General features: G+C 71.0%; 50 protein-coding genes and 1 pseudogene (1 of these 51 cut by a window edge). 22 read left to right on the top strand and 29 right to left on the bottom strand.

What is annotated here, in order from left to right; genetic code table 11:
* Window positions 1-86: 86 nt before the first annotated feature.
* Together ACWV17_RS12705 and ACWV17_RS12710 are read right to left on the bottom strand one after the other, a co-directional pair.
* Complete coding sequence (locus ACWV17_RS12705) at window positions 87-569, bottom strand: DUF6328 family protein (RefSeq protein WP_455354755.1); 483 nt, start codon at window positions 567-569, stop codon at window positions 87-89.
* A gap of 127 nt (window positions 570-696) precedes the next feature.
* Entirely contained in the window at window positions 697-1368 is a 672-nt protein-coding gene (locus tag ACWV17_RS12710; RefSeq protein ID WP_455359758.1) for a molybdopterin-dependent oxidoreductase, read from the bottom strand.
* Window positions 1369-1470: 102 nt separating this feature from the next.
* Between ACWV17_RS12710 and ACWV17_RS12715 the strand changes: the two genes are divergently transcribed.
* Together ACWV17_RS12715 and ACWV17_RS12720 are read left to right on the top strand one after the other, a co-directional pair.
* A complete protein-coding gene (locus ACWV17_RS12715; RefSeq protein ID WP_455359759.1) occupies window positions 1471-2043 on the top strand; it encodes a TetR/AcrR family transcriptional regulator in 573 nt (190 codons plus the stop codon).
* A gap of 210 nt (window positions 2044-2253) precedes the next feature.
* Window positions 2254-2532 carry a GlsB/YeaQ/YmgE family stress response membrane protein gene (locus tag ACWV17_RS12720; protein ID WP_455354758.1) on the top strand — a complete coding sequence of 93 codons (279 nt, stop codon included), beginning with the start codon at window positions 2254-2256 and terminating at the stop codon, window positions 2530-2532.
* Window positions 2533-2637: 105 nt separating this feature from the next.
* On the opposite strand, the gene ACWV17_RS12725 is transcribed toward ACWV17_RS12720, so the two are convergent.
* Complete coding sequence (locus tag ACWV17_RS12725) at window positions 2638-6012, bottom strand: hypothetical protein (RefSeq protein WP_455359760.1); 3375 nt, start codon at window positions 6010-6012, stop codon at window positions 2638-2640.
* A gap of 59 nt (window positions 6013-6071) precedes the next feature.
* Between ACWV17_RS12725 and ACWV17_RS12730 the strand changes: the two genes are divergently transcribed.
* The 3 genes from ACWV17_RS12730 (at window position 6072) to ACWV17_RS12740 (ending at window position 7905) form a co-directional block, all read left to right on the top strand.
* Entirely contained in the window at window positions 6072-6575 is a 504-nt protein-coding gene (locus tag ACWV17_RS12730) for a metallophosphoesterase family protein (RefSeq protein WP_455359883.1), read from the top strand.
* A gap of 111 nt (window positions 6576-6686) precedes the next feature.
* A complete protein-coding gene (locus ACWV17_RS12735; RefSeq protein ID WP_455359761.1) occupies window positions 6687-7454 on the top strand; it encodes an FkbM family methyltransferase in 768 nt (255 codons plus the stop codon).
* 178 nt (window positions 7455-7632) lie between these two features.
* A complete protein-coding gene (locus ACWV17_RS12740) occupies window positions 7633-7905 on the top strand; it encodes a transglycosylase family protein (RefSeq protein WP_455359884.1) in 273 nt (90 codons plus the stop codon).
* Window positions 7906-7966: 61 nt separating this feature from the next.
* Here ACWV17_RS12740 and ACWV17_RS12745 read toward each other — a convergent pair whose 3' ends face one another.
* The 6 genes from ACWV17_RS12745 to ACWV17_RS12770 form a co-directional block, all read right to left on the bottom strand.
* Window positions 7967-8491, bottom strand: coding sequence for a hypothetical protein (locus tag ACWV17_RS12745; protein ID WP_455354762.1), 525 nt, complete (start codon window positions 8489-8491; stop codon window positions 7967-7969).
* A 127-nt stretch (window positions 8492-8618) separates the two neighbouring features.
* Window positions 8619-9182 (bottom strand): hemerythrin domain-containing protein, encoded by a 564-nt coding sequence (locus ACWV17_RS12750; RefSeq protein ID WP_455354763.1) that lies wholly within the window; start codon window positions 9180-9182, stop codon window positions 8619-8621.
* A gap of 117 nt (window positions 9183-9299) precedes the next feature.
* Entirely contained in the window at window positions 9300-10502 is a 1203-nt protein-coding gene (locus ACWV17_RS12755) for a glycosyltransferase family 4 protein (RefSeq protein WP_455354764.1), read from the bottom strand.
* Window positions 10503-10549: 47 nt separating this feature from the next.
* The gene (locus tag ACWV17_RS12760; RefSeq protein WP_455359762.1) at window positions 10550-11530 is read right to left on the bottom strand and encodes an NAD-dependent epimerase/dehydratase family protein; all 981 of its coding nucleotides are present in this window, start codon (window positions 11528-11530) and stop codon (window positions 10550-10552) included.
* 157 nt (window positions 11531-11687) lie between these two features.
* The gene (locus tag ACWV17_RS12765; RefSeq protein ID WP_455359763.1) at window positions 11688-12734 is read right to left on the bottom strand and encodes a PQQ-dependent sugar dehydrogenase; all 1047 of its coding nucleotides are present in this window, start codon (window positions 12732-12734) and stop codon (window positions 11688-11690) included.
* A 296-nt stretch (window positions 12735-13030) separates the two neighbouring features.
* The gene (locus tag ACWV17_RS12770) at window positions 13031-14503 is read right to left on the bottom strand and encodes a glycosyl hydrolase family 28-related protein (RefSeq protein WP_455359764.1); all 1473 of its coding nucleotides are present in this window, start codon (window positions 14501-14503) and stop codon (window positions 13031-13033) included.
* 41 nt (window positions 14504-14544) lie between these two features.
* Here ACWV17_RS12770 and ACWV17_RS12775 point away from each other — a divergent pair, with 41 nt between their 5' ends.
* On the top strand, window positions 14545-15249 hold the full coding sequence (locus ACWV17_RS12775; RefSeq protein ID WP_455359765.1) for a CDP-alcohol phosphatidyltransferase family protein: 705 nt from the start codon (window positions 14545-14547) through the stop codon (window positions 15247-15249).
* 3 nt (window positions 15250-15252) lie between these two features.
* On the opposite strand, the pseudogene ACWV17_RS12780 reads toward ACWV17_RS12775, so the two are convergent.
* The 8 genes and pseudogenes from ACWV17_RS12780 to ACWV17_RS12815 form a co-directional block, all read right to left on the bottom strand.
* Window positions 15253-15693 (bottom strand): annotated as a pseudogene (locus ACWV17_RS12780) (adenylyltransferase/cytidyltransferase family protein); the annotation flags it as partial.
* Entirely contained in the window at window positions 15690-17237 is a 1548-nt protein-coding gene (locus ACWV17_RS12785) for a fibronectin type III domain-containing protein (protein WP_455359766.1), read from the bottom strand. The pseudogene ACWV17_RS12780 and the gene ACWV17_RS12785, both read right to left, overlap by 4 nt.
* 57 nt (window positions 17238-17294) lie before the next feature.
* Window positions 17295-18872, bottom strand: coding sequence for an oligosaccharide flippase family protein (locus ACWV17_RS12790; RefSeq protein WP_455359767.1), 1578 nt, complete (start codon window positions 18870-18872; stop codon window positions 17295-17297).
* A complete protein-coding gene (locus ACWV17_RS12795) occupies window positions 18869-20458 on the bottom strand; it encodes a hypothetical protein (protein WP_455359768.1) in 1590 nt (529 codons plus the stop codon). The genes ACWV17_RS12790 and ACWV17_RS12795 overlap by 4 nt, the downstream gene beginning before the upstream one ends.
* Window positions 20455-21888 carry a hypothetical protein gene (locus tag ACWV17_RS12800; RefSeq protein WP_455359769.1) on the bottom strand — a complete coding sequence of 478 codons (1434 nt, stop codon included), beginning with the start codon at window positions 21886-21888 and terminating at the stop codon, window positions 20455-20457. Before ACWV17_RS12800 ends, ACWV17_RS12795 begins: the two co-directional genes overlap by 4 nt.
* A 137-nt stretch (window positions 21889-22025) precedes the next feature.
* The gene (locus ACWV17_RS12805) at window positions 22026-23147 is read right to left on the bottom strand and encodes a glycosyltransferase (protein ID WP_455359770.1); all 1122 of its coding nucleotides are present in this window, start codon (window positions 23145-23147) and stop codon (window positions 22026-22028) included.
* Window positions 23148-23240: 93 nt separating this feature from the next.
* Window positions 23241-24617 (bottom strand): sugar transferase, encoded by a 1377-nt coding sequence (locus tag ACWV17_RS12810; RefSeq protein ID WP_455359885.1) that lies wholly within the window; start codon window positions 24615-24617, stop codon window positions 23241-23243.
* A 346-nt stretch (window positions 24618-24963) separates the two neighbouring features.
* On the bottom strand, window positions 24964-25137 hold the full coding sequence (locus ACWV17_RS12815; RefSeq protein WP_455359771.1) for a hypothetical protein: 174 nt from the start codon (window positions 25135-25137) through the stop codon (window positions 24964-24966).
* 188 nt (window positions 25138-25325) lie between these two features.
* On the opposite strand from ACWV17_RS12815, the gene lanKC reads away from it, so the two are divergent.
* The 4 genes from lanKC (at window position 25326) to ACWV17_RS12835 (ending at window position 31782) form a co-directional block, all read left to right on the top strand.
* Window positions 25326-27941 (top strand): class III lanthionine synthetase LanKC, encoded by a 2616-nt coding sequence (gene lanKC, locus ACWV17_RS12820; protein WP_455359772.1) that lies wholly within the window; start codon window positions 25326-25328, stop codon window positions 27939-27941.
* Between the two features lie 63 nt (window positions 27942-28004).
* Complete coding sequence (locus ACWV17_RS12825) at window positions 28005-28136, top strand: SapB/AmfS family lanthipeptide (RefSeq protein WP_455354777.1); 132 nt, start codon at window positions 28005-28007, stop codon at window positions 28134-28136.
* Window positions 28137-28228: 92 nt separating this feature from the next.
* A complete protein-coding gene (locus ACWV17_RS12830; RefSeq protein ID WP_455359773.1) occupies window positions 28229-30028 on the top strand; it encodes an ATP-binding cassette domain-containing protein in 1800 nt (599 codons plus the stop codon).
* The gene (locus tag ACWV17_RS12835; protein ID WP_455359774.1) at window positions 30025-31782 is read left to right on the top strand and encodes an ATP-binding cassette domain-containing protein; all 1758 of its coding nucleotides are present in this window, start codon (window positions 30025-30027) and stop codon (window positions 31780-31782) included. The genes ACWV17_RS12830 and ACWV17_RS12835 overlap by 4 nt, the downstream gene beginning before the upstream one ends.
* Before the next feature lie 19 nt (window positions 31783-31801).
* On the opposite strand, the gene ACWV17_RS12840 is transcribed toward ACWV17_RS12835, so the two are convergent.
* Window positions 31802-32389 carry a LuxR C-terminal-related transcriptional regulator gene (locus tag ACWV17_RS12840; protein ID WP_455354780.1) on the bottom strand — a complete coding sequence of 196 codons (588 nt, stop codon included), beginning with the start codon at window positions 32387-32389 and terminating at the stop codon, window positions 31802-31804.
* Between the two features lie 261 nt (window positions 32390-32650).
* Between ACWV17_RS12840 and ACWV17_RS12845 the strand changes: the two genes are divergently transcribed.
* Window positions 32651-33052: a hypothetical protein gene (locus ACWV17_RS12845; protein ID WP_455354781.1), complete on the top strand. Its 402-nt coding sequence runs from the start codon at window positions 32651-32653 to the stop codon at window positions 33050-33052.
* A 78-nt stretch (window positions 33053-33130) separates the two neighbouring features.
* Here ACWV17_RS12845 and ACWV17_RS12850 read toward each other — a convergent pair whose 3' ends face one another.
* On the bottom strand, window positions 33131-33781 hold the full coding sequence (locus ACWV17_RS12850; protein ID WP_455359775.1) for a fasciclin domain-containing protein: 651 nt from the start codon (window positions 33779-33781) through the stop codon (window positions 33131-33133).
* A gap of 88 nt (window positions 33782-33869) precedes the next feature.
* A complete protein-coding gene (locus ACWV17_RS12855) occupies window positions 33870-35456 on the bottom strand; it encodes a molybdopterin-dependent oxidoreductase (RefSeq protein ID WP_455359776.1) in 1587 nt (528 codons plus the stop codon).
* Window positions 35457-35699: 243 nt separating this feature from the next.
* On the opposite strand from ACWV17_RS12855, the gene sigK reads away from it, so the two are divergent.
* A complete protein-coding gene (sigK, locus tag ACWV17_RS12860; RefSeq protein WP_455359886.1) occupies window positions 35700-36224 on the top strand; it encodes an ECF RNA polymerase sigma factor SigK in 525 nt (174 codons plus the stop codon).
* The gene (locus ACWV17_RS12865) at window positions 36221-36967 is read left to right on the top strand and encodes an anti-sigma factor (RefSeq protein ID WP_455359777.1); all 747 of its coding nucleotides are present in this window, start codon (window positions 36221-36223) and stop codon (window positions 36965-36967) included. The genes sigK and ACWV17_RS12865 overlap by 4 nt, the downstream gene beginning before the upstream one ends.
* 40 nt (window positions 36968-37007) lie before the next feature.
* On the opposite strand, the gene ACWV17_RS12870 is transcribed toward ACWV17_RS12865, so the two are convergent.
* Both ACWV17_RS12870 and ACWV17_RS12875 read right to left on the bottom strand, forming a co-directional pair.
* Window positions 37008-38639 (bottom strand): flavin monoamine oxidase family protein, encoded by a 1632-nt coding sequence (locus ACWV17_RS12870; RefSeq protein ID WP_455359778.1) that lies wholly within the window; start codon window positions 38637-38639, stop codon window positions 37008-37010.
* A gap of 11 nt (window positions 38640-38650) precedes the next feature.
* On the bottom strand, window positions 38651-40198 hold the full coding sequence (locus tag ACWV17_RS12875) for an APC family permease (protein ID WP_455359779.1): 1548 nt from the start codon (window positions 40196-40198) through the stop codon (window positions 38651-38653).
* A gap of 261 nt (window positions 40199-40459) precedes the next feature.
* Between ACWV17_RS12875 and ACWV17_RS12880 the strand changes: the two genes are divergently transcribed.
* A complete protein-coding gene (locus tag ACWV17_RS12880) occupies window positions 40460-40651 on the top strand; it encodes a DUF6381 family protein (protein WP_455354788.1) in 192 nt (63 codons plus the stop codon).
* Window positions 40652-40754: 103 nt separating this feature from the next.
* Here the strand turns inward: ACWV17_RS12880 and ACWV17_RS12885 are convergent, their stop codons facing one another.
* From ACWV17_RS12885 to ACWV17_RS12895, 3 genes are all read right to left on the bottom strand, one after another.
* Entirely contained in the window at window positions 40755-42386 is a 1632-nt protein-coding gene (locus tag ACWV17_RS12885; protein ID WP_455359780.1) for a phytoene desaturase family protein, read from the bottom strand.
* Between the two features lie 31 nt (window positions 42387-42417).
* On the bottom strand, window positions 42418-42873 hold the full coding sequence (locus tag ACWV17_RS12890) for an SRPBCC family protein (protein WP_455354790.1): 456 nt from the start codon (window positions 42871-42873) through the stop codon (window positions 42418-42420).
* Window positions 42874-43033: 160 nt separating this feature from the next.
* The gene (locus ACWV17_RS12895) at window positions 43034-44131 is read right to left on the bottom strand and encodes a sugar ABC transporter substrate-binding protein (protein ID WP_455359781.1); all 1098 of its coding nucleotides are present in this window, start codon (window positions 44129-44131) and stop codon (window positions 43034-43036) included.
* 166 nt (window positions 44132-44297) lie between these two features.
* Between ACWV17_RS12895 and ACWV17_RS12900 the strand changes: the two genes are divergently transcribed.
* Together ACWV17_RS12900 and ACWV17_RS12905 are read left to right on the top strand one after the other, a co-directional pair.
* Window positions 44298-45191, top strand: coding sequence for an arginase family protein (locus ACWV17_RS12900; protein WP_455359782.1), 894 nt, complete (start codon window positions 44298-44300; stop codon window positions 45189-45191).
* A 106-nt stretch (window positions 45192-45297) separates the two neighbouring features.
* Complete coding sequence (locus tag ACWV17_RS12905; protein ID WP_455354793.1) at window positions 45298-45537, top strand: DUF6213 family protein; 240 nt, start codon at window positions 45298-45300, stop codon at window positions 45535-45537.
* A gap of 27 nt (window positions 45538-45564) precedes the next feature.
* Here the strand turns inward: ACWV17_RS12905 and ACWV17_RS12910 are convergent, their stop codons facing one another.
* From ACWV17_RS12910 to ACWV17_RS12925, 4 genes are all read right to left on the bottom strand, one after another.
* Window positions 45565-45954 carry a VOC family protein gene (locus ACWV17_RS12910; RefSeq protein ID WP_455359783.1) on the bottom strand — a complete coding sequence of 130 codons (390 nt, stop codon included), beginning with the start codon at window positions 45952-45954 and terminating at the stop codon, window positions 45565-45567.
* A gap of 109 nt (window positions 45955-46063) precedes the next feature.
* On the bottom strand, window positions 46064-48382 hold the full coding sequence (locus ACWV17_RS12915) for an FtsX-like permease family protein (protein ID WP_455359784.1): 2319 nt from the start codon (window positions 48380-48382) through the stop codon (window positions 46064-46066).
* Window positions 48383-48384: 2 nt separating this feature from the next.
* Window positions 48385-49176: an ABC transporter ATP-binding protein gene (locus ACWV17_RS12920; RefSeq protein ID WP_455359785.1), complete on the bottom strand. Its 792-nt coding sequence runs from the start codon at window positions 49174-49176 to the stop codon at window positions 48385-48387.
* On the bottom strand, window positions 49173-49679 hold the full coding sequence (locus ACWV17_RS12925) for a PadR family transcriptional regulator (protein WP_455359786.1): 507 nt from the start codon (window positions 49677-49679) through the stop codon (window positions 49173-49175). Before ACWV17_RS12925 ends, ACWV17_RS12920 begins: the two co-directional genes overlap by 4 nt.
* A 168-nt stretch (window positions 49680-49847) precedes the next feature.
* Here ACWV17_RS12925 and ACWV17_RS12930 point away from each other — a divergent pair, with 168 nt between their 5' ends.
* From ACWV17_RS12930 to ACWV17_RS12955, 6 genes are all read left to right on the top strand, one after another.
* Entirely contained in the window at window positions 49848-51128 is a 1281-nt protein-coding gene (locus ACWV17_RS12930; RefSeq protein ID WP_455359787.1) for an ABC transporter substrate-binding protein, read from the top strand.
* Between the two features lie 207 nt (window positions 51129-51335).
* A complete protein-coding gene (locus ACWV17_RS12935) occupies window positions 51336-53015 on the top strand; it encodes a glycoside hydrolase family 13 protein (protein WP_455359788.1) in 1680 nt (559 codons plus the stop codon).
* 85 nt (window positions 53016-53100) lie between these two features.
* Window positions 53101-54438, top strand: a complete 1338-nt coding sequence (locus tag ACWV17_RS12940) for an ABC transporter substrate-binding protein (protein ID WP_455359789.1) — start codon at window positions 53101-53103, stop codon at window positions 54436-54438.
* A gap of 12 nt (window positions 54439-54450) precedes the next feature.
* Complete coding sequence (locus ACWV17_RS12945) at window positions 54451-55809, top strand: carbohydrate ABC transporter permease (protein ID WP_455359790.1); 1359 nt, start codon at window positions 54451-54453, stop codon at window positions 55807-55809.
* Window positions 55806-56654, top strand: a complete 849-nt coding sequence (locus ACWV17_RS12950; RefSeq protein ID WP_455354800.1) for a carbohydrate ABC transporter permease — start codon at window positions 55806-55808, stop codon at window positions 56652-56654. Before ACWV17_RS12945 ends, ACWV17_RS12950 begins: the two co-directional genes overlap by 4 nt.
* A gap of 73 nt (window positions 56655-56727) precedes the next feature.
* Window positions 56728-56758, top strand: the 5' portion of a protein-coding gene (locus ACWV17_RS12955) for a class I SAM-dependent methyltransferase (protein ID WP_455359791.1). The gene runs 761 nt beyond the window's last position; 31 of the gene's 792 nt are visible here — the first part of the coding sequence; its start codon is at window positions 56728-56730; its stop codon lies off the right edge, out of view.

Consider the following 56758-nt stretch of genomic DNA (forward strand, 5'->3'; position numbering starts at 1 on the left):
CCCCCCCCCCCCCCCCCCCCCCCCCCCCCCCCCCCCCCCCCCCCCCCCCCCCCCCCCCCCCCCCCCCCCCCCCCCACTGCCGTTTCCTACTCCACGCTGTAGCGTCGCCGCGCCCAGAAGGGCAGCGCGAACCAGCACACGAGGTACCAGGCGACGACCGCCGAGACCAGCCAGGGCACCCACCCGTCGTCGACCGCCACGCGCAGCACGAGCAGCAGCGCCGAAGTCAGTGTCGCCAGAAGCAGCAGCAGTCCGGTGAACGTGAGCCGCGCCGCCCACACCACCGCCTTCGGCTTGATGCGGCGGCCGGAGACGATCCGGTGGAACGAGACGGGGCCGATCAGCGCCCCGGTGGCGGCGGATCCCAGCACGACGGTGGTGACGTACACGGCCTTGTCGAAGCTCGCCAGTTCCTGGAAGTGCGGGGTGAACGCAACCGTCAGAAGGAAGCCGAGCAGGATCTGCACACCGGTCTGGGCTATTCGGACCTCTTGCACCAACTCGCCCCACTGGCGGTCCGCCCGCTCGTCCTCGGTCTCGTTTCTCGCCGCGTCCGGGCCGTTGCTCATCGGTGCGCCTCCTGGTCGTTGCCGTGAATTCGCTCAACCAGTTACCCCGGGTTCCGCGGTCCATGGCAGCGGTGAGCCTAAGCACGGCAGTTGCCTGCTCGACCCAGTCGGAGCGGAGTGAGCGGCATCACCGCGGCCATGTGCGACTGCCTCGGGCGCTCAGTGCTCGGATCGGCCCGATCAGCGCCCGGTAGACCGGCCGCACCACACGGCCGGGTAGATAGCGGTGACGTTCCTCCTGCCAGACCCTCGCCCTGCGGTGCGCCGCGAGGGGCGACCACCGGTCGGGATCGGGGGGTTCGGATGTGTGGAAGTTGATGCGGCAGAGGTGCTTTGTACTGACGAAGCCGTACTGGCCGGGGCTGACCAGCCGCACCGGAGCGCCGTGGTCGCTGTCGAGCGGTCGCCCGCCGAGACGGTCGGCGATGAGCACGTCGTCGGCCAAGCCATCCTCAAGCAACACGACCGACCGGTAGCCGTCGAGACCTTCGAAGACGATATGGCTGATCGACGCGTCCGACTCGAGCAGCGGTTCGACCTGCATGCGGTAGAGGGTCTCGAACGCGACTCCTTCCCACAGCAGGTCGGTTGCCGACCATCCGGCGACACAATGAAAGTCGGCTCGGAGCTTTTGTCGTGGCAGCTTTGCGAGGTCGGTCACGGACAGGGTGATGGCCTCGGTGAGAGCCCCGCCGATCTCGATCACCGGGTCGGCGGAGACAGGCGGAGGTGGGTGATGGAGATGCGTGCCGAAGCGTGGGAAACCGTCGACGGCACGTTGGCCGGGGGGAAGCGTCATGTCGATGCTCCATGCAGCGTGTTATACGGTGGCGTATACGTCGAGGCTAGGTCGGTTATACGGCCCCGCACAACGGGTTGAGAGAGTGAGGTAGGGCACACGATGGGTGCGTTGCGCACACCGCGCGAGAGGTGGGTCGAAGAGGGACTGCGGGCGCTGGCCACGGGCGGTGTGGATGCCGTGCGCGTCGAGGCCCTGGCGAAGGCCCTCGGGGTGACCAAGGGCGGGTTCTACGGCTACTTCGCCGACCGTGGCGCACTGCTGACGGAGATGCTGGACGCCTGGGAGCGAGAGTGCGTCGACGACGTCTTCGACCGGATCGAGCACGAGAGTGGCGACGTGCTGGACAAGGTCCGGCTGGCCGGGCAGCTCACCTTCTCCAGCGACCGCCTGTTCCCCATCGACCTGGCCATCCGCGACTGGGCCCGCCGCGACCAGGCGGTCGCCGACCGCCTGCGTCGCGTGGACAACCGACGCATGCAGCTGCTCCGTGACGCGATCAGCACTTTCTGCCCTGACCCGGACGAGGTCGAGGCCCGCAGCCTGCTCGCCTTCTGCATGGCCATCGGCAGCCACTTCCTCGCCGCCGACCACCCGGGCCGCACCCGCGCCCAGGTCAACGCGCGCGCCGGCGATTTCCTCCTCAACCGCTCGCCTGACAACCCCGCCCAGTGACACCCTCCCGCTTGGCCCACCGTGATCTCGACCCGGACGCTTCGCGCAGCGGCCTGCGCTCGGTCGGCTCGGGCAGCGCACACATTCCGGGCCCGGAATCAGCGGGGCACGGAGAAAGCAGCTACGCCCCCACGAGGTTTAAAAGCCCCGCTACGGCGCACGTGATGCATGACGCTGCAGCCATGCAGACAGCAGAGGCAGGAGACTCCCATGAGCATCATCGCTTGGATACTCATCGGTCTACTGGCGGGCATGATCGCCAAGGCCATCATGCCGGGCAGGGACCCCGGCGGCATCATCATCACGATGCTCATCGGCATCGCGGGCGGGCTCCTCGGAGGCTTCCTCGGCAAGGTCATCTTCGGCGTCGACTCGATCGACGGCTTCTTCGACCTCTCCACCTGGATCGCCGCCATCATCGGCTCGCTCATCCTGCTGGCCCTCTACCGGCTCATCGCGGGCAACCGGTCCTCCCACCGACACGCCTGATCGCCCGGCACAGCAGGGCAGCAGCACCGAATCAGGCCCGGAACGGCTCCCGACCTCCTGGTCGGGAGCCGTTCCCGTGTCAGCGCCCGCCCTCGTCCGTTCCCGTCATTCGTTGTGAACCGTCACCGCCAGTGCTGCGTCCCGTACGTCCGCCACCGGGTGCCGCCGCAGCGCGCCGAGGGCGGTCCGCCACTGGCCGGGCCAGTCCAGCCCGCCGCCCAGGGCCGCGACCAGGCCTACGGCGAGCAGCCCGTCGGCGGACTCGCCCGTGGCCGCGAGGTGTTCGGCGGCCTTGAGCACGGTCGCCGGAGACCGCAGGGGACGCCCACCGCTGTGGTGCCACCGCAGGCGTTCCGCCGTCCTGGCGGCCAGCGCGGGCCGTTCGCGCCCGGTCTCCGCCAGGGCCCGCAGCCGCTCGGTGAGGGCGGGCAGGTCCTCGTCCAGGTCGACGAGGCTGCGGAGCAGGTCGGCCCGGGCGCCGGTGAGAGACGGCTCGTCCGCCAGTTGCGCGGCGACGTCCGCCAGGACCGGCCGGGCCTGGCGTCCGGGCCGGTCCGGCAGCGCGGCCACCAGCTGCAGCACGCGCTGCCGGGCCGGCAGATCCCGGTCGGCCGGCGCCTCGTCCTCCCCCGCCCGGGCGGTCGCGAGCAGTGCCGCCAGCGTGCGGTGGAACAGGCTTCCCGGGGCCGCGCCGCCCAGCGGGTGGGGCAGTCCGGAGACGGCCAGCGTGGCGATCCCCTGTCCGGCGGTGCGCCAGGTGGCCCGCTCGTCGAGATCGGTCACCGCCCGGGACAGCGCGTCCGCCGCCTCGGGTGCGTACCCCGCCCAGCGGGGGAAGACCCGGAGTCCGGCCTGCGCCACGTCGCAGTCGGCCGCTCGGCAGACCTCGCCCACCAGGCGCGCGTACCTGGTCCGGTGGGTCGTCGGGAGCTCCCAGGGCTCGGTCCGTACCAGTGCCCGGACCACCTGCGGATTCCCCTGCGCGGCCAGGGTGAGTACCTCCCGCATCCGCTCGTCGGCGAGCAAGCCGGCCGAGGAGGCGACCACGGCCACCTGTACGTCCGGGTGCTGACCCGGCGTTCGGTAGGTGGCCGCCAGCAGGGCCGCGGCCCGGCGCGGCGGCAGGTACCGCGCCGCCAGCCGGACCGCCTCCTTGCGGCTGGTCACCTTCACGCCCTCTGTCGCGGTCAGCAACCGCCCCAGCCGGTCCTCCAGTTCGGACGGCGCGGCGAAGCGCGCGGCGCGGGCCGCGGCGTACACCGCGACCCGTGCGCGGTCGCCCCCGGCGTGGGCAAGCAGCGTCGTGAGTGCATCCGCCGGGTGGTCCGTCCACACCAGCGCACCCAGCGCGGCCTCCGCCAGCACCACCTGTGGCGAGTCGGCGTAGCGCAGGGCGAGCGCACGCCCGTGCGCCGGGACCGGAGCGGCCGCCCGGACGGCGGCGGCACGCTCGTCGACCGGCAGGGACTCGTCGGCGGCTGCGGAGGCCGCCAGCCGGCCGGCCGCGTCCTGCTGCCGGGGCAGCCACCGGTCGGCGTACCAGAACGCGGGCAGGGGTCGGCGGGTGCCGGGTTTCAGGAAGCGCCCGTACGGCGGAGTCTCGCCGATCAGGGTGTCCAGCAGATCGGTCCGGCCAGAAGTCAGGGCGTGCTGGACCGGTGTCAGGACGGCCGCCGACGGTTCGAGGGCGAGGATGCCAGCCACCCGCTCGCCCCGGGTCGCGGGGTCGTCGAGCCAGAGCCGGGCCGCCGTGGCGAACGCGTCGTCGCCGCCGCGCTTCAGGGCGTCTTCCAGCATCCGCTGGAGTACGGGCATCCGGCGCGCCCGCTCCCCGAGCGAGCCGGCGAGTCCGAGGAGCAGGCGGTGGTCGGCCTTCTCCGCTGCCGCCTCCAGCCGGGGCCGCAGGGTTTCGAAGACCTGGTGCTCCTGGCCGCGCCGCAGGGTGCGGTGCAGCGGGCCGAGGTCGGCGGCTGACGTATGCGCAGCGATGCGCTCCAGGGCGCGCAGGGCCCAGTCCCGCAGCGCGGGCTCACCGCACGCGACGTTCTCGCGCAGCAGCGCGACGGCGAGGCGGCGCACCGCGGCCCGGGTACGGGGGGAGCTGTCCCGGGCCTCCAGGGCGTCGAGCAGGACCCGGTCGAGCGGCCCGGCGTCCTCGGCGGTGAACAGATCCGGGTGCAGGCAGGCGAGCGCGTCGAGGGCCGCGGCACGGACCGGGTCCTGCTCGTTGTGCAGCCGCTGCATCAGGACGAGCACGTCGTGTACGGCGGTCCGCTCGCCGGAGCCGGCGGCGTTGGCGATCAGGAGCGGCCAGGCCAGCGCCCGGTCGCCGGCATCGGGCCGCCGGGTCGCGGCGAGCAGCTCGGGCCGGGCCTGCGGGACCGGCCCGTGCGCGAGCAGCTCCAGTACGTCACCCCAGAACCAGGCCTCCGCGCGGGCTCGAGGAAGCCACCGGTGGACCTCCGCCCAGCGGCGCTCGCGCGGCAGCAGAGCCAGTACCGGATGCACCTGTTCGCCCCGGGCCTCGGTGCCGGCTGTCGCCGCGTCGAGGAAGTCGCTCCGGCGGCTCGGCGGCAGCGCCTTGAGCAGGGCGGCGAAGTGCTGCGGGCGGTTCAGCCAGTACCGGCCGAGAGCGGGCAGGGACGGCGGGTCGGCCCGGACCAGCCGGCGCAGAACGGTGGATGCGGGCAGCGGCTCGTGGCGTGGCTGCTTCCGGTCCGGGGAGATCAGCAGCCGGACGGTGCGCTCGGCGTCCGCGCCGGCCAGGGCGCCCAGCCGGTCCCACAGCGGCGGCGGCAGCGCACCGGGGCTGTAACGTTCCAGCAGCGACAGGACACGCTCCGGACGGGCGGAAACGGCTGCCGCGACGCCGTGCGCGTGCTGCTGCCACCACCCCGCGCGCAGGTGCCGTGGCTGGTCGGCCACGTCCCGTGCGGCGTGGTCGAGCACGGGGTCGGGGTGACGGCGGGCGAGCCCGGTCCAGGATTCGACGGCGTGCGCGAGTTCGGGCAGCAGCCGCGTCACGCATTCCGCCGAGCACACCGGCAGCAACTTGGCCGCTTCGACGTCGCCCCACTGTTCGCGCAGGCGTATCACCAGCCGCTCGGCCAGGGCGGTGCGCCCGCCGGCCAGCACCACCTGGGCGAGCCGGCGCCGGGTGACGGCGGAGGCGTCCTCGTACGCCTTCTCGATCGCCGCGTCCGGGAGCGGAATCGTGCGGGCGCCCCGCAGTGCGTATCCGCTGACCACCGGGTCGGGGTCGGCCAGCCGGTCGCTGAGGAAGTCCGTCTGCCGCCCGACGAGGGCGGCCAGCGCCGCCAGCCGGCGCTCGTACGGTCCGCGGGCGTCCAGTTCCGCCAGCACGGCGGACAACTGACCGCCCTGAGCGAGCGATTGGGCGGTACGGGCCATGTGCCGCAGGCGCGCCGCGTGAGGGAGCGGGTCGAGCGTGGCCAGCAGATGATCTACGGTGCGGGGCATGGCGGCGATTCTGCCGGGCGCCGCTCCATCGGCCCACCGATATAAGGAGCATGCGTGTGGTGCGACTGCTGCTGATCTCCGACACGCACGTGCCCAGACGCGCCCGGCAGCTGCCCGAGGAAGTGCTGCGGGAGGCCGGGCAGGCCGACGTGGTGGTGCATGCCGGTGACTGGGTGGACTCCGCCACGCTCGACCTGCTCCAGGCCCGTGCGCGAGTCCTGATCGCGGTCCACGGAAACAACGACGGACCCGAACTGCGGGCCCGGCTGCCGGAGGTGGCCCGGGCGCGGCTTGGAGGTCTGCGATTCGGTGTGGTCCACGAGACCGGCCCGGCCGACGGGCGCGAACGCCGCTGCGCAGACCGGTTTCCCGATCTCGACGTGCTGGTGTTCGGTCACAGCCACATCCCGTGGGACAGCACCGCCCCGGGCGGACTGCGGCTGCTCAACCCCGGCTCGCCCACGGACCGGCGGCGCCATCCGTACTGCACGTACATGACCGCCGTGGCGGAAGGCGGCCGGCTCACCGACGTCCGCCTGCACCGGCTCCCGCCACGCCGCTGACCACGCCCCGCAGACGACGGACCGTCAGAGGCGGCTAACTTATTGGCGACCCGAGTCCGGAATGCCCGCTTCATTCCGGGAAGTCACTCACCAACCCAGTAAGGGACCCATATGAGAACCCTCCTCCACCGGGCCCGCGGCGCCGTACAACGCCTCGGCTTCGACGTCTGCCGCTATCCGGCGTCCTGGTCGGGCCCCCAGCTCGTGCAACTCCTGGACAGATTCGGGATCGACACCGTCCTCGACGTGGGCGCGCACGCAGGCGGCTACGGCACCATGCTGCGCCGCAGCGGATTCAGCGGCCGCATCGTCTCCTTCGAGCCGCTCACCGGCCCGCGCGCCGAACTCAACCGTGCCGCGGCCAACGACGGCCGCTGGACGATCCTGCCGTACGCGCTCGGCGACACCTCGGGCACCACCGAGATGAACGTCGCGGGCAACGCGGGCGCCAGCAGTTCTGTGCTGCCCATGCTGCCCCGCCACTCCCAGGCGGCGCCGCACGCCTCGTACACCGGGATGCAGAGCACCGAGGTGCGCCGTCTCGACGAGCTGTGGGACCAGATCGTCACCCCCCGCGAGAACGTCTTCCTCAAACTGGACGTGCAGGGTTACGAAGGCCACGTACTGCGCGGGGCCGGCGAATACGCCGCGAAGATCTCGGGGCTGCAGATGGAGACTTCGTTCGTGCCGCTGTACGAGGGCGGACTGCTGTTCGACGAGGCGCTGAGCATCGCCCAACGGCAGCTCGGGCTCACCCTGATGTCGATCGTGCCCGGCTTCATCGACCCGAAAGCCGGTCAGATGCTCCAGTGCGACCTGGTGTTGTTCAAGGAGTCGGCCAATCCCCGGACACGGGAAGCGGCGGCAACACTCGCGTGAGTCCCGCACCCTGGGGCGCTCCTTCCGGCACCCGATGGGTGCAACAGAACATGCCGCCCCCGAGACGTGGTCTTAGTTTCGACGCATGATGCCACGTCAGAAAGCTGCCGCCGGGGGACTTGTCTCCCGTATTGGTACGGTCATCGGCGCCCTCGTCCTCGCCGCAGCTGTCCCGCTGATGGCCCCCGCGTCCGGAGCCGTCGCCGCGGTTCCCCGTACGGATCCGCGCGTCGACTGGGACGCCATCGCCAAGTGCGAGTCCAGTGGCAATTGGCGCGCCAACACCGGCAACGGGCACTACGGAGGTCTGCAGTTCTCGCAGTCGAGCTGGCGGGCCGCCGGTGGCCGGAAGTACGCGGCGCGCGCGGACCTGGCCACGCGGGCCGAGCAGATCAGGGTGGCCAAGAAGCTCGCCCGCCTGCAGGGCATGAACGCGTGGACGTGCGCCTGAGCTTGAGCAGTGGCGCTTGAGCAGTGGTGCTTGAGCGGTCGCGCTTGAGCAGTAGCGCTCGTCAGCGGGCCGGCGCGGGCCCCGGGAGGCGGCCGAGGAGCTGGGCGTGATGCAGCTCCGCTATCGGTGCGAGCAGGTCCGGGTGGCGCAGCAGGGCCGCGGCCCGCCGGTCACGCTCGTCAGGCGCGGTCAGGCGCCGGAAGTCGGCCGGTGCCCCGTCCGGGTGCCCGCAGGCGGCGACGGCGGCGACCGCGGCCGCGGCCAGCTGCGGGGTGCTGAGCAGGCAGGCGGCCCAGCTCGCGACCACCTCGTCCACCCACGTACGCCACGCGTACTCCCCCGTGTCGTCGAGCCCCGCACCGTCCGCACCGATGATCCAGTCGAGCCGCGCGGAGCCGCCCGGCCCGGTCACCTGGACCAGCGCGGCGTCCATCGGGGTCGGATAGCGCAGCCGTGCGGCGACCGTCACGGCCTGCCGCGCCTGCACCTGCGAGAGAGCGCTGTCCATCGCGCCGCCGCCCGCCGGATACGCGCGCGTCAGCCACTGAGCGGTCGCCGCGATGAGCGAGGAGAGTGTTTCGGGCACTGCCGGGCCGTCCCGAGTCGATGGAGTGAGTTCGCCGGAACGCTACCTTCCACCGGGTCACGGGAGCGTGACGGAGGCCACAGAGCGGTAAGTGGCCTCCGCCACATTTCGTCCCTGAATCAGCCCGTCAGTGCTGTTTGCCGCGTCCGGTCAGCATGTCGCGGGCCCGGTCCACCATCCCGAGGCCGGGGGCGAGCAGCTTGTTGGCGGGAGGGGTGTGCGGGGCCGAGGGGTGCGGACGGGTGGGGGCGGATTCCTTGGCCGCGCGCACCTTCTCACCGAGCTGCCGAAGCGCGTCGGCCGAGCATGCCTCGGCCAGCAGGACGAACAGCCGGTCCTCCTCGTCCGCCACATGCGCGGTGACCGCCGACTTCAGCCGGCCAACGAGCGCGTCGAACCTCGCGTCGTCCGGCCGGCAGTCCTCGAGCTCCTTGAGCATGCGCTCCACCTCGCCGTGATCGGCGAGCTCCTTGTCGGCCATGTCGTCGCCGTCGTCCACGAACCGGCGCACCGCCGGGTAGAGATGTTCCTCCTCGGCGACCGCATGCCGCACCAACTCCATCGTGAGCTCGTCCGCGAGCTGCCGACGCTTTGGATCACCCATGGGCAGGCTCTCGATCTGCGAGAACAGCGCCTCCACCTCGCGGTGATCCGTCGTCAGCTCTTCGATCACGTTTCCGCCGTGTGCCATGTCCGAGTGATCCTCTCTGTCGTTCTGCTGGTCCTGACCGTCTCAAAGCCTTGCCTCGCGCCCCTCGCGACACGCGCGGCCCCCGTCGCGGCTCGCCCGCACGCCCCAGGGGCGCGCTCAATCCGCACGGGCGCGGCTGACGCCCCGCAAGATCTCCTCGAACCGCGAAGCACAGCCCTCGAGTGCGAACTCCCGCTCGGCCAGCGCCCTGCTCTCCTTGCCGAGCGACTCGGCACGCGCCGGGTCGCCCAGGACCTCGCGGACCCATCCGGCCGCGCTGCCCAGCGAGGCCTCCTCCGGGGGGAACACCGCCGAGCCGGCCTGGCGGAGCAGCTTGGAGGCGAGGTTCTGCGCCGGCATCAGCCCGAGCACCGGACGCCCGGCACACAGATAGGACAGCGTCTTGGACGGGACCGAGAACTCCCCGGCGTCCGGCTCCAGGAGCACGACGAGTACATCGCCCGTGCCCAGCACCTCGGGCAGCCGTTCGTAGGGCTGGAACGGCAGCAGGGTCAGCTCGACGCCGTGGGCGGCGGCGGCCCGCTCGAGGACCGGCACGGCCGGCCCTTCGTTCACGACGACGAGCCGGACCGTTTCGCCCTGCTCACGCAGCCGCTCGACCAGCTGCACCAGCAGGACGGGGTTGTGCTTCAGGCCCAGGGTGCCGGAGTACAGCACGGTTCTGCGGCCGGTGAGGCCATGGGTGGCCGACCAGGCGTTGTCCCGGGCCACGGGGACGATCTCGTCCAGCGGCGCCCAGTTGGGGATAACCGTGACCTTGCCGGCCGTGCCCCACTCCTCGTGGACCCGCATGAAGGAGTCGGCGATGACCACTACCGCCGACGCGCGTCGTGCCGACCACTTCTCGCCCTGTTCGAAGACCTTGGCGGCGATGCCCATACCGGTCGAGACGCCGCCGGCGGCGAAGCTCTTGAGGGCGACGGCGGTCACGTCCTGGTGCCACAGCACCCACGGGATGCGCAGCCGCTTCAGTGCGGACGCGACCACCACCAGGACGGGAATGGGCAGGTTGGCGAACATCGCCACGTCGGGCTTCTCGCGCCGTACCTGACGGGCCAGCTCGAACCCGAGCCGGGTCTCCTGGACGAGCCGGGCGAAGTAGGCCTCCTTCTTCACCACGGCGGTGTCGCCGATGGTGACGAAACGAAGGCCCGCGTCAGCGTCCGCGGCCAGGTTGCCCTTGCCGGAGATGTAGGCCGCGCAGGTGGAGTGCACCACGTCGTGACCCCGGCGGGCCAGCTCGCGGCTCAGCTGAGCCTGGAACGGGTGACCGCTGTAGTCGTGGAGCAGAATCCTCATCACGTTGTCTCTACTGTCCTCGGGGCTTTCCTTGAGCCGGGGAGGCATCAGCGGCGGGCCAGCTTCACCTGGTCGTAGATCCAGGGGTAGGTCTTCTCCAGCCCGTCGGCCAGCGCGATCGAGGGCTCCCACCCGTGGATCTCCTGGATCAGGGTGTTGTCGGAATTGCGGCCACGCACGCCCTGGGGGGCGTCGAGCCGGTAGGTGCGCTCGCAGCGGATGCCCGCGATCTCCTCGACGATGTCGACCAGTTGGTTGATGGTGACCAGCTCGGAGGAACCGAGGTTGACCGGAACGCCGCTGTCACCCTTCATGATCACCTGGGTGCCGCGGAGGCAGTCGTCGATGTACATGAAGGAACGGGTCTGGCGGCCGTCACCCCAGATCTCGATCTGATTCTCGCCGGAGATGACCGCCTCGGCGATCTTGCGGCACACGGCGGCCGGCGCCTTCTCGCGACCACCGGTCCAGGTGCCCTCTGGACCGTAGACGTTGTGGAAGCGGGCGACGCGGGAGGTGAACCCGTAGTCCTCCTCGAAGTGGCGGCACATGCGCTCGGAGAAGAGCTTCTCCCAGCCGTAGCCGTCCTCGGGCTGAGCCGGGTAGGCGTCCGCCTCCTTCAGGGCGGTGACGTCCGCATCGGTCTGCTTGTCGGCGGTGTACACGCAGGCGGAGGAGGAGTAGAAGTAGCGGTTCACGCCGGCCTCGTGCGAGGCCTGGAGCATGTGCGTACTGGTCAGTACGGACATCATGCAGGCGGCCTTGTTGTTCTCGATGAAGCCCATGCCACCCATGTCGGCGGCCAGCATGTACACCTGGCCCGCGTTCCGGACGCCGGCGCGGGCGTTCTCGAGCAGCGACAGGTCGGCGACGACGTTCTCCGCGGCGCGGTTGACCTGGTACCACTCCTCCTGCGGCTTGATGTCGATGGAACGGACGGTCAGGCCCTGGGACAGGAGGTCGGCCACGAGGTGGCCACCGATGAAGCCCCCGCCTCCGGCAACAACGACATCGACCTGCTTGGGCATGGCAGCTCCTCCGAAACCTGGGGTGTCAACAAGACCGATCCTGTCGATCAGGTGCACTTTGTCCTGAATTGACACGGTCTACGGCATGCCCGAATGCCCGAAGTTGTTACAAACTGCCCGGTCCCCGTCGACCTGATCGGCCCGTGCGCCGCGGGGCCTACGTGATGGTCACCTTGAGGATGCGGTCCTTGCCGGCCCCGCGATCGCTGGTCCCCAGCCACAGCTGGTCCTTGCCCGGGACCTTGGCGGTGGCCCGGAGGCGGCCGTACGTGCCGCTGTAGAACTCCCGCTTCGGACCGACGCGTTCACTGTCCCCGGCGATGGGGACGCTCCAAAGCCGCTGCCCGCGCAGAGCCGACAGGTAGATGACGTTGCGCACGATGGCGAGCTGGCTCGGCGATCCCTCGGCCGGCGTCCAGGTCTTCTTGGGGTTGCTCATGCCCGCGGCGCTGCAGTAACCCTCGCAGGTGGGCCAGCCGTAGTTGGCGCCGGGCTTGATCAGGTTGAGTTCGTCGGCCGTGCGATGCCCGATCTCAGCCGACCACAGGCGCCCGTTACGGTCCCAGGCCAGGCCCTGGGGGTTGCGGTGGCCATAGCTGTAGACGCGCGTGCCGAACGGGTTGCCCGGGGCCGCGGCCCCACTCTTGGTCACCCGCAGAATCTTGCCGTTGAGCGATTTCTTGTCCTGCGCAAGCCTCGGCTGGAAGGCATCCCCCGTCGCGATGTAGAGGTACCCGTCGGGGCCGAAGGCGATCTTGCCGCCATTGTGCTGGCCGTCCCTCCGGATTCCGGTGAGTACGGGGGTGTAACCGCTCAGGGACGTGCCGTCGAAGTTCATCCTCACGACGCGGTTGTCCTTGGCAGTGGTCTGCATGAAGAACACGCGCTTGTCCGTCGTGCCGTTCCACGTCGGTGAGACGGCGGCGCCGAGCAGTCCGCCCTTCTCCTGCTTCTCGGCATTCCACACCGAATGGGGGACCGTACCGATCTGCTTCTTGGATCCGTCGAGTGCGATCCGCCAGACCTTGGAGGTGTTGCGCTCCGTCACCACTGCCGATTTTCCGTTCGGGAGGAAGGCAATCCCCCAGGGAACGGTCAGGTTCGTGGAGAGCGTGGAGACACCTGAAGGAACGCCCCCGTCGCCGGCCATCCCGATTCCCGCGTCCGGCTTCTGGACAGGAGTGACCGGTGTCGCGGCTGCCATGGGCGCTTGGAATATGGGGGCACCCAGCAGAGCGACGACGGCTGTGAGCGCGGCCCAACCTGATCGGGGAGAAATCGGCGCCCTACGCGCTGAGCATGCCATGTTGCCACCTCTCGTGAAGTTTGCGTCGAAGGGGACGCGTGTGAGGGAACGCCGAAGGTCGTGCGCGACGAGAACCGCCGCGCCTCGCGACCGCTCCTGCGAGGAGTCTTGACCGTGCGTGAGAGGCGTGCCACTCGGGTTGACCCGTCCTGCTGTACGGGCGCCGGTGAAGCTTCGCCCGACGCTGTGCGCGGCTATCCGGCGGGGGCCGCAGGGCCTGGCGTCGCCCCCGGAGTCGGTGTGACCGGCACAGCCGCCATGGCGGTGGGGGTAGGTGCGGGGGCCGGGGCCGCGGTGGGCGGCGTTGGTGCGGGCGTCTGCGCGGCCGCGCCGTTCAGCTCGTCGATGCAGTCGACGAACGTGACCACGCGCTGGGGGTCCCCGCCTGCGAGGACGATGAAATCGCTCGCCGCGTGGCTCCTCAGCAGACACATGTCGTACCGCGCGACCTTCGGGATCTTCTCGACCGGTACGGAAGGGCGGTACTCGTGGCGTCCGGTCAGCTGACAGGAGTCGTATCGGATCAGCGGACCGCGCGCACCGATCGCGTAGCGGTGTGGGCTGACCTCCGCGGAGAAGTCCTTGAACGACATCGCGGTGTCGTCGCAGTCGCTGAAGCTGACGGTTCCGCGGGTCCACGAGCAGTCGATGACCCGCACGTCCGGATCGCGTACTTCGAAGCGGATGTCCGCCGCGTGGAAGCGCTGGACGGAGTCGTGGTGCTGGCCCTGAGGGAACCGGAAGAAGGTACTGCTACTGCCGTATTCCGGACTGACCTCGGGGCGTCGGCCCACGATGATGTACGAGCCGCCCCTGCAGGTGATCGAGCCTCCGTAAGGGAACTCCAGGAAGTTGCCCCACTCGTACTCGACCTTCATGTCGTTGAACCAGTAGTTGAGGAACTGGTCCTGCCGTTGGGGGTCGGGCGCTCGCTTCGACAGTCCGGAGTACAGGAACGCCTTGCGGTAGGCACCGCCGACCCGGCACGCTTCCCAGCGCATCTCGGAGTTGGTGTCGGTGCCGTCCAGAGCGAGCCCGTACTCCCACTCACCCATCCACTCGCATTCCGAGAAGCGGTAGTCCTGCGCCTGCCCGGTCGAGTACGAGTAGAAGAACGACGCTCCCGGGGTGGCCGAGCGGAACTGGATCTGTTCAAACATCAGGTTGGCCCAGACGTCCTCGTTGCGGCACAGGTACGAGCCCGGCCCCGTTTCCGGCTGGAAGACGATCTGGGTCATGCGTTTCCCGGCGCCACGGAAGCGCAGCCCGTTGGCGGGTCGCGGCGGAGCTGTGCCGTTGAGCAGCGCGTGCGCGCGTGTGACCAGGAACGTGCCGGCGGGGATGTCGATGACCGTGCGGCCGATCCCCTCGGTCACGCGTGAAGCCGCGTACCGGTAGGCCAGTTCGAATGCCCGGGTGTCATCGGTCTCCCCGTCACCCGTGGCCCCGAAGTCCGTGACGATGTTCACCACGGACGGCGACCAGAAGGGCAGGCGGCGCCCCGCACCGATGTCGTGCCGGTTCTGCCATCCCTCCAAGTCCGGCCCGGGGCCCGCGGCGAACGCCGGAATTCCGTTCGCCAGAACCGTCGCGCCGGCCAGGACCGCACCACCGCGCAGGAGGTTTCTACGGCTGACTCCGGGCGCCTCACCCTCCACATCTGTCATAATCCGGTCCTTTCCTGTATTTCGCTAAGAACAGGGGCAAAGTGAGCGACTTCTCGGCAGTGGTCAGGCTGCTCTCGACGGCACAGAAGTCCGCGAAGGGTGTGTCGGTCTACACACTGTTCGTCAACCGCCCGGCTGGTCGTCTGCTCGCGGCCCTGGCGTACCGGATCGGGGCGACTCCCAATCAGGTCACCGTGGCCGGGGCCCTGTTCACCTTCCCGGCACTGCTCGCCGTCGCGCTGGTGCGGCCCGGCCCCGCCCTGGCGTTCTGCGTGTTCCTCGCCTTGGCGGTGGGGTTCGCACTTGATTCGGCGGATGGACAGCTGGCGCGGTACCGGCGGTCCGGAAGCAATTCGGGAGAGTGGCTGGACCACGTTCTCGACTGTGCGAAGATCGTGAGCCTCCACCTGGTGGTGCTGATCTCGTTCTACCGTTTCTTCGACCTGCCCGACCCGCTCTTCCTGCTCGCACCGATGGCTTTCCAGCTGGCGGCCGTAGTCATCTTCTTCGCCGGAATCCTGGTCGAACAGCTGAAGCGGAAGCAGGAGCAGGAAGTGGTGCTTGCGAAGCCGCCCTCGGCGCTGCGCTCCCTGCTGCTCCTTCCCGTCGATCACGGGATGCTCTGCGTACTGTTCCTATTCCTGGGAAGCCAGCATCTCTTTCTCGGGCTGTACTGCGCTCTGCTCGTGGCTCATGCCCTCTTCCTGGCCGCCTTTCTCGTGAAGTGGTACCGGGAACTGTCCTGAGCCGGAGGCCGCGGGTACCTGGGAGTTGAGGTGGGTGAGCACGCTGCGCAGCAATGTGCTCGACGTGTACAGGGTGTAGGGAAAGTACACGACGTCCACACCCAGCTTCCCGAATTTCTCTTCGAGTGCGTTCCACGTTTCCGTGCCCCGCCAGTCATCTCCCTTGAAGACGACATCGAACCCGAGGCTCTTCCATACCTTGATCTTGTCCGGTTCCGACACGGGGACGGCCTCGTCCACGAAACGAACACTCTTGACGATCTCCAGCCGCTCGGAGAGCGGGACCACGGGCGCCCGCCCTTTCATCTGGAGCACCGTGTCATCGGCGTGGACACCGGCGATGAGGTAGTCGCAGTGCGCGCGTGCCTGCCGGAGGATGTTGAGGTGCCCCACGTGGAACAGGTCGAATACGCCGGGTGCGAATCCGACGCGCTTTCTCCTCATGCCTCTCCTGCCGTTCCTGTCGCGGCGGACACACCGGGCACGGTGACCGCGGCCGAATGGGGTGAGGTGTTGTCCCCGTCGGTCACCCGGATCGAGTACCGGTGACCGGAGTTCCGCGCCACGGAGTCCGTGAAGCTCATCTGCGGTCGGTCCCAGTGGGCGGAACGCTCGGTGAGCGAGGTCAGCAGGGCGCCGTCGCGGTAGATCCGGTACGTGAGCTCGGCATCGTCCCGGTCCCACGTGGCACGCCAGCGGAGCGTGATCTTGGTGGCTCCGGTCCGGGAGGCAGCGATCGCCGGGACCGCCGGCGCTCCGGTGTCCGGGCCGGCGCCGAAGCGGGTCAGTCCTTGCTGGGGTTGCCCGTTGACGGCGGTGAAGTCACCGCCCGCCCAGATGACGTTCCTGGCCCTGGCCATCGCCCGAGGTCCCACGGAGGCACCGCCCAGTACCGGGTCCTCATTGGTGTCGGGGAACCAGTGAAGGATGGTCTTGTCCTCGATCGAGTTCGCGAGGAAGTGCTGGCGGTTGTGGTGCTCGGGAAAGCCACCGGGGGTCTGGTCACAGTTGTGGGCGTGCGATCCGCTGTAGAGGACACCCCGATAGGGCACGACAGCCTGGGTGGCGCCGAGACAGGTGTCCTTCCACCGCATCCTGCCCGAATCGAGGTATCCGGCGATGCGTCCGTCGAAGGACCCGCGACCCGAGCCTTCGCCTCCCAGGTAGAAGTGCGTGCCGTCGTGCGCGAGGGCTTTGACGGTCGACCTGTCCGGGATCCAGCCTCGGTACGTCTGGACGGTCGCTCCGGTCGTGGGGTCGAGGGAGACGAGGGCTTGCGACCGCCGGCCGTTGGCCGCGGTGAAGTCGCCGCCGACGATGATCTTTCCGTGCTTCTCGGCGGCCGCGATGGCCCGGACCGGCCGGTCGAGGACCGCCTTGAACGGCAGCAGCGCTCCGCTGGGACTGAGTGCGGCGACACGGTTCCTGGTCTGCCCGCCGACGACGTTGAAGTCGCCGCCGATGTACACGGCGGTGTTCGTCACGTCGATGGCCCGCACGGTCGCCGACACCGCGGGTCTGAAGTCCTGGCGCAGTGAGCAGTCGGCCGTGTTCAGTGCGGCAGCGCGGCTCACCCGGGTGGAGCCGACCCGGTCGAACGAACCGCCCACGTACAGCACCGAACCGTCGCGCGAGGCTTTCAGCGCGCGCACGGTGCCGGCCGCACCGGTGAAGGTGGGAGCGCAGGGCAGGAGGTCACCCGTGGCGGCGTCGAATGCGGCGAAGTTGGTCCGGGGTTTCTCCTTCTCACCCGCCGGCGCACCCGGCGGACGGACCGCGGTGAAAGTGCCCCCGACGAAGACGACGCCGCGCGCGTACGCGAGCGACCAGACGATTCCGTTCGTCTGCCACGTGGCCAGTGCGTCCGCCGTCAGTACGGTCTCCTCCGCCGCCGCGGAGCCGGGCGCTCCGGCGAGGGCGGCGGCGGCGAGGCAGGCCGTGGCACAGACCGTACCGGCGATCCTCTTGGTGGCTGTTCTCAAGTGCATGGAAACCCCGGGCATGGCAGCGATATGGGCGAGGATCGGGCGGAGGAACGACTGCGGTCAGGGTGGTACCGGGAGCCTGCGGTGCCGCGGCTGAGAAGATCGTCTGCGGAGTGCATCGATGAGATCGTTCAGACCCAGCGTCGTACGATATCGCCACAAACTTATACTAAGTACGCATAGTTCCAGGGTGATTCCCGCGGCGAGTCCTCCCACCGTGTCGCCGGCCACCATCCGGGCGGGAAGCGCCACAGCCGTGGTGGCGAGGAGCCCGACTCCGGCCGCGGCGAGGTACCCCCGGTCGACGGTCGTGAAGCCGAGACGGTGCCGGACGAGCGTGGCGGACGCGAGGTTCTCCACGGCGATCGCCACGCCCCACGACACCGCGGCGCCCAGAACGCCCCAACGGGGCACCGTGACCAGGGCGGTGAGCACCTGCACCGCGAAAGCGGCGCCCGTGACGGCCAGATGCCAGGAACTCCTGCCCGCCATGAGCAGCACGGTCTGGGCGTTGCCCACCGAGATGTTGACCGCCGAGGCCGCGCACAGTACGAGCAGAGCGATCGCGCCCTGGTCGAACCCCGGCCCGAAGACGGACAGTACGGTGCCCGGGAAGCAGGCGAGGAGCACGAACACCGGCCAGGAGAACAGCACGATCCAGCGGGTGGAGATCCGGTGCAGGGCGCGCGCCCGGCCGGTCTCACCGATGGCGAACAGGCGGCTGATCTCCGGAGCGACGGCGAGCCTGATGGCGAGCTGGAGCAGCGTGGCCGCGGTGACGACCCGGCCGACGGCCGTATAGAGGCCCGCCTCCTCGGTCGTCGCCAGTGCCGACAGCATGATGACGCCGACCCATACCGCGCCGATGTCGAAGACGGAGGAGATGGCGCGGGGGGCGGCGAACGCCCAGAACTCCCGGCGGGGGAACGTCTTTCCGGGCCGGCCCGGAGTACCCGGGTGGACGGAGCGGCACCGGCGCAGGGCGAGCCAGGCCACCACGGCGCCGGCCAGCGAGGGGAGGAGCCATGCGGCGGCGAGTGTCAGCACGCCCGGTGCGAGCAGTGCGACCGGGACGGCGATCAGTACGCGCAGGACCGGTTTCCCGATCTGCTCGACACCCACGAAAGGCAGCACCGTGCCGTAGCCGCGTGTCGCACCGAGCAGCAGCAGGGACAGCGTGGCCACGGGCAGGAACAGCGCGAAGAGCCGGATGAGCGTCTGCGCGTCCGCCGGGTCCATCGCCGGAAGCAGCCAGGTGGCCGGCGAGGAGGAGCAGAAGAGAAGCGCGGCGGCCGCGGTGCTCGCCACGGCTCCCGGCACGACGGCGGTACGTACCAGCGCCGCCACCCGGCGGCCCCCGTCCGTCGCGAGGTCGCGGGAGACAAAGCGCACCAGCCCCGTATCGGCGCCGAGTTTGCAGGCGTTGCTGAGGATGGTGAAGACAGCCACGCCGGTGAAAACCGCACCCGCCCCGGAGGGCCCTGTCACCCGGGTGGTCAGAGCGACCAGGACGAAGCCGAAGACGGCGTTCGCGCCCGATCCCAGGAAGCCCCACCAGCCGCCTCGCGCGGTGGCGGCCACCCCGTTCGGGGTGGCCGTCTCGTCCGAGGCGGGTACGGCGGTACCCGATGCGGTCATCCCTTGGCGGCCGTCAGCGGTTCGTCCTGCATTTCGTCCTGCGTGTCCTGCGCGGCCGCGCTCGCCTGCGGCCGGGCTTCGGGGAGGACCGGGATGACCTCTGCGCCCTTCTTCCGGCGACGGCGGGCGATGCCCAGAACGGCACCGAGCCCGCGCGGCCGGGCGCCGGTGTCGAGCACCGCGCCCACGATTCGGCCACCGGCGCAGGAGATCAGTTCGCGTACCTGCTTGAGGTCGTCGTGCCGGGTGAGGTTCAGGCCGCCCACGACGAGTACGCCGTCGACGCGCTGCGCCGGCGCCAGGCCGTCGGCGTGGTCGAGCAGCGCCCCCGTGTGGACCACCACCGAGGTCGCGGGGTCGGTGGCGGGCAGGAGGTGGGTCGCCCTCGGTGCGACGGGCGAACCGTCGGTTTCGGTCCCCGGCTTGGCGGAGTGGAGGGCGAAGCGGCCTGCCGTGCCCGCGTCGACGACCAGGTCGTCGGAGCCGTCCGGCAGGAGCGGCAGCCGGGTCGCGAGTGCGGGCGCGGTGCGGGTGGCGTCCACCAGCACCACGTCGTGACCGGTCTCCGCGATGGCGGCGCAGAGGTTCACGGCGACGGCGGCGGCGTTCCGGTGCTCTCTCGGTGCCAGCACCAGCAGACTGTTGCGGCCGGCGGACCGTTCGTCGTGGGTGAGCCGGAAGGCGAGCGTACGGTAGGCCTCGGTCAGCCGGCCGTGGGAGCGGCCGACCACCAGCAGTTCGTCGTCCTCCGGCGCACCGGGCAGGATGCCCAGCACCGGAGCACCGAGGCTGCTCTGCACATCGGAGACGGAGCGCACCCGCGGTTCGAGGACGGAACGCAGCCAGGCGAGCATGACGCCGAGGGTGAGTCCGCCGAGCAGGGCGAGCCCGACGAGAACCGCGGGACCGGGTCCGGTGGGCCGGGTGGGCGGTTCGCCTTTGCGGACGATGTCCCCGCCCGTCGTGTCGCGGATCCTGAGATCCGAGAGGCGCTTCTGCAGCGTGGTGATCTGGCTCTGCACGGCCGCCTTCGCAGCGCCGCTCGAGTCCGCGCGCTGCTTGCCCAGGGCGGCGAGCCGCTCCTCCAGAGCGGTCGCCATCCGCTGCACCATGGCGTCCGTCCTGTCCTTGCGGTCGGCCAGGTAGGCCTCGACAAAGGCGTTGACCGCGCGGGCGGCCCGGCCGGGGGTGGCAGCGGTGTACTCGAAGCGCAGCACCTGGGTGTCCGGCGGGTTGCTCACCCTCAGGTCCCGTTGAAGGAGGCCATAGGGGGCCGGTTTTCCGCCCAGCTCCTTCGCCGCGCGTCCGGCGACCGTCGCACTGAGCGCGACCTGCCGCTCGGTGGCCATGCTCAGCTGGCGGTCGATGGACACGCTGGAGCTGAACGGGTCGGCCGTCGAACGGACGACCACCTCGCCGGTGGAGGTGTAGTGGTCGGCACGGAAGAGCACCAGGACCACTCCGCCGAGCAGCCCGAGTGCGATCCCCAGTGCGAGGACCGCGCGGTACCTCAGCAGTCGGCGTAGCTGGTCGCGCAGTTGGTCCGGCTCGTTGTACCGGTCGTCAAAGCTGGTGGGGCCGATCACGGATGCCCTCCTGTTCCGGAGACTGTTGCGTGGCCGGCGGTGCCGGCCGGCACCGCCGCTGACGTGAGCCGGGGTGTCCGCGCGCCGCGGGTGGTGATGAGGAACGGAATGGTCACGAGCAGGAACAGCGGCCCGACGATGCCCATGAGACTGCCGCGCAGGAGGATCAGCTGATACATGGCGAAGGCCGGTACCAGCAGGGCGGCCAGAGTGGCGTGGCCGTCGCGGATCCGGTGACGGATGTCGTCCGTCCGGCGCCCGACCGCACCGAGCAGGCAGAAGACCACGATCACGGACGGAAAGCCGGCCCAGAGGTAACTCTCGATCCACAGGGGCGCGGAGAGGTTGTGGAAGTCGTAACCCGCGAACTGGGCGATCTGGATGCCGCCGGCCTGGGGTTTGTCCGGCCAGGCCGAGCGCGGCACCATGAAGAGGACGGGCCCCAGGGCGGATGACGGCGAAAACCCGGTGTCTTGCGCATAGTCGACACCGGTCTGCATCTGCTGGTAGGCGTCGTAGTCCATGTTCGTGGTGAACTGCTCGGCGAGAGAGACCACGGTGACCGCTTCGCGTTCGTCGTAGCGGAAGTAGTCGCTGTACGGGAAGACGAGCAGCACCGTGGCCATGAGCGTTGCCGCCGCGATGCGGAACGCGCGCGGACGGCACATGCGGCTCGATGCGAACAGCAGCGTCAGCAGAACGGTCCCGGCCCAGAAGCGCGGCCTGCTGATCGGATTGTTGACGACGACGTTGAGGGCGAGCAGGAGCGGCAGCAGCATCCAGCGAAGGCCGCGCAGCAGCCGGTCTCCGTTCTTCAGCCGCGGCACGTGCACCAGGGCCACCAGCGCCCAGAACGCCGGCACGGCGATCGACCAGGCCACCAGGACGCGGGTCGCGCTGTGGGCCGGGTCCGCGACGACGCCCGCCTCCCGGACCGCCTGCCGGCTGGTGAAGAAGGCTTCGAGCCCGCCCTGCTGGGGGATCAGCGCGACGGCGAGTACGCATGCCAGAGCGCACAGCAGGAGCACGGGCAGCGGCGACACCCTGCGGGACAGCACCGCCTCGAGAACGACGGACCGGTCCGTGGCGTGCCTGGCCGCGAGGGCGGCTCCCGCGCTGTAGGCCAGGAGTCCGACTTCGATCAGAACGGTGGCGGTGAAGGCGGTGCTCTCCCCCGACCGGTAGTCGAGGGGGTACTCGTCGGTGGCGAGCATGGCGAGCGGGGCCAGCCCGAGCCATACGTAGGTGAAGAGCCAGAAACCGAAGGCGACCAGCCGGACCGTCGTCGACGTGAGCACCCGGACGAGGGCGCCGCCGGTGTGCGCCACCACGACGCACTGCACGGCGAGGGCCGCACCGAAGCGCACGTCGAGTTCCTGGAGGAGCAATCCCGGCAGCAGCACGATCAGTACGACCGCCCAGCCGCTCACCGCAGCCACGTTACGGACCTGACCACTCTGCACCCGCGCTGCCCCCACTTATCCGTATGTGACAGGATTTAACGACATCAAGGGCATGTGTATCTCAACCGGCGCCATCGAGCGGGCTGACATACCGGACGCGGGGCTTACGAGATCCCTTCCCGGTGATAGATCTCTTCGAGCCGGTCTCCCACCGCACGGATGGAGAAGACCTCCTCGACGGCACGGCGTCCCGCTTCGGCGAGTGAACGCCGCAGCTCCTCGTCACCGAGCAGATCGCACACCGCGCCGGCCATCGCCTGCGGGCTGCCGTCGGTGACGATCGCCGCGCCGCGGCGGGCCAGCTCGTCCGCGATGGCGCACGTGTCGGTGCAGACCACGGGCGTACCCGCGGCGAGAGATTCGAGAATGGTCATGCCGAACGGCTCGTTGACGCTGGGCAGTACGTACACGGACGCCTTCGCGAAGGCGCGCACGGCGTCGGCGGGTTCGAGTGCGCCGCGGTAGGCGACGACCGTCTCCAGGCCCCGGGATGCGATCAGTTCGCGGACCAGCGGCAACGATCCGCCGTCCGCCCCGTGAAGGGTGAAGCGTGCGTCCGCCACCTCCTTGTGGACCAGCGCGGCCATCTCGACGAACGCCTCGGGGCGCTTGCGGGGGTGCAGGCGGGCGAGGAAGAGCACCTCACGGCTTCGGGGCTCCCGCTCCTCGCGTTCGGTCTGGGGGCGTACGCCGTTCGGCAGCGTCCGCAGCGGCGGACCGTCCGGCCCGATGACCTCGGCCAGCACCCGCCCCTCCCTCTCGGTGAGGACCAGGCAGCAACGGGCCCTGCGCAGCAGAGGAATGTACGCCCGGTCGAAGAGCCGGGCGGCGATGCCGTGCCGGGGCTCCACCATCCCGTGCGTCTGCACGAAGACCTTCTTGCGCCGCAGTACGGCGAGCGTGAGCGCGCTGAGCGAGACCAGATCGCGGCCGGCGTGGACGTGCACCACGTCGGCATCCTTCATGGTCCGCCACATGTCGCGGACCAGCAGGGGATGCATGAGCCCCAGAAAGCCCTGGCCGGGGACCACCGAGCGGGCCGGTCTCGACCGCAGCGGCACGGAGCCGATCCGCTCCGGGGCCCGGGACCTGCCACGCCACAGGGACAGCAGCGTGACTTCGTGGCCGCGTGCGGCGAACTCCTCGAGCTGGCCGACGGCCACGCTCGTCGGTCCGCCGAAGGCCCCGTCGTCGCAGACGACCGTCACGACGTGCACGATCCTCATGGCGCGGCTCCTGCGCTCCACGTCGATCACCCCTTTCCGAGGACGGAAGAGTAACCGACTTTGTGACCTTTTCTCCGATTTGCCCGGAATGACTCAGTACGCTCCACGGCCGTTCAGCACGGCGCGGACCGTACGGGCCATGACGTCCATGTCCCAGCCCAACGACCAGTTGTCCACGTAGCGCAAGTCGAGCGAGACGGTCTCGTGCCAGGTGAGGTCCGACCGCCCGCTCACCTGCCACAGTCCGGTGAGCCCCGGCTTGACGCTCAGTCTGCGCATCTCCACCCCGTCGTAGCGGGCCACTTCCTCCGGAAGGGGTGGGCGAGGTCCGACCAGTGACATCTCGCCGAGCAGCACGTTGAGCAACTGGGGCAGCTCGTCCAGCGAGTAGCGGCGCAGGAAACGGCCGACGGGTGTGATCCGCGGATCCTGGCGCATCTTGAACATGTGGCCGTCGTTCTCGTTGGCCGTCTCCAGCTCGCACTTCTGCCGGTCCGCGTCCAGCCTCATCGTGCGGAACTTCCACATGGTGAAGTGCGTGTTGTGCTTGCCGACCCGGGTCTGGCGATACAGGGCGGGGCCGGGCGAGCCCACCCGGACGGCGAGCGCCAGCAGCATCAGCACCGGAATCATGACGACGAGCAGGACGGCCGCACCCACCCGGTCGATGACGTTCTTCAGGACGGCCGGCAGTCCGTGCCGGGCGGGTGCGGCGACATGCAGCATGGTGAGTCCGGCCACCGAGGTGAGCCGGATCCTGTGCCGCGCCACGTCGAAGAGGCCGGGCAGGACGGCCAGCGGGCATCCGTGGTCGTGCAGCGCCCAGGAGAGCTGCCGCAGCCGCTCCCCCGACAGGTGCCCGCCCGGACTCACGAAGACCAGGTCGACACCGAGTGCGTGCGCCGCATCGAGTACGGCCGAGGCGTCTTCGGCGAGCACGGCAGGACGCTCGGCCCCGAGCCGGACGTACACCGGTACGCCGGACCGTACGTCGCCCTGACCCACCGCGCAGGCCCCCACGACGACGTACTCGTGGTCGGTGCGCTGAGCCAGCTGGCCGACGACCTCGTCCACCGCCTCGGCCTCACCGATGACCAGCACATGACGGAGTGCCTGAGCGTGGCGGCGCGTGGCCATCAGGTCCCGTTGGACAAGTTTGCGGCAGACGACGGTGACCACGAGGGACGGGACGAGCGCGGCGCACGCCGCGGCCGGCGCGCTGTCGAGACCGCTCACGGTGCGCAGGACCGCCAGCGTCCCGAGCATCACCAGCCAGTCCCGGAACACGGGCCCGGCGTGGCCTTCACCCAGGTTCCAGGACGCGTAGCGTTTGCTGACGACCCCGGTGAGCAGCCAGACGACGGTCGCGATCGCCGCATGCTGGAAGGGGTGAGCCTGACCGGCCGCCGAGAGTGCCGTCGCCACCGGCAGCGCCACTCCGGCAGAGTCGAAGAAGAGCACGGCGGGCAGATACCAGCCGACCTTCCTGTCTCTGCGCCAGGTTGATGCCTTCTTGTGCGGCGTGACAGGGGGCGCCTGTCGTGCTGCCGCAACTCTGAACCGCCGCATGGCTCTCCCTGCTACCCCGACGGAGACGAAAGGGTGCGGCTGCGACAGCCCACGTGCGAGCAGCAGCACGCCCCACCTGGTTGTTTATATCAACATATGCGTATTTATAACGCTCTGACGCAACCGGGGTCGCCACGTACCGGTCCACCGGGTGCATACGACACGCCCGGGGTGACCGTCTCTGACTGGGGCCTTGACCAGGTTCGGGCCGGATGCCAACTCTTGTTGGTCCATCAGCCGGACGGCATCAGCCCAGCTGCCTGAAGTGTGCGTCGTCGCGGGGCGGCGGGGGCCGCAGGCCCGTCCAGTCCAGCGCGATCTCGGCCTGCTGGTGCGTGTGGTGGGCGGCCTCACGGGCCTCCTGGACGACGTCGCCGTGCTCCTGCACCAGCTGGTCGTATATCGGTGGGTTCGATGCCATGTCGTCTCTCCCGTGTCAGGCGGTCAGTCGTACGTCCAGCTGCCGCGCCTACCCGGAACGGCGAAAAGCAATCAGGGACGTCGCCGTGAAGAGGCATGAAGTTCTTCACGGGTGGCTCATGACGTTCGTGACTGTTACGCACTCCGACGGCCTGTCAGCGTCTTGGTGTCATCGGCCGAAGGAGTGGGATGAACAAGGGGTACGCCGCCTTCTGCGACGCGGACCGGCACTTCTACGACGCGCCCCACCGTTCGCGGCAGGACGGCGCCGGCACCGCTCTCTACCCGGCCGCCCTGCGCGAACTGCCGGAGAACTGGCAGCGCCATCAGTCGGGCGACTGGCTGGCGTTCCGGCCCCTGGACAGTGAACTCCCCTGCCAGGGATGGAAGATCCACGTGTCCGCAACCCTGGACAACGCCGAGAAGGTGCTCGCACAGGTCTGGGACTACTGCGTCCCTCGCTCGATCGCCTTCAAGTGCATGCCGAGCCGGTATCTGCTGCACACCCGCAACGCCAAGTACGCCGACCGGGCCGCCAGCGGGAAGTTCATCACCGTCTACCCGGCCGACGACGACCAGTGCCGCACCATCGCCGAGGACCTGGACGCCCTGCTCGGCGGCGAGCCCGGCCCGTACATCCTCAGCGACCTGCGGTGGAACGACGGTCCGGTGTACGTGCGCTACGGCAGCTTCACCGAGCGGCACTGCTACGACGACGGCGGTGAGCTGTGCCCAGCGGTCGAGGACGCGCAGGGACGGCTGGTGCCCGACCGCAGGACTCCCGCCTTCCACGTCCCGGAGTGGGTCACGCTCCCCTCCTTCCTTGAACCGCATCTGGCCGCCCGCTCCGCGACGAAGCTCGCCGAACTGCCGTACCGGATCGAACACGCGCTGCACTTCTCCAACGGCGGCGGCGTGTACGTCGGCCGGGATGTGCGCACCGATACCCGGGTGGTCCTCAAGGAGGCCCGGCCGTACGCCGGCCTGGCCGCCGACGGGGCCGACGCGGTGACCCGGCTGGAGCGTGAGAGGGACGCACTGCGGCGGCTGTCGGGGCTCGCCTGCACTCCCGAGGTGCTCGACTGGTTCACCTGGGGCGACCACCGGTTCCTGGTGCTGGAGTACGTCGAGGGCCGCCCGCTGAGCCGCTTCTTCGCCCACCGGCACCCACTGATCGAAGCGGATCCCGGGCCGGAGCGCCTGGCCGAGTACACCCGGTGGGCCCTGCGGATCCACCGCCTGGTGGAGGACGCCGTAGCGGCGATCCACGCCCGGGGCGTGGCCTTCAACGACCTCCATCTCTTCAACATCATGGTGTCCGAGGACGAACAGTCCGTGGTCCTGCTGGACTTCGAGGCGGCCGCCGTCGACGACGCGGAGCGCCGCCAGGTCATCGCCAATCCGGGGTTCGTCGCACCCGCCGACCGCCGGGGCTTCGACGTCGACCGGTACGCGCTGGCCTGCCTGCGGCTGGCGCTGTTCCTGCCGCTCACCAGTCTGTTCGCCATCGACCGGTCGAAGGCGGGGCATCTCGCCGCGATCGCGGCCGAACAGTTCCCGGTACCGCCCGCGTTCCTCCGGGAGGCGGTCGAGGAGATCCTGCGCGGCGCTCGCACTCCCGGCGCACCGGCGGCCCCGGCGCGGGGCTCCGCGCAGCCGCACCTGCCCGCGCAGCCGTACCTGCCGGTGGAGCTCGCCGACTGGCCGCGCAGCCGTGACTCCATGGTCCGGGCCATCCTGGCCTCCGCCACCCCAGCGCGGGAGGATCGCATCTTCCCCGGGGACACGGCCCAGTTCGGCACGGCCGCGGGCGGCGCCTGCTTCGCGTACGGAGCGGCCGGCGTTCTCTACGCGCTGTCCGAGACCGGTGCCGGGCCGGACCCCGAAGCGGAGGAATGGCTGCTGCGAGCGGCGAAGGCCCCCGCGTCCGGCAGCCCTCTCGGGTTCTACGACGGTCTGGCGGGCATCGCCTGGGTGCTGGAACGGCTCGGGCACCAGGAAAGGGCGTTCGACCTCCTCGACACCCTCATCGGCCAGAACTGGCAGCACATCGCACCCGACCTGCACAGCGGCCTGGCCGGAATCGGACTGGCCCTGGACTCCCTGGCCACCTCCACCGGTGAGAGCGCGCTGCGTGAGGCGGCCCTCCGGTGCGTCCGGCTGGTGACCGAGCGGGCCGCCCCACCGCTCCCGGGCCCCGCCGGCGGCAGGACCCCGCGGGCCGGGCTCCTGCACGGAGCCACCGGAACGGCACTGCTCCACCTGCGCCTGTACGAGACGACCGGCGACCCGGCGCTGCTGGACCTGGCCGCCGACGCGCTCCGCCACGACCTGGCCCGCTGTCTACGCGGGGTGGGTGGAGCCCTCCAGGTCGACGAGGGGTGGCGGACCATGCCCTACCTGGGCGCCGGCAGCGTGGGCATCGGCATGGTGCTCGACGACTACCTGGCCCACCGTCCCGACGAGGAGTTCGAACGGGCCAGGGGCGAGATCGTGCAGGCGGCGCAGGCCAGGTTCTACGCCCAGCCCGGACTGTTCCGCGGCGCCGCCGGCATGGTGCTGCACCTGAGCCGGACGACGACCGGCGGTCCGGGCACCCGTGCGGCCGATCTGCGCCGCCAGATCGACTCGCTGGCCTGGGGCGTGGTGCCGTACCAGGGGCATCTGGCCTTCGCGGGCGAGCAGATGATGCGCCTGTCCATGGACCTCGGCACCGGGACAGCCGGCTGCCTCCTCGCGCTGGGCAGCGCACTGCACGACCGCCCCGTGCACCTGCCCTTCCTCCCGCCGCCACGGCGGCCCTGAAGCCGGCCCCCCGGTCGGGGGGCCCGAGCAAGATCCGTCCCCAACAGAAGGAGAGAACACCTCATGACACTTCTCGACCTGCAGACGCTGGAGACCCCCAAGTCCGAGGACACCGAGGAGTTCGCGACCGGCGGCAGCCGCGCGAGTCTGCTGCTCTGCGGCGACAGCAGCTTGAGCGTCACCACCTGTCACTGACCCGAGGTCGCCGGGGTCCCGGGCGAGCGACCCTCGCCCGGGACCCCGGCATCCCCCGTGCACCGCACCGAGGGAGGCGAGCACCGCATCCGATGGCCCCGACGACCCCGATGACCCAGGACACGGCAGAACTCGCTTCCCGCTTCGACGGTTCCGACGGCGATGGTCCCGGTGCCGACGGTTCCGGCCTCCTGGCCCGTGCGGTCCGGCACAGTGCCGGCCGTACCGCCACCGTCTTCCTCTGCAGCGCCGCGTCCGCCGCCGCTGCCGTCGCCTTGCCCGCCGTTCTCGGGCACACCCTCGACCTGCTGCTCGACGGAGCCCCCGGCATGCGGGCGGCTGTCGCGCTGTGCGCCGTACTCATCGCCGCCGAGGTCGTCTTCGACGCGCTGGAGGCGCTGGCCGCAGGCACCACCAGCGCCCGCACCACCGCCTGGCTGCGCCGGTGCGGAACCGGCCACCTGCTCTCGCTCGCGCCGCACCGCGCCGCCGGCCGTTTCACTCCCGGCGACCTCGTGACCCGCCTGACCGGCAACGCCGCCGACGCGGGCAGCGCGCCCAGTACGGTGGCGATCGGGCTGGCCTCACTGCTCGTCCCGGCCGGCGGCCTGATCGCGCTGGCGCTCATCGACGTCTGGCTGCTGCTCGTCTTCCTCGCGGGGCTCCCGCTGCTGGCTCTGCTGTTGCGTACGTTCGCCCGGGGATCCTCCGACAGCATCTCCCAGTACCAGCGTGTGCAGGCGGACATCGCCACCCGCCTCCTCGAAGCACTCGGGGGCGCGCGCACCATCGCCGCGGCGGGGTCCGCCGACCGGGAACGCACGCGCGTCCTGGCGCCACTGCCCCAACTGGGCGCGCAGGGGCGGCGCATGTGGCGGCTCTACGGTCGCGCCTCGGTCGGCAGCGGCATTCTGGTGCCACTGCTGACCACCGGCGTCCTGGCGGTCGGCGGAGTGCGGCTGGTGGGCGGGAGCCTGTCCGTCGGCGACCTGCTGGCCGCCTCCCGCTATGCCGCGCTCGCCGCCGGGCTGGGCGCGGTCACCGGCCAGCTGAGCTCTCTCCTGCGCGCCCGCGCCGCGGCCGCCCGCGCGGCCGAACTCCTCGCCCTGCCCCCGGTACGGCACGGAACGCGCCCGCTGCCCGCGGACGGCCCCGGACGCCTGGAACTGCGCGGCGTCACCGTCTCCCGCGGTGGCTCCGCCGTACTGCGCGGGGTCGACCTCGTCGTACCGGGCGGCACCACGACGGCCGTCGTCGGGCGTTCGGGAGCCGGTAAGTCCACGCTCGCGGCCGTCGCCGGGCGGCTGACCGACCCCGACGCGGGGGTGGTGACGCTGGACGGCGTACCGCTGACCGAGGCCGATCCGGCGGCGCTGCGCCGCGAGGTCGGGTACGCCTTCGAACGGCCGGTCCTGTTCGGCGACACCGTGGGCGCCGCCATCGGCTTCGGACCGGGAACGCGCTCGGCCGGCGAGATCGGGGCCGCCGCCCGCGCGGCGGGGGCCGACGCCTTCGTCCGGCTGCTGCCCGCCGGCTACGCGACCTCGCTCACCGACGCGCCCCTGTCGGGCGGCGAGCTGCAACGCCTGGGACTGGCCCGGGCGTTCGCCCACGCGGGCCGCCTACTGGTACTGGACGACGCCACGTCCAGCCTGGACAGCGTGACCGAACTCCATGTCGGCCGGGCACTGGAGCGCGACGTGCGGACGGGCACCCGGCTGCTGATCGCCCACCGGGTGTCCTCGGCGGCGCGCGCCGATCAGGTCGTATGGCTGGAGGAGGGCCGCGTCCGCGCGGTGGGGCCGCACGACATCCTGTGGGAAGAGGCCGCCTACCGGGCGGTGTTCGCGGGCGGCTCCGCCACGTGTGACCGGGACGAGGAGGAGGGGTGACCACGACGACGCGCCCACGCCTCCTGCCTCAGGCCCAGCGCTTCCTCGGCCGGCGCGTACGCGTCCTGCTCACGCTCGGCGGCTGGTCGCTGCTGGAGTCGGCCCACACCTTCCTGGGCGGCTACGGGGTGGCCATGGCGCTGGACGAGGGCTTCCTCGCCGGGCACACCGGTACCGGCCTGGCCTGGCTGGCCGTGGCCGCGGCGGCCGTCGTCATCGGCGGCCTGGCCACCGGTGGCGTCTTCCGCGGTCTCGCGGACCTGGTGGAGCCGCTGCGGGACGGTCTGCTGCGCCGCGTGGTGGCCCGGTCGCTGCACGAGGCACTCGCCGACCCGGCGCGCGCGGCGGACAGCGCGGTGGTCTCCCGGCTGACCAACCAGACGGAGATCGCACGGGACAGCTTCGCCGGGCTGGTGCTCGTGGCCCGGTCCTTCGTGTTCACCGCGGCGGGTGCGCTGGTCGGTCTGGCGGCGCTGGCTCCGCAGCTGCTGCTCGTGGTCGCGCCGCCGCTGCTGACGGGGCTCCTGCTCTTCGCGGCCACTCTGGTGCCGATGGCCGCCCGGCAGCGCGACTTCCTCCGGGCCGACGAAGCCCTCGCGGCCCAGTTCGGGACGATCGCGCACGGCCTGCGGGACGTGGTGGCGTGCGGCGCCCGGACGGTCACCGCGGAGCGGACCCGCACCCTGATCGAGGCCGAGGCGCACGCGGCCCGCCGACTGGCCCGGTGGGCCGGTGCGCGCGCCCTGTCCCTCGGGGTGGCCGGACACCTGCCGGTCGTACTGCTCCTGGTGGCCGCCCCCTGGCTGCTGCGCGAGGGCGTGAGCACGGGAGCTCTGCTCGGCGCGCTGACGTACCTGACCCAGGCTCTGCTGCCGGCTCTGCACACGCTGATGAACGCCCTCGGCGCGGCCGGAACCAGGCTGCTCGTCATCCTCGGCCGGCTGGCCCCGGAACCGGCTCCCCTCCCCGCCCTGCCGGCCGGTCCGGCCACCGGCGGGCGGAGGGAGGAGGAGCCGGACCGCGGTGCCGGCGTACCGGCGGCCGAACTGCGCGCGGTGACGTTCGCGTACGGCCCGGGAGCACAGCCCGTGGTGCGCGGCCTCGACCTGACCATCGGTCCGGGCGAACACCTCGCGGTGGTCGGGCCCAGCGGCATCGGCAAGTCCACGCTGACCTGTCTGCTCGCCGGGCTGCTCGTACCGGACCGGGGGGAGGTGTGGGTCGAGGGCCGGCCGGCGCACCACCCGGCCGTACGGGATCCTTCGCGGCTGCGGGTGCTGATCCCGCAGCAGGCCTACGTCTTCACCGGCAGCCTGTACGACAACCTGCTCTACCTGTGCCCGGACGGGGCGCCCCCCTCGGCCGTCGGCGCGTCGGCGGACGCGGTCGGCCTCGGCCCGCTGGTGCGCAGGCTCGGCGGCTTCGGCGCGTCCGTCGATCCGGCGGCCCTGTCACAGGGCGAACGGCAGCTCATCGCGCTCGGCCGGGCCCATCTGTCGCCCGCGCCGCTCGTCATCCTGGACGAGGCGACGTGCCACCTCGATCCGGCGGCCGAGGCCCGGGCCGAACAGGCCTTCGCCCAGCGGCCCGGCACGCTGGTCGTGGTCGCTCACCGCATCAGTTCGGCCCGGCGGGCCGACCGGATTCTGGTACTCGACGGCGTCGACGCCTCGTGCGGCACCCACCAGGAGCTGCTCGGCTGCTCGCCGCTGTACCGGGATCTCGTGGGGCACTGGCACGCCGAGCGCATCTGAGCCGCCCGCCGACCCGCCGCTACACCCAGCCGGCGCCCTGCGATCTCCGGACGGCGTCCAGCCAGCTGCGGGCGTGCGTCTTGCGGACGATGGCGGACATGTAGTTCCGCACGGTTCCCCTGCTCAACCGCAGCGTGGAAGCCGTCTCGGGTACCGACGCCCCGTCCGCGGCGAGTGCCAGGACGCTCAGCTCACGGGGGGTCAGCGGCATCTCGGCGGCCTGGAGGAGGTCGAGCGCGAGGGAGGAGTCGACGTACCGCTTCCCCGCCGCCACCGTCTTGATCGCTTTCAGCAGCACGGCGGCCGAGGCGTCCTTGTCGACGAACCCCAGCGCCTTGGCCTGCGCGGCGCGGCGCAGGATGCCCGGCCGGCAGGACCGCACGAGGACGAGGAGTTCGCAGCCCTCCCCCGCCGGATGCTCCGGTAATCGCGAGGACCCCGGGCAGTCGGCGTCCACGACGCACAGATCGGGCCGCAGGGAGCGGGCCCGGCCGGGGGCCTTCTCCCAGCAGCTGGCGGCTGCGTCTATACCGTCCGCGGGCTGCAGCAGCGCCGTGAGCGCCGACCGCATCAGCCCCGAGTCGTGCACCAGGAGAACCCGGATCACTTTCGCCCCACTTCGTTGTGAAGTACCGAAACTCGCGCCGAGCACATCCCTGCCTCTACCCGGTCCGGACGACGGGATGGCTCTGCTTTCAGCCAGTCGGAAGCAACAAGGTCGCGCGGAGGGGGCGCGCGGCCTTCACGAGCGCCGCCCTCGCCTCTTTGGTGATTTCTTACTTTTTTCTCATTTGCCCCAATCCGGGGTGCCGCTTGCTCCGAACCATCCGTGAACGTACGTCCGACCGGAATCGAGGAGGTGTGACTGATGCCTGTTGCCATCCGCGTTCGCCGCCTGGTGGCGACTGCCGCCGCGGCGGGCCTGCTGACCAGTGGTGCTGCTCTGGGTGCCGCCGGCACCGCTGCCGCCGCTCCGACACCCACGTCGGCGACCTCGTATGTCGCCGGCGACCGCGACGACCGGTGCACCTGGCACAAGGGGCACTGGGGGAAGAAGTGGGTCAAGGGCCACTGGGAGAGGAAGTGGGTCAAGGACTACGGCCACCACTGGACATGGCACGCGGGCTACTACGACCACCACGGCAGGTGGCACCACGGCTACTGGGACCACGACGGCAAGTGGAAGGGCCACTACAAGTACATCTGGGTCAAGGGCTACTGGGACCGGGACTGGGACCGGGGCTACTGGAAGTGTCACTACAAGCGGTGAGCCGCAGCAGCCTGCCGGCGACGGTGAGCCCCGGGACGTCCGTCCCGGGGCCTCACTCGCGCAGCCGAGCCGGTGGTGCTACTTGGGCATCAGGACGGTGTCGACGATGTAGACGGTGGCGTTCGCGGTCTGGACGTTGCCGCAGACGACGTTGGACGTGTCGTTGACCTTGTACTCCTCGCCGGTGCCGGCGGTGGTCAGCATGCCCTTCTGCAGGGTCTCGTAGCTGCCGTTCTCCAGCTGCTTCGGGGTGAGCTTCTCGCCCACGACGTGGTAGGTGAGGATCTTGGTGAGCATGGCCTTGTCGGCCAGGACCTTGTCGAGGTCGGCCTTGGGGATCTTGGCGAAGGCGTCGTTGGTCGGTGCGAACACGGTGATGTTCTCGGCGTTGTTGAGGGTGTCGACCAGGCCGGCCTTCTTCACGGCGGTGACCAGGGTGGACAGGGCCGGGTTGTTGGAGGCGGCGGTGGCGACCGGGTCCTTGGCCATGCCGTCGAAGCTGCCCGCGCCGTCCTGGGGGACCGAGGCACACGCCGGACCGAACGGCTTGTCCATCGCCGCCGCGTCGTCAGCGGTATCGCTGGGAGGCGCGGCCGCGCTGGACTTGGTGTCCGAACCCGGCTTGGACGACGCGTCCTTGCCGTCGTCACCGCAGGCGGTCAGCGCGAGAGGCAGCACAGCGGCGGCTGCCACGGCGACGGCGGCGCGACGGAAACGAAGAGCGTTCATAACGGTTCTCCTTGGTTGTTTGACGTGTTGGTTGTTTGACGTGCTGAATCGAGACGGTGGAACGAAGCTCCGGGAGAGCGACGGATGATCAGTCGACGGTGACCACCACCGAATGCCATCCGCTCGCGCCGTCGGGGATGGGCCGGGCGCGCTGTTCGGTCTGGGTCCGGCCGGTCCGGTCGGTGGCGCGGACGGTGAGGGTGTGGCCTCCCGGCGTGGCCGGCCAGCGGTAGGACCACTGCCGCCAGGTGTCGGTGGTGGCCTCCGCCGCCAGGTCGGCGTCCTGCCAGGGCCCGTCGTCGACGCGGACCTGGACGCGGTCGATGCCACGCCGCTGGGCCCACGCCACCCCGGCGACCACGACCGTGCCGGCCTTGGGCCGGGCGAACGGCTTGGGGGTGTCGATACGGGACTGCGTCTTGATGGGGGCCTCGCGCGCCCACTTCCGCTTCACCCAGTACGGGTCGAAGTCGTCGAACGTGGTGAGCTCGATGTCCTCGATCCACTTGCAGGCCGAGACGTATCCGTACAGCCCGGGTACGAGCATCCGTACCGGGAAGCCGTGGTCGAGCGGCAGGGGTTCACCGTTCATGCCCACCGCCAGCATCGCGTCGCGGCCGTCCATGACCGTTTCGACGGGAGTGCCGAGCGTCATGCCGTCCACCGAGCGGGCCACCAGCTGGTCGGCCGGGCCGCCCTTGGACGGCGGCTTCACTCCGGCCTCGCGCAGCACATCGGCGAGCCGTACGCCGATCCACCGCGCATTGCCCACGTACGGTCCGCCGACCTCGTTGGACACACAGGTCAAGGTGATGTCCCGCTCGATCAGCTCCCGCTCCAGCAGGTCCTGGAACGTGAGCGTCAGCGGGCGGGTCACGCCCTTGCCGTGGACGCGCAGTCGCCACCGCATGGCATCGACCTTCGGCACCACCAGCGCCGTGTCCACCCGGTAGAAGCTCTTGTTCGGTGTCGTGAACGCGCTGATCCCGGGGATGCGCAGCGCCGCACCCCGCGGCACGGCCGCGGCGGGGGACGCCGGGCCGGGCAGGGTCACCGCGGCCCGTGAAGCGACCGCGTTCTGCCCCCGGGAGGCGTTCAGGCTGCGCCCCAGGGCGCCGGCGCCGGTCGAGGCGAGCGCGGCCGCGCCGGCCGCCACCAGGAAGCCCCGGCGGTCCCATCCGGAGTCGGCGCCGGATTCGGAGGCCGGGCCGCGCATCGCGGTGAGGCGGCCGATCAGGACGTACAGCAGGACCGCACCCGCCAATGCCCCGACGAGCGAGGGCAGCCCGTCCACCGGACCGGTCGAATCCGGCCGGCTGACGGCCGCGGCCGCGCCCACCACCCCGAAGACCAGGACGCCCGCCGCACCGACACGCCGGTGACGCAGGGCGAGGAGCCCGAGTGCCATGGCCAGCAGGCCCAGCACGACGAGGATGCCGAGCTGGAGCACGAGCTTGTCGTTGGTGCCGAAATTGCGGATCGCCCAGTCCTTGACCGCGGCGGGTGTGCGGTCGATGGCCGCACCGCCCACCGCGGTAACCGGGCCCGCCTGGGGCCGAACGGCCGCCGAGACGAGTTCGGCGACCGCGAGTGCCGCGTACCCGGAGAGCAGACCGCTGAGCGCGGCCAGTCCGCCGCGGATGAAGGTGGTGCCGGTGATCCTCACACCCCCCATTCGGAACCACCCGGTCAGCGGATTGGCCGTTCACTCGAACGAGTGACGGCCGCTCTCTGACGGGCCGGTGGTGTGGACCAATCCACGGGTGCGTCCGCTCCGAATCAGTGATGACATGGAAGACGATTCGCCCGAGTGTGCCTACGAGCGACGCAACAGGTGAGCGAGGGAACTTGCGTGTCAACCGCCGACAGCGGCCGTGACGCCCGACGCCGGTCGGGCGAGCCGGATCTGGACGCACTCATGGACCGGGTCGCCCAAGGTGACCGGGACGCCTTCACTCCCCTGTACGACGCGGTCAGCGGCCCTGTGATGGGACTCGTGTCCAGGATCCTGCGGGATCCGGCGCAGGCCGAGGAGGTGACGCAGGACGTGCTCGTAGAGGTCTGGCGCACCTCCGGACGGTTCCGCCGCGAGCGGGGCAGGGCGCTGACGTGGGTCATGGTGCTCGCCCACCGGCGCGCGGTGGACCGGGTGCGGTCAACCCAGGCACTGAGGGACCGTGAGGAGCGGGCCGCCCTGCTGGACCGGACGACGCCCTTCGACGACGTGACCGAGCAGGTGGAGACCCGGCTGGAGCAGCAGGAGGTCCGCCGCTGTCTGCGCACCCTCACCGAGATCCAGCGCGAGGCGGTGGCTCTGGCCTACTACCGGGGACTGACCTACCGGGAGGTCGCGCGGTCGCTTTCGCTGCCCCTGGGGACGGTCAAGACGCGCCTGCGTGACGGCCTGATCCGACTGCGTGACTGTCTGGGAGGTGGGTCATGAGCGACGCCGATCTGTGTCACGACACCGGCGCCTACGCTCTGCACGCGCTCCCGGAGGACGAGCGCAGGGCGTTCGAGAAGCACATGGCGTCCTGTGAGACGTGTGCGCGTGAGGTGGCGGAGCTGTCGGCCGCCGCAGCGCGGCTGGGGCAGGAACTCGCGGTCGTTCCGCCCGCGGGCATGAAGGAGCAGGTACTGGAGCGGGTCGCCGCCACCCGGCAGGAGCGCCGCCCTCCGCTCGGGACACCCGGGCGGCCCCGGTGGACGCGGGTCCGGCCGGGCCGCCTCGTCCTGGCCGCCTGCCTGGCCGCTGCCGCCGCGTTCGGCGGCATCGCCCTGTGGCAGAACCAGGAAGCCCAGGACGCGAGGACGGCCGTACGGCAGGCCGAGCAGCGGTACGCCGCCCTGGCGGACGTACTGGCCGCCCCCGACACGAGGATCGTGACATGGGAACTCTCGGACGGGGGCACCGCGTCCGTGGCCGTGTCCCGCAGCCAGGACGCGGCAGCGTTCATCGCCTCGGGCCTGCCGCAGTTGCCGGCCGACAAGGTGTACGAGCTGTGGTTCGCCGAGGCCGGCTCCTTCCGGCCGGCCGGGCTGGTGAGCGGCGAGGACGCACAGGAGATGCGGCTGCTCGATGGTCCCGTCGACGGGGCCACGGGCGTGGGCATCACCGTCGAGCCCGCGGGAGGCTCGGCGCAGCCCACGTCCCCGCCGCTCGGCCTGATCACCCTCCCCGCCTGAAGCCGGCCGGAACGACGGTGGAGGCCGAGCCGCGGACGCCTCAGCACACGGCGGCGATCACCTCGTTCGCCGCGCGCTCGCCCTCGGTGGCGCCGCCCTCCATGAAGCCCTGGAAGTCGTAGCTGCAGTGCTCGCCGCCGATGTGGATGTTGCCCTGCGCGGTGCCCTCGTAGCCGGCGTAACGGTGCAGATATCCCACCGGCCAGTAGGAGTACGCGCCCAGTGCGTGCGGATTGCGGTGCCAGGCCGAGAGCTGGACCCGGCCGTTCCACGCCCGTTTCGTACCGGGGAAGAAGTCGTCGATCCCGGTGAGGCGGCGGGCGGCCAGGTCACGGACGTACGGATCGGCCTCGGTGGAGAAGGGGCCCGCCGGGGTGAGCGACTTGGCGAGGCTGCCGCCGGCGTACTGGATCAGGATGCCTCCGGTGCCCGGCTGGATCTTGGTGGTGTCCCACGTCTGCTGGACGTCGCTGTCGGTGAAGCAGTCGCCGGCCGAGACTCCGGGCCAGGGCCCCCTACCGCGCCAGGGCCGGGAGCCGAACTGCATGTTGAGCTTGGTGCAGTACCCCATGCGGGCGTCGCGCAGCAGGTTCGTCATCCGGGGGTCGAACCCGGCCCCGGAGAGGTCGAGCTGCTGCAGGATCGGCAGGGGTACGCACAGGATGGTGTGATCGGCGGTGACCGTGCGGGTGGTGCCGCTCTCGCTGAAGGTGAGGGTCTGGGTGCCGTCGGCGTGTGCCCTGACGGCGGTGAGCTGCCGGCCCATCAGAATCGATCCCGGCGGGAGCGACTGCGCCATGGAGTGCGGGAGCTGATCGTTGCCGCCGGTGATGTGGTAGCGCTCGTTGGAGAGTCCCCAGACGTTGAAGTTGCCCGGATTGGTCTGATAGCCCATCAGCAGGACGAGGGCGAGCGCGGACTGCTGGGTGGTGTCGGCGCCGTACTCGACGTTGTACGCGACATCGAAGAACCGGCCGAGCGGCGAGGAGTGACCGCCCGGCACGCGTGAGTCGATCCACTCGTGGAGCGACATGGTGTCCAGGGCGGTACCGGCCGGGGTGGACTGGTCCCAGCGGACCTCGCCAGCTTCCTGGAGGTCCCGGCGGAGGGCCTGGTAGACGGCCTTGAAGTCCTCGTCCGCCTGATGGCGCGGATAGTACGTGCCGTTGAACCAGAGGACTTCCTCCGCGCCGTTCGGTCCGCCGCCGAGGAAGTCCTCGACGGGGAGGCCGAACCGGCGGCAGAGTTCGAGGATCTTCTTGTGGCTGGTGTCGATCAGCTCACCGCCGATCTCGGAGTGCTGGCCGTACGCCCAGTGGTCGCGCTGGGTCCACATCCGGCCGCCGACCCTGGCCGGGTCGGCCTCGTGGACCGTGCAGGGGACGCCCGCGTCCTGGAGGGTGAGGGCGGCGGTCAGCCCGGCGATCCCCGCGCCGACGACGGCGACGCGCGGTGCCGCGCCGCGGCGGCCCGGCGGTACGGATGCCGCGGCCGCAGCGGCCGCAGGCTGAGCGGCGGCCAGGGCGGTGCCGAGGCCGAGCGCGGCGGCTCTCCTGAGCAGGTCCCGGCGGCTGCTGCCGCGGAGGTCGGCCACCGGCATGCGCAGCCGGCGGGCGGCGGCGTGTTCGGCGGCGAGTCGGCGAAGCGCGTGCATCGGCTGTGTTCCGGACATGAGGGTGCTCCTCAGACGGTCGCGGTGGATGGCGCGGGGTCGCTTTCTCCGGGGCCTTCGGGGTCGTCGGGATCGCCCGGGCCCTCGGTGCGCTCGGCCGCGTCCTCCAGCACGATCCGGCCGATGATCTCGTAACGCTCGGGCCGCCTGGCCCTGAGGTGCAGGCCGAGTCCGAGCCCGCCGAGGAAGACCGCTGCCACGATCCACGGGATCAGCCGGAAGAAGACGGAGTCGGCGGCGAGACCGGCCGCGGTCTCCATGTTGAGCACCAGCAGGACGACGACCGCGGTCATCCCGAGACCGCCGAGCAGCGGCGCGGTGAAGGTCCTGAACCAGTGCCGGTCCTCGGGGTGGTTCTTGCGGAAGTAGCCGATGACGGCGAAGGAGCACAGGGTCTGGACGATCAGGATCGCCATCGTGCCGAGGATCGCCAGCAGGGTGTAGAGGTGGATGTACGGGTCCTGGCCGGTGAGCCAGAACAGCGCGACGAGCGCGACCGCGATGCAGGTCTGGACGACCGAGGCGACGTGCGGGGAGCCGTGCTTGGCGTGCGTACGGCCCAGGGCAGGGTGCAGAAAGCCTTCGCGACCGATCGCGTAGAGATGGCGGGCGGCGCACTGGTGGAACGCCATGCCGCAGGCGAACGAGCCGGTGAGCAGCAGCCATTGGAAGGCGTCGACGGCCCAGCCGCCGATGAACTCCCGGGTGGGCGCGAAGAACAGGTCGAGCGGGCTGGCGGAGGCGGACAGCTCGGCCGAGCCGGCCAGGCCGTTGCCCGCGATGGTCATCCAGGACACGTAGATGTAGAAGAGGCCGACGCCGATGACGGAGATCAGGGTGGCGCGCGGGATGACCCGCTTCGGGTCGCGGGACTCCTCCCCGTACATCGCGGTCGACTCGAAGCCGACCCAGGACCAGAAGGCGAAGAAGAGACCGAGTCCGGCCGAGGTGCCGCTGAAGGCGTTCACCGGGTTGACGGGCGCGGTGGGGATGCCGTCGGGGCCGCCGCCCGCGAGGAGCACGGCGGTGGCGACGGCGAAGAGGACCGCGACCTCGGCGATGAGCATGACGCCGAGGGCCTTCGCGGTGAGGTTGATGTCGAAGTGGGCGAGTACGGCGGTGACGGCGAGCATCGCGGCCGCGTACAGGATCCACGGCAGGTCGACACCGAGCTGGTCCGCGACGGTGGTCTTGGCGAAGTAGGCGAACACGCCGACGATGGAGGCCTCGAAGACGATGTACGCGAGGACGGCCAGCATGCCGGAGGCCATACCGGCGATGCGGCCGAGGCCGTGCGAGATGAAGCCGTAGAACGCGCCCGCCGCGGTGATCCGCTTGGCCATGGCCACGTACCCGACCGCGAAGACGGTCAGCACGACGGTCGCGAAGAGATAACCGGCGGGCGCGCCCGTGCCGTTGCCGAAGCCCACGGCGATGGGGAGGTTGCCGGTCATCGCGGTGATGGGCGCGGCCGTGGCGACGGCCATGAACACGACGCCGACGAGCCCGACGGAGTTCGCCTTGAGACGGTGGACCTCGGGTTTTCTGCTGCTGGACATGCGTCGTCCTTCTCACTGGCCCGATGTGGGGGCGTCAGCTTCCTGGAAGGTGACGCAGGCCACAATCGACACGGAGTGCGGTAACTGACCCCGCCGGACGACGAGTTGTCGGGTCCTCGACGCCGACGCCGTGCGGTGGCCGAGGCGGTGCTCCGTGACCGGCGGTGACCGGTGGCGGACAGTGACGCTTCGAGATGCGGAGCGGTGAGGGCGCTGGTTCGCTGTTGATGCCCGCTCTTCCCCTCACATCAAGGAGTGACCATGAGCGTCGCAGGCGAATCCCGAGGCCGGGCCCGGCAGATGCGCGAGAAGGCCCAGGAGATGAACGAGGCCGCCGAGCGGACGACCGACCCCGAGGAGCGTCAACGGCTCCGGGACAAGGCACGTCGGCTGCAGGAGCAGAGCGAGCAGGAGAGCAGCATGGGCGCCGGGGACATCTACCCGGCCGAGTGACACCACCGCGGCACCCGGCTGCCGTTGGCCTCCCACGCTCCTCCAGGCGTGCGCGAGGCCGACGGCAGCCGGCCGTCCCGGCCGACGGCCGTTCCCGGTGTCCCTACCCGCGGTCGGTCCTGCCGGTTCTGCCGCGGCGGGCCAGGGCTCGTTGCGCCCCGGCGAGTACGCGTCCCCCCACGCGGTGGGAACGCAGGGCCGCCCGGGCGGCGTTGGCGCCGGGAGCGCCGTGCACGCCGCCGCCGGGGTGCGCGCTGGAGGAGGCGAGATACAGACCGCTCACCGGCGTCTCCGGGCGTCCGGTGCCGGGGATCGGTCGGAACACGAGCTGCTGGTGGAGGCTGGTGGTGCCGCCGTTGATCGCCCCGCCGTGCAGATTCGAGTTCATCGCCTCCAGTGTCGGCGGAGCGAGGATCCGCCGGGCCCGCACGCGGGCGCGGAAGCCCGGTGCGTAGCGCTCCACCTGGGCCTCGATCCGGTCCGCCATCGCCTCCTGCTCGGGTTCGTCCCATACGCCGGTGAGTCGGTCGGGGCCCGCGTCGCCCTTGATCCGGTGCGGGACATGGGTGTAGGCCCACGCGGATTCGGTGCCGGCCGGGGAGCGCACGGCGTCCGCGGTCGTCATCTGGCCCATCAGGACAAAGGGTTGGTCCGGGACCTGGCCCATGGCGATCTGGGCCGCGAACCGGGTGAGTCCGTCCACCCCGTCGGCCAGGTGTACGGTGCCGGCGGTCGCGGCCTCCCGCGCCGTCCAGGGCACCGGGCCGTCCAGTGCCCAGTCGACCTTGAAGGTGGCGAAGTCCCACTGAAAGCGGCGCAGATCGTCGAAGATCCGGGCCGGCAGGTGCTGGGGGCCGACGAGTTGGGTGTACAGGTCCGGGGCAACGACGTCCGCCAGTACGGCCTTTGCCGCGGGGACCGCCTCGCCGCCGGCGGTGCGTACGCCGACGGCCCGGCCGCCCCGGACCACGACCTCGGTGACCCGCTGCCCGCAGCGTACGACGGCGTCGCGCCCTTCCAGCCGGCGGACCAGGGCCGCGGTCAACTCCCCCGCGCCACCGGCCGGGACCGGAAAGCCGTGGGTCTGGCCGAGCATGCACAGCAGCCAGCCGAAACCGCCGCTGCCCGCCGCCTCCGGCGCGAGATCGGCGTGCAGGGCGTTGCCCGCCAGGAGGAGCCGGCCGCCCTCACCACAGAACTCCTCCTCCCCCAGCCGCCGTACGGGCAGCATCAGGCTCCGGGCCAGGCGCAGCCCGCCGCCGCTGCGCAGCCGCGCGGCCAGCCATGCCGTGGCGCGCACCGGCGGAAACGGCGTGAAGAGGGCCTCCAGGATCCTGTCGCCCAGCAACTCCCAGATGCCGCACAGGCGTTCCCACGCCTCGCCGTCGCCCGGGGCGAACGTGTCCAGGCCGGCCGCCGTCGCGCCCCGGTCGCGGTCCAGTACGGCGCACCGCCCGTCCGGCAGCGGGTGCGCCAGCACGCGTGGCGCATGGCTCCAGCGCAGCCCGTACCGGGGCAGGTCGAGTGCCTCGATCAGCGGCGACGCCGCGGCCAGCGGATAGAACGCGCTGCACAGATCGCTGACGTAGTCCGGATGCACCCCGCGGTCGCTGCGCACGGCTCCGCCGGGTTCGTCCTCGGCCTCCAGTACCTCTACGCTCCATCCGGCGTCGGCCAGGAGGTTCGCGGCGACGAGACCGTTGGGACCCGCTCCGATCACCACTGCGTCGGGCATGTCCTGCCTCCGTACGGGCTTCCGTACGCGCTCATGCGTCCGCTCTGACCGGCCCCGGCGCTTTCTCGACCACGTGCGCGAGGCGGCCCAGCATGCTGCGGTGCCGGAGTTGGAGCAGCGCGTCCACGGCGGCGTTGTGCAGGACGCCGCCGGGGCCCTGCAGGGGGTGCTCGTCGACCGTGACCAACGTGTCCGGGCCCCAGGGCCGGATGTCGAAGGCGATCCGCGCGGTGCCGAGCGGGCCGCTGAAGATTTCCAGTTCGAGCCACTGGGGCGGTTCGAGGCGCCGGACGACGGTGTGACCGCTGACCGTCCACGGCCCGAGCCGGACGTCGTACTCGATCCTCGATCCCACCTCGGGCCAGTCGCCCCCGGCCGGCCGGGAATCGGACGTGCCGACCACCCAGTCCGCATAGTGGGAGCCGTCCTCGAGCACCGACCACACCACCGGCGGAGGCCTCTTGATCAGCTGGTGTCGTACGGCCATGTGTGCCTCCACGCGCACTCGGGCGAAGCAGGTCAAGGCCCTCCCCGAGCCCAGCCTAGGCCAGAACGCGCAGGTCGGCCCGAGTTGGCCGCCCGATGGAGAACCGCCAGGTGCGGGCGCAGAATGGAATGCCGAGCGGAAGGGCGGCGGGGCGGGCGGGCTACTGGAGCCCGAGTGCCTCGCAGGCCTTCTCGTACTTCGGCGTGCAGATCTCGGCGACCGTGTACACGCCGTCCTTGACGACCGTGTCGTCGATGTTGTCCTTGGTCAGCGAGACGACCGGGACCAGCACCGACGGGATGTCCGTGGTGGTGGGGCTGTCCACCTCGGACTTGGCGATGCGGTCGAGCTTGTCTCCCCTGGCGAGCGCGACGGCCATCTCGGCGGCGGCCGCGGCCTCCGGCGCGTACGGCTTGTACACGCTCATGAACTGCTCGCCCGCAACAATCCGCTGCACCGCGGCGAGTTCGGCGTCCTGGCCGGTGACCGGCGGGATCTCGGCGAACCCGACCGCCTTCAGGGCATCGATGACGCCGCCCGCCATGCCGTCGTTGGCGGAGTAGACACCGACGATGTTGTCCGTGCCGAGGGCCGAGGCGGCCGCCTCCATGTTGTCGTAGGCGTTCTCCGGCTTCCACTCCTTGGTGTCGTACTCCTTGCCGACGTCGACCTTGCCGTCCAGGACGGAGTGCGCGCCCTTCTTGAAGAGGGCGGCGTTCGGGTCGGTGATCGCACCGTTCATCATCACGATCCGGCCGCTCTCGGCCTTGTCCCCCAGGGCCTCCAGCAGCGCCTTGCCCTGGACGCGGCCGACCTCCTCGTTGTCGAACGAGGCGTAGGCGTCGATCGGGCCCTCGGCGAGACGGTCGAACGCGACCACCGGAATACCCTCGTCGTCGGCTCGCTCGACCGCGCTCGAGATGGTCCACGTGTCCACGGCGCCCAGAATGATCGCATCCACCTGCTGGGTGATCAGGTCGTTGAACTGGCGCTTCTGCTCGTCCTCGTCCTGCTCGGCGTTGAGGTACGTGACGGTGGCGTCCGGTGCGAGCTCCTTGATCCGCTTCTCGATGAGCGGCCGGTCGAACTTCTCGTACCGCGCGGTCTGCTTCTCCGGCAGCAGCAGACCGATGTTCAGCGGGCCCTTCCTGAACTCGTCGCCCTTGTCGTCCGGCTCGCCTCCGCCGCAGGCGGCGAGCGAGACAGCCGTCATGGCGGTTGCGGCAGCCATGGCGGCACGGCGCACAGGTGTGTTCACGTTCAAGCCTTCCCTGACAAGGCCGCATCACTGCGGCCGAGGTGCAGGAAGTCAACGTTGCCCACTGGTATGAGTCAAGAAGTCATACCCTAACGACCCGGCAACGGGACTATGCCTTTGCGACGTGAAGGCAGCCCGCGGATCTCGACGGACGTCGGAGGCACAGGTGCGAGAGCTCGCGGTCATCGAGGCGCCGTCCGTCCTGGGGCTGCGGCCCTCCGGCGTCGAGGACCTGCCGGCGGCCCTGCTGGGCGCCGGCCTGCTCGACGGATTCGAGGCGGTGAGCGCGAGGCGCGTCGACCCACCGCCGTACGATCCGCGGCGCGACCCCGGCACCGGGGTGCTCAACCCTCATGACATCGCCCGGTACTCGGCCGACCTGGCCGATGTCGTGGGCGAGGTGCTCGGCCGCGGACGGTTCCCTGTCGTACTCGGGGGTGACTGCAGCATTCTGCTCGGCAGTCTGCTCGCGCTGAAGCGCCGGGGGCGCTGCGGTCTGCTCTTCCTCGACGGCCACACGGACTTCTACCAGCCGTCGGCGGAGCCGACGGGCGAGGTGGCCTCGATGGAACTCGCCCTGGCCACGGGCCGTGGCCCGCGGGTGCTCGCCGGCCTCGAGGGACGCGGCCCGCTGGTGCGGGACGAGGACGTCGTCGCCTTCGGCTTCCGGGACTCCCGGCAGTCGGCGGAGGCCGGTATGCAGCCCCTGCCGCCGCGGCTGGGCACGATGGGCCTCGACGCGGTACGCGAAGCGGGCGCCGCCGCGGCGGCGCGCACGGCGGTCGGCCGGCTCCGTACGGCAGGCGGCTCCGGGTTCTGGGTCCACCTCGACGTCGACGTCCTGGACGACGCGGTCATGCCGGCCGTCGACTACCGGCTCCCCGGTGGACTGGACTGGGGCGAGCTGGAAGACGTACTGGAGGTGGCGCTCGCGGATTCCGCGGCGGTCGGCCTCGATGTCACGATCTTCAATCCACGCCTCGATCCGGACGGGCGGATCGCGGCCCGTCTCGCCACGTGTCTGCGCCGGGGGCTGTCAGTATTGACGGGCCGCCGCTGAAATCCGCCGCCATACGGGCCACAGCGCGGGCGGACCTGCTCCGGCGGGGAACACAGTGGTGTCGTCGCGTCCGGACCCCCGCGCGGCCCGACCCCGGAGAGGGACAGTGATGAAGGAAGTGACGCTGCCTCTGGTCCCGGACGACCGGGGCGTGTTGCACGCCGCGGCGGCGGACGTGAGCGGTGTGCTGCGGAGCCTGGGCGCGGGCTGGCTGCGCGCGGTGCGCACCGGCGGGTCGGATCTCGACGAGGAGACCGTGGCCGCGCTGACCATCGAGCTGGCCAAGCTGGCCGACCGGATCGACGTCGAGTGCATCGCCCACACGAGCAGGGACGGTGGCCGATGAGCCGGCTGCTCACCGGCCGGACACTCCCTAGCTCTCGCCGCCGCCGTAGGGGCGGGTGATGACCTCCATGCCGTGGCCGGCCGGATCCATGAAGTACATGCCGCGCCCGCCGTCGTTGTGGTTGATCTCGTCGGGCTGCTTGCCGTGCGGGTCGGCGAAGTACCGGATGCCGACGTGCTGGATGCGCCCGAAGATGCCGTCGAACTCTTCCTCGGTGACCAGGAACGCGTAGTGCTGCGGGGTGATCGACTCCGCCGGGATGGCCGCGAAGTCCAGAGTGATGCCGTTGCTCAGGACGACGGGGATGAACGGGCCCCACTCGGGACCGGTCTCGAGGCCGAGGATGTGCGCCAGGAATTCGGCGGATTCCCGGTTGTCCCGGGCGTGGACGATGGTGTGGTTCAACTGGACCGACACGGTGGAATGCCTCCATCGGGCAATCTCACGGGCACCTCCATGCCTCACCCGGACGGTGACCGACACGCGACGCCGTACCGATGATCATACCGAAGCGCACCCGTCCGGGTCAGAGAGTTTCGCTCAGGGAGTCCGCCAGGCGGCGCCGGGCGGCCCGGGCGGCCGGCAGCGCGGCCGCCGCGACGGCGCCCAGCAGCGCGGCGGCCACGACCGAGGCCAGCAGCAGCGCGGGCGGCAGGTGGGCGATGCCGGCTCCCATGCCGCTGGAGTGACCCTGGATGTCCACCAGCCGGCTGCCCGACAGTACGCCGAGTCCCGTGCCGAGTACGGCGGCGGCCAGTGCGGTGAACCCGGCGGCCGCGACGATGGCCGCGCTGATCTGCCGGGGAGTCAGCCCAATGGCCTTGAGCGCAAGCAGATCGCGGCCGCGGTCGCGGACCCCGGTACCGATCAGGGTCAGGAGTTCGGTGAGCCCGATCAGGGCCAGTACGGCGATCAGGGCCGCGATCACCCCTCGCGCGGGATCCAGCCCGTCCGCCGGGTTGCGCGTCTCGCGGATGTCGAGGGCTCCCCCGGCCGCGTCGTCCAGGGCGGCGCTCACCGACCGGGGATCGGAGCCCGGCCGCAGGACGAGATGGCGGACGTCGGCCCGTAGCGCGGGGTCGCGTTCCCGGAGCGTGTCGACCGTCGTGGAGATCACCCGCCCGCCGGCTTCGGGTTCGATGCTGCGCCCGACGATGTGCAGGATCTGCGGCCGTCCCTCGACCGTCATACGCACCCAGTCACCGACCCGGACGTCCAGCAGGTCGAGCAGCCCCTGCCCGGCGACCGCTTCGTCCGGGCCGTCGGCCGGACGCCCCTCGGCGACGGTGAACGGATAGGGGTCGCGCGCGGTACCGAGCCCGCGCAGGGTGATGGTGCCGGTCTGCCCCGGCACCAGGGCGGCCACCTCCACCGCCGGATGGACCGCGGCGACGTCCCGGGGCGCGCTCAGAGTGCGGTCGAGTTCCTGGCCGGTCAGGCTGCCGGGCCGCTCGGCCCGTACGGTCAGGGCGGCGGGCAGTCCCATCCGCGCGGGGCTGCTGCGGAACTGGTCCAGGGTGGACCAGGCGACCAGCGCGACCGTGATCATGAGCAGCGGCAGGGCCAGCCGGGCCACGGTGATCAGCGTGCGGGGCCGGCGCGGGAACGCCGCCCGCCAGCCGAGCACCAGGGCGGGCGGCACCCGCATCCCGAGCGCCCGGCGGCCGAGGCCGGTCATGGGCGCGGCGGAGGGCAGCGCCGCCCGGGCGGCGGGTACCGGCGGGACCCGTCCGGCCCGCCAGGCCGCGAGACCGGTGGCGGCCGCGATCAGCAGGACCGCGCCGCTCGGGATGCCGAGCATCAGCGCCGTGTACCCGGGCAGGTCCTGCCACACGGCGGCCGCCTCGCCGATCCGGCCGGGTATCCGGGCGCCCAGCAGGGCGATCGCCGTGGCGCCGAGGGTGACGCCGAGCAGGGCGAAGGCGAGGTGCTGGAGGAGGAAGCCGCGTATCACCTGGCCGGGGGTGAACCCGATCGCTTTGAGGATGGCGATGTCCCTGAGCTGTCCACGGATCCGGGCACCGATGGCTCCGGAGGCGGCGAGCGCGGCGGCCAGCAGCGCACCCAGCCCGAAGACGGCGAACAGCTGGCCGAGCAGCCGGTCGTCGCCACCGGCCTCGGCACGGGCCTGCTGCCAGGTGGTGACCTGCGCGACACGGTCGGCGCCGAGCAGGGTGACCGCGCGCTGGACGGTGAAGTCGGTGTCGGCCGGGTCGTCCAGCCGCAGCCCCGTGCTGTGCCCGGCGCTGCCCGGTGCGATGCGGTCGAGCGTGGCCGGCAGCACCCAGCCGATGCCCGGCCGGCCGCCGGGCAGGTGCCGGGGTTCGGCGGCCTCGGCGACCCCGGCCACCCTGACGGGGTGGGATGTGCCGTCCGGTCCGGCGACGGTCAGCGTGTCGCCCGGCTCCGCCCACAGCACCCGGGCGACCGAGCTCTCCAGTACGACGGTGTCGCCGCCGCCTGCCGGCGGGGCGAGCCAGCTGCCCGCCGTGACCAGCGGCCGGCCGGTCTCCGGCGGCCGGGTGTCCGCCGCGCGCAGGGACACGCCCGCCCTGGCGCCGCGCGACTCCATGGTGGTCTGCGCGGTGCGGAACGGCCCGGAGACCCCGGCGACACCGTCCAGCCCCGACAGCGCGCCGGCGTCGGCGGCGGCCCGGGTGTGGAGCCAGACGTGGGCGCCCTGGGACTGGGTGAAGATCCGCTGCCAGGGGTTGGCCGCGTAGCTGAACAGTGCCCCGGCGAGCAGCAGGGAGGCGATGATGCCGGCGCTGGCCAGGACGACGAAGAGGGCCTGGCCGCGGTGTGCCCGGAGATCGGCGTGCGCCCAGCGCAGGGTGGCCCGCACGGTCACTCCTTCAGTTCGAGTACGCCGGAAACTCCTCGGCCGGGGCTCCCGGGCCCGCCGCCGAGCGCCGCGTCGTCGGCTATGCGTCCGTCGAAGAAGCTGATGACCCGGTCGGCCGCGCTGGCCATCCGGGCGTCGTGGGTGACCAGCAGGATCGTCTGGCCGCGCTGGTGGAAGCGGGTCAGCAGCCGCAGCACCTCCCGGGTGCCCTTGCTGTCCAGGCTGCCGGCCGGTTCGTCGGCGAGGAGCAGCGCGGGGTGGTTGACCAGGGCCCTGGCGAGGGCGACCCGCTGCTGCTCTCCGCCGGAGAGCTCACCGGGCATGGACCGCTCCCGGCCTTCGAGGCCGAGTTCGGCGAGCAGTTCGGCGCGGCTGTCCCGGGCCGACCTGGGCGAGGCGCCGGCGAGCAGCGCGGGCAGTTCGACGTTGTCGGCGACGGTGAGGTCGGAGACGAGGTTGAAGAACTGGAACACGACGCCGATGCTCCGCCGGCGCAGCACCGCCCAGCGGGCCTCGGAAAAGGTGTCCACCCGCTTGCCATCGAGCCACAGGCGGCCGCTGTCGGGGCGCTGGAGCCCGCCGATGAGGTGCAGCAGGGTGGACTTTCCGGCACCGGACGGCCCCGTGACGGCCACGAATTCACCGGGCTGGACGGTGAGGTCCACTCCCCGTACGGCTGCGACGGGTGCGCCTTCGCCGTGATGGGTCTTGGTCAGTCCTTCGGCGCGCACGATCGGCACCGGGCTCCCGGGGGCGGGGGCGCCTGTCCCGCCAGGAGCGGTGTCGTCGCTCATTCCAGCTCCTCCTGACAGCGTTCCAGCCAGTCGAGGTCGGCTTGCAGATGCAGCATGGCGCCCTCGATCAGCAGCTGGGAGATCCGGTTGTCCCGGTCTTCCGCCGCGGCCAGCTTCGACAGATCGCGCATGGTGTTCAGGTACTGCCGCCGCTGCTTGTTGATCAGGGCGATCGGGTCGGCCAGCCCCGACCGGGGGGCGAGTGCGAGCTTGATGAAGAACTCGTCCCGCACCCGCGGCTCGTCGGTGGTCTCGTCGAACCAGCCGAGTACGGCCTCGTGGCCGGCGTCGGTCAGCCGGTACGTACGCTTGTTGGGCCTGCCCGACTGCTCGATGTCCTCGCCGGCGATCAGACCGGCCTTTTCCAGCCGCCCCAGGGTGACATAGATCTGGCCGACGTTCGGCTGAGGGTACGCGGCGCCCAGGAGCTTCTCAAGGTCCTGCTTGAGCTCGTAACCGTGCGCCGGGCCGCGGGTGAGGAGTGCCAGGAGCGGCAGCCGCACGCGCTCCCCCTCCCTCCCGTTCGGTAGTTTCTTGTTGGCTCGGAGGCGGGACGTGGTATACGCCACCCGCTTTCCCTGCCAGGGTGTCTAGTATCGCCCATGCCTAACGGGTATACATAGGCCACGATGAACGGCGGTGCGGCCGGATCGGCGCTCTGGGAGGAACCTGTGCGGTGGATGCATACCGCGGGCAGGGCTCTCCTCGTGGTCGTGGTGCTGCTGGCCGGTTACTCGGGTTTCGGCGGCCGGCCCGGAGCGGCGGAGGCCGGGCCCGTTTCGGGGCGCGGGCCCATGACGCTCGTGACGGCCGGCGATCTCACCGAGTACCTGGGTCCGTTGCTGGACGACTGGAACCGCGACCGCCCCGGGGAACGGGTGACCCTCGTCGAGCTGCCCGACTCGGCCGACGAGACCCGCGCCCAGATGATCAGTGAGCTGCGCTCCGGAAGTGACCGCTTCGACGTCCTGAACATCGACGTGGCGTGGACCTCCGAGTTCGCCGCGGCCGGCTGGATCCGTCCGCTGAAGCCGGACCGCTTCCCGCTGGACACCTTCCTGCCGCCGGTCGTGGACACCGCCACCTTCGACGACCGCCTGTACGCAGTCCCCTATGTCACCAACGCCGGACTGCTCTACTACCGCTCCGACGTCCTGCGGCGGGAGGGCGAATCGCCGCCGCGCACCTGGGCGGAGCTGGCCCGGCAGGCCCGGACCCTCGCGCCGAAGTACGGCATGGACGGGTACGCGGGCCAGTTCCTGCCGTACGAGGGGCTCACGGTGAACGCCACCGAGGCCGTGCACTCGGCCGGCGGGTCCTTCCTGAGGGATGACGGCGCCCGGGTCACGGTCGACTCGGCCGCGGCCCGCGCCGGGCTGGAGTTCCTGGCGGGCGGGGTACGGGACGGCTGGATCTCCCCGGAGGCCCGCGGCTACAAGGAGGAGGAGTCCCGGCAGGCGTTCCAGGACGGCCGGCTGCTCTTCCTGCGGAACTGGCCGTACGTGTACGCGGTCGCGGGCGCCAAGGGGTCGAAGGTGGCCGGGAAGTTCGGGGCGGTCCCGCTGCCCGGCCCGGACGGGCCGGGCACCAGCGTGCTGGGCGGTTCCAACCTGGCGGTCAGCAGCCACTCCCGGCATCCGGAGTCGGCGGCCGATCTGATCGCCTACCTCACCAGTGAGCGGGTGCAGCGGCAGGTGCTCACCGAGGGTTCGCTGCCCCCGGTGCGCGCGGCGCTTTACGAGGACCCGGCGCTGGTCAAGGCCTTCCCGTATCTGCCGACACTGCGGCAGAGCGTGCTGGCGGCCGAGCCGCGCCCCAAGAGTCCGCGGTACGACCAGGTGAGCCTCGCGGTGCAGGCGGTAGTACAGGACGTGATGGCGCTCCGTGAGACGCCGGAGCAGGCGGTGGCGCGGTTGTCCCGCGAGCTGGGATCGATCTCCCGCAAGGGCTGAATCAAGCCCTCACCCTCCCCTCGCTACTTTCATGTTAGGTATCCGCGCCCGCACACCCCTTGCTGCATACCATCAGATAACGGGCATACCTGGGCGGCTTCTTGCCACATCGTTGACACTCGCTGGTCACTGCTACTTAACATGCATGCATAACAGCGCACCCGCTCTGGGGCGCTCTCGCATCCAGCAGGAACAGGTCAACGCGAGATGCTCACAGCTCTTCCGGCCGGTGTCGGCCACCCTTCCCGCACCACCGCCTCCACCGCCTGGTGGCGCGATGCGGTGATCTACCAGGTGTACGTACGCAGCTTCCTCGACAGCACCGGGGACGGCATCGGCGATCTGGCCGGCGTACGCGCGGGCCTGCCGTATCTGCGGAAGCTCGGTGTCGACGGGATCTGGCTCAGCCCGTTCTATCCGTCGCCCCAGCACGACCACGGCTACGACGTGGCGGACTACTGCGACGTCGACCCCGTCTACGGTGACCTGGCCGAGTTCGACCTGCTGATGGCCGACGCCCGCCGGCTCGGGCTCAAACTGCTGCTGGACATCGTCCCCAACCACTGCTCCAGCGAGCACCCGTGGTTCCGCGAAGCACTCGGCGCGGGCGCCGGCAGCGCCGCCCGCGCCCGGTTCCACTTCGCCGACGGCCGCGGGCCGGACGGCGCCGAGCCCCCCAACAACTGGCGGGCGATGTTCGGCGGCCCCGCCTGGAGCCGGATCACGGAGCCGGACGGCACCCCGGGGCAGTGGTACCTGCACCTGTTCACCCCGCAGCAGCCCGACCTGAACTGGCGCAATCCCGAGGTCGGCGACTCCTTCGAGCAGGTGCTGCGCTTCTGGCTGGACCGGGGCGTGGACGGCTTCCGTATCGACGTCGCCGCCGGTCTCTTCAAGCACCCCGAACTGCCCGACTCGGCCGACCCCGACGCCGACGAGCGGGCCCGGGACTCGGTGAACCCGCTGGCGTGGAACCAGCCCGAGGTGCACCAGGTGTGGCGGCGCTGGCGGTCGGTGTGCGAGGAGTACACGGCCCGGGACGGCAACGAGCGGCTGCTGGTGGGCGAGGTGTCCGTACCGACTGCGCGTGAGCACGCCGAGTACGTACGGTCCGACGAACTGCACCAGGCGTTCTTCTTCGACCTGCTCAGCGCCCCCTGGGACGCCGGCGCCTTCCGGGCGACCATCAGGGAGGCGATACGCGACATCGCCGGGACCGGCTCCACCGTCACCTGGGTGCTCAACAATCACGACCAGGTCCGCACGGTCACCCGTTACGCGGGTGAGCCGGGCGTGGAGGCCAGCGGCCTCGGCGCCGCACGGGCCCGCGCCGCCGCCCTGCTGATGCTGGCGCTGCCCGGCGCCGCCTACGTCTACCAGGGCGAGGAACTCGGCCTCCCGGAAGTCCTGGACCTGCCGGACGACGTCCTGACCGATCCGATCTTCCACCGCACCGGCAGCCGCAAGCGCATCCGGGACGGCTGCCGGGTGCCGCTGCCCTGGTCCGGTCACGCCTCGCCGTTCGGCTTCAGCCAGGGCGCGGCCGGTGCGCGGCCGTGGCTGCCGCAGCCCGAGTGGTTCGCCGAGCACGCCACCGACCGGGCCCTGTCCGACACCCGGTCCTTCTGGCACCTGTACCGCGAAGGGCTTCAGCTGCGCCACAGCCTGCCGCAGTTGGGCGAGGGCACGCTGCGCTGGCTGGAAGCGCCCCCACAGGTCCTCGCCATGGCCCGCGGCGACGGGCTGATCTGCGCGGTCAACTTCGGTACCGAGCCGGTGCCCGCACCGGTCCCCGGAACCCCGCTGCTCTCCAGCGGCCCCTGCCCGGACGGTGTGCTCCCCGGAGCGACCGCCGCGTGGTGGACGGGCGACTGCGTCGGCCCGTGACCCCGTAACCCCTCGGCCACCCCCATACCCCCCGCACCACGCCCCCTTCTCCCCATCCCTGTATGCCTTTCGGAAGGACTCCCCCATGCGACCTGCGCGACGACCCGTCACGGCCCGGCGGACCACGGCGGCGGCATCGGCCGTACTCGCCCTCACCCTCGGCGCGACCGCCTGCGGCGGCTCGCCGGGCCCGGCGAGCGGCAAGGAACTCAGCGGCCAGACCGTGACCGTGGCCGGCGTCTGGACCGGCAGCGAGCAGAAGAACTTCAAGAAGGTGCTGGACGCGTTCACCGAGAAGACCGGCGCCAAGACCGACTTCGTGCCCACCGGTGACAACGTCTCCACCTTCGTCGGCAGCAAGATCGAGGGCGGCAACGCCCCCGACGTGGTGATGGTGCCTCAGGTCGGTGTCCTGAAGCAGTTCGCCGAGGAGGGCTGGCTCGCACCGCTGTCGCCGAAGACGGCGACGACCGCCGGGGCCAGTCTCGCCGACGTGTGGAAGAACTACGGCACCGTCGACAAGACGTACTACGGGCTGTACTTCAAGGCCGCCCACAAGTCCACCGTCTGGTACAGCCCGAGCGCGTTCGAGCAGGCCGGCGTGGCCGAGCCGAAGAACTACGCGGAGATGCTCACCACGGGCCGCACCCTGGCCGACTCCGGGCTCCCGGCCTTCTCCGTCGCGGGCGAGGACGGCTGGACCCTCACCGACTGGTTCGAGAACATCTACCTCTCCCAGGCCGGGCCCGAGAAGTACGACCAGCTGGCAGCGCACACGCTGCCCTGGACCGACGCGAGCGTGGTCCAGGCACTCACCACGCTGGGTGAGCTGTTCAAGGACAAGCAGCTGGTCGCCGGCGGCTCGGACGGCGCGCTGCGCACCGACTTCCCCGCGTCGGTCGAGCAGGTCTTCGGACCCGCGCCGAAGGCCGGCATGGTCTATGAGGGCGACTTCGTCGGCGGAATAGCCAAGGACGAGTTCGGCAAGAAGCTCGGCGAGGACGCCAAGTTCTTCCCGTTCCCCGCCGTGGGCGCCGGGAAGGCGCCCGTGGTGAGCGGCGGCGACGCGGCCGTGGTGATCAAGGAGGGCAAGAACCAGAAGGCCGCGATGCGGCTGCTGGAGTTCCTGGCCACGCCCGAGGCCGCCTCCGTCTGGGCCGGAGCGGGAGGCTTCCTGTCCCCCAACAAGGAGGTGGACCCCGCCTCCTACGCCGACGACACCACCCGCGCCACCGCCGAATCGCTGATCAAGGCCGGTGACTCGGTCCGCTTCGACATGTCCGACCAGGCCCCGGCCGCGTTCGGCGGCACCAAGGGCGCGGGCGAGTGGAAGCTCCTCCAGGACTTCCTGCGCGACCCCTCCGACCCGAAGGCCACGGCGGCGAAGCTGGAAGCCGCGGCCGCCAAGGCCTACCGGAACTGAGGGCCGGACACCATGGCTGTCACCACATCCGCCCCTCCGGCACCGGCCGCCGCCGTGCCACGGGACGGGGACCCGCGGCGGCGGGCCCAGCGCAGGAAACGCAACATCGCGGTGCTGTTCGTGCTGCCCGCCCTGCTGCTGCTCGGCGCGCTGGTCGTCTACCCCGTGCTGTTCTCCGTCGGCCGGAGCCTGTTCGACGCGAGCGGCGACCGCTTCGTCGGCGGCGGGAACTACGCCGAGATATTCCGTGATCCGGCAACCCTCAAGGCGATCCGCAACAGCACGATCTGGGTGGTCGTCGCCCCGGTCCTGCTGACCGGACTGGGGCTGGTCCTCGCCGTACTCACCGAGAAGGTGCGCTGGGCGACCGCGTTCAAGCTCGTGCTCTTCCTGCCCATGGCCGTGTCGTTCCTCGCCGCCGGCATCATCTTCCGGCTCGCCTACGAGCAGAACCCCGACCGGGGCGTACTCAACGCGGCGGTCGTCGGTGTCCACGACGCCTTCAACGACCGGTCCGCCTATCCCACCGCCCGGGCCCGGGAGAACCAGGGCCTGGCCCGGGACCCGGGCGGCGGGTATCGCACCGCCGGCGCGGTCCGGCCCGGGCAGTCGGTCAGCCTCGGCTTCGTCGGGGTGGCACCCGACCAGATGCCGGCCGGCGCCGACCGCGCCCGAGCCGCCACCGGGCCCGCCGCGGACGCGGTCGGCGGAGTGGTGTACCTCGACTTCGCTCCCGGCGGAGGCGGTACGCCGGGCAAGGTCGACCCGGCCGAGCGGGGCCTGCCGCGGATGACGGTCGAGGCGGTACGGGACGGCCGGGTGGCCGCCACGGCCACCACCGCCGCGGACGGCTCGTTCAACCTGCCCGGCCTGGAGCCCGGTTCGTACACCGTGCGGCTGCCCGGGGAGAACTTCGCCGCCCCCTACGAAGGCGTCTCCTGGCTCGGACCGGCCCTGGTGACCCCGGCCATCATCGGCGCCTATCTCTGGATCTGGACCGGCTTCTCGATGGTGCTGATCGGCGCGGGGCTGGCGGCGCTCCCCCGGGACGCGCTGGAGGCGGCCCGGATGGACGGCGCCACCGAGTTCCAGATCTTCCGCAAGATCACGGTGCCGCTGCTCGCCCCGGTGCTGACGGTGGTCTTCGTGACGCTGGTGATCAACGTGATGAAGGTGTTCGACCTCGTCTACATCATCGCGCCGGGACCGGTGCAGGAAGAGGCCGGTGTACTGGCGACCCGGATGTGGCTGGTGTCCTTCGGCGGCGGCAACAACCAGGGACTGGGCAGTGCCCTCAGCGTGCTGCTGCTCCTGCTGGTCGTACCCGCCATGATCTTCAACGTACGGCGCTTCCGGGGGAGCGGAAAATGAGCGGTCACAGCATCATCGGTCGGTGGCTCGGCAACGGAGTGGTCCAGGCCGTCCTGATCGTCGTCGCGCTCGGCTGGATCACTCCGCTCGCCGGGCTGTTCCTCTCCTCGATGCGCTCCGAGCGGGACAACGCGGCAGCGGGCTGGTGGACGGCACTGACCGACCCCGGGCAGCTGTCCCTGGACAACTACACCGCGCTGCTCCAGGACTCGGGCATCACCGGATCCTTCTGGAACACCGTACTGATCTCGGTGCCCACCACCGTCCTGGTCGTGGTGATCGCGGCGCTGGCCGGATACGCCTTCGCCTGGCTGGAGTTCCCCGGCCGCGACGTGATCTTCCTGGTGGTGGTCGGGCTCCTCGTGGTGCCCGTCCAGATCGGGCTGCTGCCGGTGGCGAAACTGTTCGGCGCGGTCGGCCTGTTCGGCACCATCCCGGGCGTGGTCCTCTTCCATGTCGCGTACGGACTGCCCTTCGCGATCTTCCTACTGCGCAACTACTTCGCCGAGATCCCGCGCGAAATGCTGGAGGCGGCCCGCATGGACGGCGGCGGGGAGTGGCGGATCTTCTCCCGGCTGATCCTGCCGCTCGGCCGGCCGGCACTCGCGAGCCTCGCCATCTTCCAGTTCCTGTGGGTCTGGAACGACATGCTGGTCGCACTGCTCTTCGCGGACAGCGATGCCCAGCCGCTCACCGTCGCCCTCCAGTCCGAGATGCGGCAGTTCGGCAGCAATATCGGCGTGCTCGCACCGGGGGCGTTCCTGTCCCTGGTGGTGCCGGTGGTCGTCTTCTTCGCCTTCCAGCGGCACTTCGTCCAGGGGGTGATGGCGGGCTCGGTCAAGTAACGGGCCGGACAGGCCCCAGGGCCTGTCCGGATATCCGTTGGCCCGTCGGGCTGTCTGCCGTAATGATCCGGGTATGACGCGTAGTTTCGACGATCTGATCGCTG

Source organism: Streptomyces mabaensis (assembly GCF_053763515.1).

Coding starts and splice junctions, on each gene's coding strand:
- ACWV17_RS12705 (WP_455354755.1), bottom strand. CDS start 569: ATGAGCAACGGCCCGGACGCGGCGAGAAACGAGACCGAGGACGAGCGG.
- ACWV17_RS12710 (WP_455359758.1), bottom strand. CDS start 1,368: ATGACGCTTCCCCCCGGCCAACGTGCCGTCGACGGTTTCCCACGCTTC.
- ACWV17_RS12715 (WP_455359759.1), top strand. CDS start 1,471: ATGGGTGCGTTGCGCACACCGCGCGAGAGGTGGGTCGAAGAGGGACTG.
- ACWV17_RS12720 (WP_455354758.1), top strand. CDS start 2,254: ATGAGCATCATCGCTTGGATACTCATCGGTCTACTGGCGGGCATGATC.
- ACWV17_RS12725 (WP_455359760.1), bottom strand. CDS start 6,012: ATGCCCCGCACCGTAGATCATCTGCTGGCCACGCTCGACCCGCTCCCT.
- ACWV17_RS12735 (WP_455359761.1), top strand. CDS start 6,687: ATGAGAACCCTCCTCCACCGGGCCCGCGGCGCCGTACAACGCCTCGGC.
- ACWV17_RS12740 (WP_455359884.1), top strand. CDS start 7,633: ATGGCCCCCGCGTCCGGAGCCGTCGCCGCGGTTCCCCGTACGGATCCG.
- ACWV17_RS12750 (WP_455354763.1), bottom strand. CDS start 9,182: ATGGCACACGGCGGAAACGTGATCGAAGAGCTGACGACGGATCACCGC.
- ACWV17_RS12755 (WP_455354764.1), bottom strand. CDS start 10,502: ATGAGGATTCTGCTCCACGACTACAGCGGTCACCCGTTCCAGGCTCAG.
- ACWV17_RS12760 (WP_455359762.1), bottom strand. CDS start 11,530: ATGCCCAAGCAGGTCGATGTCGTTGTTGCCGGAGGCGGGGGCTTCATC.
- ACWV17_RS12765 (WP_455359763.1), bottom strand. CDS start 12,734: ATGGCAGCCGCGACACCGGTCACTCCTGTCCAGAAGCCGGACGCGGGA.
- ACWV17_RS12770 (WP_455359764.1), bottom strand. CDS start 14,503: ATGACAGATGTGGAGGGTGAGGCGCCCGGAGTCAGCCGTAGAAACCTC.
- ACWV17_RS12785 (WP_455359766.1), bottom strand. CDS start 17,237: ATGCACTTGAGAACAGCCACCAAGAGGATCGCCGGTACGGTCTGTGCC.
- ACWV17_RS12790 (WP_455359767.1), bottom strand. CDS start 18,872: ATGACCGCATCGGGTACCGCCGTACCCGCCTCGGACGAGACGGCCACC.
- ACWV17_RS12805 (WP_455359770.1), bottom strand. CDS start 23,147: ATGAGGATCGTGCACGTCGTGACGGTCGTCTGCGACGACGGGGCCTTC.
- ACWV17_RS12815 (WP_455359771.1), bottom strand. CDS start 25,137: ATGGCATCGAACCCACCGATATACGACCAGCTGGTGCAGGAGCACGGC.
- lanKC (WP_455359772.1), top strand. CDS start 25,326: ATGAACAAGGGGTACGCCGCCTTCTGCGACGCGGACCGGCACTTCTAC.
- ACWV17_RS12825 (WP_455354777.1), top strand. CDS start 28,005: ATGACACTTCTCGACCTGCAGACGCTGGAGACCCCCAAGTCCGAGGAC.
- ACWV17_RS12830 (WP_455359773.1), top strand. CDS start 28,229: ATGGCCCCGACGACCCCGATGACCCAGGACACGGCAGAACTCGCTTCC.
- ACWV17_RS12845 (WP_455354781.1), top strand. CDS start 32,651: ATGCCTGTTGCCATCCGCGTTCGCCGCCTGGTGGCGACTGCCGCCGCG.
- ACWV17_RS12850 (WP_455359775.1), bottom strand. CDS start 33,781: ATGAACGCTCTTCGTTTCCGTCGCGCCGCCGTCGCCGTGGCAGCCGCC.
- ACWV17_RS12855 (WP_455359776.1), bottom strand. CDS start 35,456: ATGGGGGGTGTGAGGATCACCGGCACCACCTTCATCCGCGGCGGACTG.
- sigK (WP_455359886.1), top strand. CDS start 35,700: ATGGACCGGGTCGCCCAAGGTGACCGGGACGCCTTCACTCCCCTGTAC.
- ACWV17_RS12865 (WP_455359777.1), top strand. CDS start 36,221: ATGAGCGACGCCGATCTGTGTCACGACACCGGCGCCTACGCTCTGCAC.
- ACWV17_RS12870 (WP_455359778.1), bottom strand. CDS start 38,639: ATGTCCGGAACACAGCCGATGCACGCGCTTCGCCGACTCGCCGCCGAA.
- ACWV17_RS12875 (WP_455359779.1), bottom strand. CDS start 40,198: ATGTCCAGCAGCAGAAAACCCGAGGTCCACCGTCTCAAGGCGAACTCC.
- ACWV17_RS12880 (WP_455354788.1), top strand. CDS start 40,460: ATGAGCGTCGCAGGCGAATCCCGAGGCCGGGCCCGGCAGATGCGCGAG.
- ACWV17_RS12885 (WP_455359780.1), bottom strand. CDS start 42,386: ATGCCCGACGCAGTGGTGATCGGAGCGGGTCCCAACGGTCTCGTCGCC.
- ACWV17_RS12890 (WP_455354790.1), bottom strand. CDS start 42,873: ATGGCCGTACGACACCAGCTGATCAAGAGGCCTCCGCCGGTGGTGTGG.
- ACWV17_RS12920 (WP_455359785.1), bottom strand. CDS start 49,176: ATGAGCGACGACACCGCTCCTGGCGGGACAGGCGCCCCCGCCCCCGGG.
- ACWV17_RS12935 (WP_455359788.1), top strand. CDS start 51,336: ATGCTCACAGCTCTTCCGGCCGGTGTCGGCCACCCTTCCCGCACCACC.
- ACWV17_RS12940 (WP_455359789.1), top strand. CDS start 53,101: ATGCGACCTGCGCGACGACCCGTCACGGCCCGGCGGACCACGGCGGCG.
- ACWV17_RS12945 (WP_455359790.1), top strand. CDS start 54,451: ATGGCTGTCACCACATCCGCCCCTCCGGCACCGGCCGCCGCCGTGCCA.
- ACWV17_RS12950 (WP_455354800.1), top strand. CDS start 55,806: ATGAGCGGTCACAGCATCATCGGTCGGTGGCTCGGCAACGGAGTGGTC.